The sequence below is a fragment of the Cysteiniphilum sp. genome, from assembly GCF_057495195.1.
Genome location: NZ_JBXTEF010000028.1, coordinates 57672 through 115342, shown reverse-complemented (window position 1 = coordinate 115342; position 57671 = coordinate 57672). Strand labels below are relative to the sequence as shown.

General features: G+C 40.0%; 55 protein-coding genes, 2 tRNA genes and 2 pseudogenes (2 of these 59 cut by a window edge). 17 read left to right on the top strand and 42 right to left on the bottom strand.

Annotated elements, in window-relative coordinates; translation table 11 throughout:
• On the bottom strand, positions 1–234 hold the 5' portion of the coding sequence (locus ACY10D_RS03170; protein WP_486999327.1) for a YggS family pyridoxal phosphate-dependent enzyme. It extends 465 nt beyond the left edge of the window; 234 of the gene's 699 nt are visible here — the first part of the coding sequence; it begins with the start codon at positions 232–234; its stop codon lies off the left edge, out of view.
• A gap of 46 nt (positions 235–280) precedes the next feature.
• Here ACY10D_RS03170 and ACY10D_RS03165 point away from each other — a divergent pair, with 46 nt between their 5' ends.
• Positions 281–1321, top strand: coding sequence for a type IV pilus twitching motility protein PilT (locus tag ACY10D_RS03165; RefSeq protein WP_486999326.1), 1041 nt, complete (start codon positions 281–283; stop codon positions 1319–1321).
• Here ACY10D_RS03165 and ACY10D_RS03160 read toward each other — a convergent pair whose 3' ends face one another.
• The gene (locus ACY10D_RS03160; RefSeq protein ID WP_486999325.1) at positions 1322–2773 is read right to left on the bottom strand and encodes a potassium transporter TrkG; all 1452 of its coding nucleotides are present in this window, start codon (positions 2771–2773) and stop codon (positions 1322–1324) included.
• Positions 2774–2864: 91 nt separating this feature from the next.
• On the opposite strand from ACY10D_RS03160, the gene ACY10D_RS03155 reads away from it, so the two are divergent.
• Entirely contained in the window at positions 2865–3047 is a 183-nt protein-coding gene (locus ACY10D_RS03155; RefSeq protein ID WP_151192829.1) for a CBU_0585 family protein, read from the top strand.
• A gap of 22 nt (positions 3048–3069) precedes the next feature.
• On the top strand, positions 3070–3138 hold the full coding sequence (locus tag ACY10D_RS03150) for a prepilin-type N-terminal cleavage/methylation domain-containing protein (protein WP_486999331.1): 69 nt from the start codon (positions 3070–3072) through the stop codon (positions 3136–3138).
• A 94-nt stretch (positions 3139–3232) separates the two neighbouring features.
• Here ACY10D_RS03150 and ACY10D_RS03145 read toward each other — a convergent pair whose 3' ends face one another.
• Positions 3233–3841: a GspH/FimT family protein gene (locus ACY10D_RS03145; RefSeq protein WP_486999324.1), complete on the bottom strand. Its 609-nt coding sequence runs from the start codon at positions 3839–3841 to the stop codon at positions 3233–3235.
• Positions 3842–3883: 42 nt separating this feature from the next.
• Between ACY10D_RS03145 and ACY10D_RS03140 the strand changes: the two genes are divergently transcribed.
• The 6 genes from ACY10D_RS03140 to ndk all read left to right on the top strand — a co-directional run bounded on the left by ACY10D_RS03140 (position 3884) and on the right by ndk (position 9621).
• Positions 3884–3959: transfer RNA gene (locus tag ACY10D_RS03140), tRNA-Lys, on the top strand.
• A 320-nt stretch (positions 3960–4279) separates the two neighbouring features.
• Positions 4280–5683 (top strand): asparagine--tRNA ligase, encoded by a 1404-nt coding sequence (gene asnS / locus ACY10D_RS03135; RefSeq protein WP_486999323.1) that lies wholly within the window; start codon positions 4280–4282, stop codon positions 5681–5683.
• A 119-nt stretch (positions 5684–5802) separates the two neighbouring features.
• Positions 5803–7347, top strand: a complete 1545-nt coding sequence (gene murJ, locus ACY10D_RS03130) for a murein biosynthesis integral membrane protein MurJ (protein ID WP_486999322.1) — start codon at positions 5803–5805, stop codon at positions 7345–7347.
• 63 nt (positions 7348–7410) lie between these two features.
• Positions 7411–8484 carry a type IV pilus assembly protein FimV gene (locus tag ACY10D_RS03125; RefSeq protein ID WP_486999321.1) on the top strand — a complete coding sequence of 358 codons (1074 nt, stop codon included), beginning with the start codon at positions 7411–7413 and terminating at the stop codon, positions 8482–8484.
• Positions 8485–8633: 149 nt separating this feature from the next.
• On the top strand, positions 8634–9095 hold the full coding sequence (locus ACY10D_RS03120) for a hypothetical protein (RefSeq protein ID WP_486999320.1): 462 nt from the start codon (positions 8634–8636) through the stop codon (positions 9093–9095).
• 100 nt (positions 9096–9195) lie between these two features.
• The gene (gene ndk, locus ACY10D_RS03115; protein WP_486999319.1) at positions 9196–9621 is read left to right on the top strand and encodes a nucleoside-diphosphate kinase; all 426 of its coding nucleotides are present in this window, start codon (positions 9196–9198) and stop codon (positions 9619–9621) included.
• 55 nt (positions 9622–9676) lie between these two features.
• Here the strand turns inward: ndk and ACY10D_RS03110 are convergent, their stop codons facing one another.
• The 25 genes from ACY10D_RS03110 to ACY10D_RS02990 all read right to left on the bottom strand — a co-directional run bounded on the left by ACY10D_RS03110 (position 9677) and on the right by ACY10D_RS02990 (position 38022).
• Positions 9677–11296, bottom strand: a complete 1620-nt coding sequence (locus ACY10D_RS03110) for a type I restriction-modification system subunit M (protein WP_486999318.1) — start codon at positions 11294–11296, stop codon at positions 9677–9679.
• On the bottom strand, positions 11293–12477 hold the full coding sequence (locus tag ACY10D_RS03105; protein WP_486999317.1) for an AAA family ATPase: 1185 nt from the start codon (positions 12475–12477) through the stop codon (positions 11293–11295). The genes ACY10D_RS03110 and ACY10D_RS03105 overlap by 4 nt, the downstream gene beginning before the upstream one ends.
• Before the next feature lie 81 nt (positions 12478–12558).
• Entirely contained in the window at positions 12559–13569 is a 1011-nt protein-coding gene (locus tag ACY10D_RS03100) for a PDDEXK nuclease domain-containing protein (protein WP_486999316.1), read from the bottom strand.
• A 5-nt stretch (positions 13570–13574) separates the two neighbouring features.
• A complete protein-coding gene (locus tag ACY10D_RS03095; RefSeq protein WP_486999315.1) occupies positions 13575–14861 on the bottom strand; it encodes a restriction endonuclease subunit S in 1287 nt (428 codons plus the stop codon).
• A complete protein-coding gene (locus ACY10D_RS03090) occupies positions 14854–17871 on the bottom strand; it encodes a type I restriction endonuclease subunit R (protein ID WP_486999314.1) in 3018 nt (1005 codons plus the stop codon). Before ACY10D_RS03090 ends, ACY10D_RS03095 begins: the two co-directional genes overlap by 8 nt.
• Positions 17872–17998: 127 nt before the next feature.
• A complete protein-coding gene (gene nuoN / locus ACY10D_RS03085) occupies positions 17999–19441 on the bottom strand; it encodes an NADH-quinone oxidoreductase subunit NuoN (protein WP_486999313.1) in 1443 nt (480 codons plus the stop codon).
• A gap of 6 nt (positions 19442–19447) precedes the next feature.
• A complete protein-coding gene (locus ACY10D_RS03080) occupies positions 19448–21061 on the bottom strand; it encodes a complex I subunit 4 family protein (RefSeq protein WP_486999312.1) in 1614 nt (537 codons plus the stop codon).
• Between the two features lie 27 nt (positions 21062–21088).
• On the bottom strand, positions 21089–23098 hold the full coding sequence (gene nuoL, locus ACY10D_RS03075) for an NADH-quinone oxidoreductase subunit L (RefSeq protein WP_486999311.1): 2010 nt from the start codon (positions 23096–23098) through the stop codon (positions 21089–21091).
• A gap of 4 nt (positions 23099–23102) precedes the next feature.
• A complete protein-coding gene (gene nuoK / locus ACY10D_RS03070; protein WP_117002257.1) occupies positions 23103–23420 on the bottom strand; it encodes an NADH-quinone oxidoreductase subunit NuoK in 318 nt (105 codons plus the stop codon).
• The gene (locus ACY10D_RS03065; RefSeq protein ID WP_486999310.1) at positions 23413–24081 is read right to left on the bottom strand and encodes an NADH-quinone oxidoreductase subunit J; all 669 of its coding nucleotides are present in this window, start codon (positions 24079–24081) and stop codon (positions 23413–23415) included. The genes nuoK and ACY10D_RS03065 overlap by 8 nt, the downstream gene beginning before the upstream one ends.
• A 6-nt stretch (positions 24082–24087) precedes the next feature.
• Entirely contained in the window at positions 24088–24579 is a 492-nt protein-coding gene (nuoI, locus tag ACY10D_RS03060) for an NADH-quinone oxidoreductase subunit NuoI (RefSeq protein WP_283156202.1), read from the bottom strand.
• An 11-nt stretch (positions 24580–24590) separates the two neighbouring features.
• Positions 24591–25604: an NADH-quinone oxidoreductase subunit NuoH gene (gene nuoH / locus ACY10D_RS03055; RefSeq protein ID WP_486999309.1), complete on the bottom strand. Its 1014-nt coding sequence runs from the start codon at positions 25602–25604 to the stop codon at positions 24591–24593.
• The gene (nuoG, locus tag ACY10D_RS03050; RefSeq protein ID WP_486999308.1) at positions 25601–28003 is read right to left on the bottom strand and encodes an NADH-quinone oxidoreductase subunit NuoG; all 2403 of its coding nucleotides are present in this window, start codon (positions 28001–28003) and stop codon (positions 25601–25603) included. Before nuoG ends, nuoH begins: the two co-directional genes overlap by 4 nt.
• A 73-nt stretch (positions 28004–28076) precedes the next feature.
• Positions 28077–29348, bottom strand: coding sequence for an NADH-quinone oxidoreductase subunit NuoF (gene nuoF, locus ACY10D_RS03045; protein ID WP_486999307.1), 1272 nt, complete (start codon positions 29346–29348; stop codon positions 28077–28079).
• Positions 29349–29351: 3 nt separating this feature from the next.
• Positions 29352–29855, bottom strand: a complete 504-nt coding sequence (locus ACY10D_RS03040) for an NADH-quinone oxidoreductase subunit NuoE family protein (protein ID WP_486999306.1) — start codon at positions 29853–29855, stop codon at positions 29352–29354.
• Positions 29856–29868: 13 nt separating this feature from the next.
• Positions 29869–31122 carry an NADH-quinone oxidoreductase subunit D gene (locus tag ACY10D_RS03035; RefSeq protein WP_486999305.1) on the bottom strand — a complete coding sequence of 418 codons (1254 nt, stop codon included), beginning with the start codon at positions 31120–31122 and terminating at the stop codon, positions 29869–29871.
• A gap of 11 nt (positions 31123–31133) precedes the next feature.
• Positions 31134–31802, bottom strand: coding sequence for an NADH-quinone oxidoreductase subunit C (locus ACY10D_RS03030; protein WP_486999304.1), 669 nt, complete (start codon positions 31800–31802; stop codon positions 31134–31136).
• A gap of 2 nt (positions 31803–31804) precedes the next feature.
• Positions 31805–32290: a NuoB/complex I 20 kDa subunit family protein gene (locus ACY10D_RS03025; RefSeq protein ID WP_117002266.1), complete on the bottom strand. Its 486-nt coding sequence runs from the start codon at positions 32288–32290 to the stop codon at positions 31805–31807.
• Entirely contained in the window at positions 32281–32676 is a 396-nt protein-coding gene (gene ndhC / locus ACY10D_RS03020; protein WP_203249900.1) for an NADH-quinone oxidoreductase subunit A, read from the bottom strand. The genes ACY10D_RS03025 and ndhC overlap by 10 nt, the downstream gene beginning before the upstream one ends.
• 20 nt (positions 32677–32696) lie before the next feature.
• Positions 32697–32782: transfer RNA gene (locus ACY10D_RS03015), tRNA-Leu, on the bottom strand.
• A gap of 91 nt (positions 32783–32873) precedes the next feature.
• Complete coding sequence (gene secG, locus ACY10D_RS03010; protein WP_486999303.1) at positions 32874–33380, bottom strand: preprotein translocase subunit SecG; 507 nt, start codon at positions 33378–33380, stop codon at positions 32874–32876.
• A gap of 13 nt (positions 33381–33393) precedes the next feature.
• Complete coding sequence (gene tpiA, locus ACY10D_RS03005; RefSeq protein ID WP_486999302.1) at positions 33394–34167, bottom strand: triose-phosphate isomerase; 774 nt, start codon at positions 34165–34167, stop codon at positions 33394–33396.
• A 13-nt stretch (positions 34168–34180) separates the two neighbouring features.
• Entirely contained in the window at positions 34181–35509 is a 1329-nt protein-coding gene (gene glmM / locus ACY10D_RS03000; protein ID WP_486999301.1) for a phosphoglucosamine mutase, read from the bottom strand.
• 282 nt (positions 35510–35791) lie between these two features.
• Positions 35792–36685: a LysR family transcriptional regulator gene (locus ACY10D_RS02995; RefSeq protein ID WP_486999300.1), complete on the bottom strand. Its 894-nt coding sequence runs from the start codon at positions 36683–36685 to the stop codon at positions 35792–35794.
• A gap of 146 nt (positions 36686–36831) precedes the next feature.
• Positions 36832–38022, bottom strand: a complete 1191-nt coding sequence (locus ACY10D_RS02990) for an SDR family oxidoreductase (RefSeq protein ID WP_486999299.1) — start codon at positions 38020–38022, stop codon at positions 36832–36834.
• Positions 38023–38642: 620 nt separating this feature from the next.
• Here ACY10D_RS02990 and ACY10D_RS02985 point away from each other — a divergent pair.
• The 5 genes from ACY10D_RS02985 to ACY10D_RS02965 all read left to right on the top strand — a co-directional run bounded on the left by ACY10D_RS02985 (position 38643) and on the right by ACY10D_RS02965 (position 43604).
• The gene (locus ACY10D_RS02985; RefSeq protein ID WP_486999298.1) at positions 38643–39284 is read left to right on the top strand and encodes an alpha/beta hydrolase; all 642 of its coding nucleotides are present in this window, start codon (positions 38643–38645) and stop codon (positions 39282–39284) included.
• Entirely contained in the window at positions 39278–40198 is a 921-nt protein-coding gene (gene hemF / locus ACY10D_RS02980) for an oxygen-dependent coproporphyrinogen oxidase (protein ID WP_486999297.1), read from the top strand. The genes ACY10D_RS02985 and hemF overlap by 7 nt, the downstream gene beginning before the upstream one ends.
• Positions 40199–40612: 414 nt before the next feature.
• Entirely contained in the window at positions 40613–40936 is a 324-nt protein-coding gene (locus tag ACY10D_RS02975; RefSeq protein ID WP_192483545.1) for an ATP-dependent Clp protease adaptor ClpS, read from the top strand.
• A 125-nt stretch (positions 40937–41061) separates the two neighbouring features.
• A complete protein-coding gene (clpA, locus tag ACY10D_RS02970) occupies positions 41062–43308 on the top strand; it encodes an ATP-dependent Clp protease ATP-binding subunit ClpA (protein ID WP_486999296.1) in 2247 nt (748 codons plus the stop codon).
• A 32-nt stretch (positions 43309–43340) separates the two neighbouring features.
• Positions 43341–43604: a transposase family protein gene (locus ACY10D_RS02965; RefSeq protein WP_486999330.1), complete on the top strand. Its 264-nt coding sequence runs from the start codon at positions 43341–43343 to the stop codon at positions 43602–43604.
• Here ACY10D_RS02965 and dcd read toward each other — a convergent pair.
• The 13 genes and pseudogenes from dcd to cmk all read right to left on the bottom strand — a co-directional run.
• Positions 43544–44110, bottom strand: a complete 567-nt coding sequence (gene dcd / locus ACY10D_RS02960) for a dCTP deaminase (protein ID WP_486999295.1) — start codon at positions 44108–44110, stop codon at positions 43544–43546. The genes ACY10D_RS02965 and dcd overlap by 61 nt on opposite strands.
• 10 nt (positions 44111–44120) lie before the next feature.
• On the bottom strand, positions 44121–45224 hold the full coding sequence (gene apbC, locus ACY10D_RS02955; protein ID WP_486999294.1) for an iron-sulfur cluster carrier protein ApbC: 1104 nt from the start codon (positions 45222–45224) through the stop codon (positions 44121–44123).
• Positions 45225–45282: 58 nt separating this feature from the next.
• On the bottom strand, positions 45283–47055 hold the full coding sequence (argS, locus tag ACY10D_RS02950) for an arginine--tRNA ligase (protein ID WP_486999293.1): 1773 nt from the start codon (positions 47053–47055) through the stop codon (positions 45283–45285).
• A 292-nt stretch (positions 47056–47347) separates the two neighbouring features.
• Positions 47348–47575 carry a hypothetical protein gene (locus tag ACY10D_RS02945; protein WP_486999292.1) on the bottom strand — a complete coding sequence of 76 codons (228 nt, stop codon included), beginning with the start codon at positions 47573–47575 and terminating at the stop codon, positions 47348–47350.
• 13 nt (positions 47576–47588) lie between these two features.
• Positions 47589–48701, bottom strand: coding sequence for a M14 family metallopeptidase (locus ACY10D_RS02940; RefSeq protein ID WP_486999291.1), 1113 nt, complete (start codon positions 48699–48701; stop codon positions 47589–47591).
• A complete protein-coding gene (dapF, locus tag ACY10D_RS02935) occupies positions 48701–49486 on the bottom strand; it encodes a diaminopimelate epimerase (protein WP_486999290.1) in 786 nt (261 codons plus the stop codon). The genes ACY10D_RS02940 and dapF overlap by 1 nt, the downstream gene beginning before the upstream one ends.
• Positions 49479–50717 (bottom strand): beta-ketoacyl-ACP synthase, encoded by a 1239-nt coding sequence (locus ACY10D_RS02930; protein ID WP_486999289.1) that lies wholly within the window; start codon positions 50715–50717, stop codon positions 49479–49481. The genes dapF and ACY10D_RS02930 overlap by 8 nt, the downstream gene beginning before the upstream one ends.
• Positions 50714–51442 (bottom strand): 3-oxoacyl-ACP reductase FabG, encoded by a 729-nt coding sequence (gene fabG / locus ACY10D_RS02925; protein ID WP_486999288.1) that lies wholly within the window; start codon positions 51440–51442, stop codon positions 50714–50716. Before fabG ends, ACY10D_RS02930 begins: the two co-directional genes overlap by 4 nt.
• Positions 51439–51894: a hotdog family protein gene (locus ACY10D_RS02920; protein WP_486999287.1), complete on the bottom strand. Its 456-nt coding sequence runs from the start codon at positions 51892–51894 to the stop codon at positions 51439–51441. Before ACY10D_RS02920 ends, fabG begins: the two co-directional genes overlap by 4 nt.
• 4 nt (positions 51895–51898) lie before the next feature.
• Entirely contained in the window at positions 51899–53092 is a 1194-nt protein-coding gene (locus ACY10D_RS02915; protein WP_486999286.1) for a beta-ketoacyl-[acyl-carrier-protein] synthase family protein, read from the bottom strand.
• A gap of 1 nt (position 53093) precedes the next feature.
• Positions 53094–53666, bottom strand: coding sequence for a YqiA/YcfP family alpha/beta fold hydrolase (locus tag ACY10D_RS02910; protein WP_486999285.1), 573 nt, complete (start codon positions 53664–53666; stop codon positions 53094–53096).
• 15 nt (positions 53667–53681) lie between these two features.
• Positions 53682–54620 (bottom strand): annotated as a pseudogene (locus tag ACY10D_RS02905) (AGE family epimerase/isomerase); the annotation flags it as partial.
• 90 nt (positions 54621–54710) lie between these two features.
• Positions 54711–55379 (bottom strand): annotated as a pseudogene (cmk, locus tag ACY10D_RS02900) ((d)CMP kinase); the annotation flags it as partial.
• A 147-nt stretch (positions 55380–55526) separates the two neighbouring features.
• Between cmk and ACY10D_RS02895 the strand changes: the two are divergent.
• A complete protein-coding gene (locus ACY10D_RS02895; protein ID WP_486999284.1) occupies positions 55527–55943 on the top strand; it encodes a nucleotidyltransferase substrate binding protein in 417 nt (138 codons plus the stop codon).
• Positions 55944–55947: 4 nt separating this feature from the next.
• Entirely contained in the window at positions 55948–56250 is a 303-nt protein-coding gene (locus ACY10D_RS02890; protein ID WP_486999283.1) for a nucleotidyltransferase family protein, read from the top strand.
• On the opposite strand, the gene serC is transcribed toward ACY10D_RS02890, so the two are convergent.
• Positions 56231–57289, bottom strand: a complete 1059-nt coding sequence (gene serC, locus ACY10D_RS02885; protein ID WP_486999282.1) for a 3-phosphoserine/phosphohydroxythreonine transaminase — start codon at positions 57287–57289, stop codon at positions 56231–56233. The genes ACY10D_RS02890 and serC overlap by 20 nt on opposite strands.
• Positions 57290–57436: 147 nt before the next feature.
• Between serC and ACY10D_RS02880 the strand changes: the two genes are divergently transcribed.
• A protein-coding gene (locus ACY10D_RS02880) for an outer membrane beta-barrel protein (protein ID WP_486999281.1) crosses the window boundary here: on the top strand, positions 57437–57671 show its beginning. Its footprint extends 404 nt past the window's final position; the window shows 235 of its 639 coding nt (coding positions 1–235); it begins with the start codon at positions 57437–57439; its stop codon lies beyond the right edge, outside the window.

The window sequence follows — 57671 nt, the reverse complement described above, 5'->3', positions numbered from 1 at the left end:
GTGCCATGTAATATCCTTTGGCAATACGGGGATCTTGTCAATTGCTTCCTGGACAAGGCTCTCAGCAAACGTGCGCATACCCGCATCGTAAATCACACGCATCGCCTCAATAGATTGTTTTTTTGATACGGCTAATAGTTTTGGCTTGATCATACAATCAATAGTTAATAACTCAATCCGTTGTTGCAGCTTTGATAAATTTTGTCGCAATCGCACTTCTTGATCATGATTCATCTGCTATAGTCTTAGAGGGTATAGTTAGTAAGAAGGATATCTTAACATGAACCTCACGGAATTATTATCGCTTTGTATTAGCAAAAAGGCATCGGATTTACATCTCTCAAGTGGTGCTAAACCTAAGCTACGCATTGATGGACATATTGAATCTGTCAGTGATGAGCTATTAATTGAAGAAAACCTTGAGAGCTACTTACATGAAGTCATGAGCCCAGAGCAATATCAACATTTCCAAGGAACATTAGAATATGATTTCTCTGTCCATTTGCCAGAGCTTCACTCACGTTTTAGGGTGAATGCCTTTAAACAAGATCGCGGCAGTGCACTTGTTTTTCGCGTGATTCCGGAGAGTGTTTATACATTGGATGAGCTTGAAGCACCTGAGATCTTCAAAGAAGTGATGCATAAACCACATGGGTTGATTGTCGTTACTGGTCCCACAGGCAGTGGTAAAAGTACGACACTTGCCGCAATGATTGATCATATTAACAAAACTGAAAAAGGACATATTATCTCGATTGAAGATCCGATTGAGTTTACCCATAAATCACAGCAATGCCTCATCAATCAACGTGAGGTTAAACGTGATACCTTAAGCTTTAATGCAGCTCTACGTGCGGCACTACGTGAGGATCCAGATTATATTCTAGTTAGTGAGATGCGTGATGTTGAGACCATTCGTTTGGCTTTAACCGCCGCTGAAACAGGGCATTTAGTATTTGCCACCTTGCATACCTCATCAGCACCTAAAACGATTGATCGGGTTATTAATGTCTTTCCTGGGGATGAGCAGCCAATGATTCGCTCGATGCTCTCAGAGTCTTTGCAAGCTGTTATTGCTCAACGACTTATTCGTAAAAAAGAAGGCGGACGCATCGCAGCACATGAAGTGCTCATTGCTAACACGGCTGTACGCAATCTTATTCGCGAGAATAAAATTCCTCAGCTTTATAATGTGTTGCAAACCAGTCAAAATAAGGGCATGCAAACCTTAGAGCAGGCATTAACCAAACTCTTTAATCACGGGATAATTGATGCTGACGAGCTTAAGAAATACAACACCATACAACAACCAATGTCCTAATTATCGGCGCCAAAAATCCGGTGTAAATAATACTAAAATCGTAAAGACCTCCAAGCGTCCCAAGAGCATTGCAAAGTTCAAGATCCAATGCGCCTCAGTTGGTAAGGTGGCATAATTCACCCCCACTTGCCCAAGACCAGGACCTAAGTTTGAGATACTTGCTGCAACAGCAGAGAATGCCGTCACCGAATCAATGCCGACCCCCATCATACATAACCATAAGATCACGAACAAAATAAAATAAGCCGCAACAAAACCCCAAACACTACTCATGACGGTTTCTGACATGACTTTATTGCCAAATTTCACAGGAAAAACGCCCGCAGGATGCACCAAGCGCCTTGCTTCACGAAAAGCTTGTTTTCTTAAGAGTACCGCGCGCACGATCTTAAGTCCGCCCGAGCTTGAACCCGCACATCCACCAATAAGACCAATAACCATTAATAAGATTGGCAAGAACAATGGCCATAAATGGTAATTTGCATCCGCTGTAAAGCCCGTGTTTGACACAAATGATGCAACTTGAAATAAGCCATCCCAAAACGCGCGATCATTGCTCTTCGTTGCATCTTGTGAGATCAATGTTAATACAACAATCACAATCATCGAAAAAGCAAAAAAGATATAAGCGCGAAACTCAGGATCACGCCAATAGACCTTAAGTGATAAACGCTTAAATGCAGTAAAATGCAGTGCAAAGCTTGTCGCACTAACCATCATATAAAAGATACAGATCGAGTAAATCAACGGCGTTTGACCACTCATAGATGCATCCGTTGGCGCAAAACCACCGGTACCAATCGTTGAATAGGCATAACAGATCGCATTAAACCAATTCATTCCACCGAATTTGTAACTGATAATACACAGCACAACGAGTAACAGATAAATACCCCACAGCACTTTGGCCGTATCAGCGATTCTTGGGGTTAACTTATTCTCTTTCCATGGACCATTGGCTTCAGCGCGATATAGCTGCATACCGCCAACACCAAGCATTGGCAGAATTGCCACCGATAAGATAATAATCCCCATACCACCTAACAGCTGCGTTTGCTGACGATAATATAAGATACTCTTAGGCAATGAATCAAGACCATGGATGACCGTAGCACCCGTCGTCGTAAACCCTGAGATTGATTCAAAAACCGCATCAGAAAAGCTCAAATGCAAACCATTTGACAACATATAAGGAATCGCACCATAAAACCCAAGCACTGACCAAATGGCAATCACGACAATAAATCCATCTTTAACCGTCAACTGCTTTTTTGACTTAGAGCTAAGTGCCCAAAAGACAACCCCTGAGATCAATGTAATTAAGAAGCTCGATAAAAAAGGTTCGCTATTATGTTCATGATAAACCAAGCTGACGATGATCGGTGTTAACATCGTCAAACTAAAGAACATCAGCAACATGCCTAATACTTTAAAAATAGGGCCTGGGCGCATAAATTTGCCTTACGGTTGTACATGGTATAGGTTTTTGTTAGGCATTCTAGTATAATCGCCAACAAAATAGAAACAACAACTTAGATAAGTTATGTCCATTATTCTTAAAATGCTGCACCTTTTTGACAATAAAAAGCAACGTGAATACGTCAGTAATGCCGGAGATTTTCTTGCCAATTACGATCGCGACTTTCCGACACGCTCGCAATCACAAAAAAAAGAAGCACAAAAGCATCGTAATATTTTCAACCGTAAAACAGATGATCTGTTCTAAATCTTAATGACTATTTCAAAAGATATGCCCCTATTACAAGGGCTTTTCAGTTATCGAGCTTATGATCGCTTTGGTGATCGGTGTGATTTGATCTGCCCCGTCAATTTGATATAAAATTTAACCTCTTTAAGACTCTTTGTGTATCTCTAACTATAACCCCAAATATGGGGAATATTATAGTTGCATCAACAATCCTCTGCTGCAGAACCTGTTACTGAAATATTACAAGGTAGTGCTTTCTTGCAAATACCTAAGCGTACACGCCCAATTGTATTAGTTATGACTGATCTATCAAATCTCTGCGCCCCTTGATTGTCAACGGTTGCACAATATCTTAACCCTCCATTAGTTGCTGAAAGACCGCTTGGTCTATATCTACGCATACTAGAACTTGTGCTGTAAATAAAGGCACCTTCACTAGGTGCCTCAATCGTTGTAATAATACGGTCAACATCAGTCGACACTCCATCCGAGCTTGTAAATAAAATCAAGCGATTATTACCCCAGTTACTTGCTGGCACTGCCGCACACGTAGCACCATCCGCGCTTGGACACAGAAAGACGTTGACCGCTTCTGACATTGCAGTGATTCGGCCTAACTCTAAAGCCGCTTTAACTTTATCTAAATAAATTTCTGAATTAGCACGTCCAAAGGTGCCAATCATCATAGGCACAGCAACTGCAATAACAATTGCCATTACAACAATAACAACCATCCCTTCGATCAAGCTAAAGCCTAAGCTTCGAGCATATTTATTATTTTCGCCCTTTTTTCTACTTTTTCTCATGTTCATATTGCAATTGACTCCATATTCCCTATAATGTGCCCTGTCTTAGGGTCGTTAGCTCAGTTGGTAGAGCAGTTGGCTTTTAACCAATTGGTCGCAGGTTCGAATCCTGCACGACCCACCATTTTTACATCATTTTATGATCATCATAATATCTTCACTAATTTTAGTCGACAATGGACAGTGGTACAAAGAGAATATCTACTTTTAGTGGCTTTTAGAAGATGTTATACCGCTTATAAATCATTCAGAGGATTTAAATGCGATTTCCCTGTCAGTCTTCATGCCAATTTGCAATCTGTGCTACCGCTTAAGTTCAAATATCGTTATAATCGCTTGCGAAATTTTAGTTACTGGAGTTACGCATTTTAGTAAAAACTATAATTTTATAAACACCCCGTCATGCTAAAGAAATTAAAAACCATAGTAATAGGTGAAAAAAATATGACACAAACACATACCGCAAAAGCGCTATTTACCACACCAAGTCTTATTGGGCAAAAAGTCACCGTTAAAGGCTGGTTAAGAAGCCGTCGCGACTCAAAAGCTGGGCTTTCTTTTCTAGCTATTCACGATGGCTCATGCTTTGATCCCATTCAGGCAATCGTTGAAAGCACACTTGCTAATTACCAATCAGAGATCTTGAGTCTAACTAAAGACTGCGCGCTTGAAGTGACGGGCACATTGGTTGCATCACAAGGCAAAGGACAAAGTGTTGAAATCCAAGCGGATAAAGTCATTGTTCATGGCTGGATTGATAACCCTGAAACCTATCCGGTATCACCTAAACGCCATACCATGGAACACTTAAGAGAACATGCACATTTACGCGTTCGTACTAACTTGATCGGTGCCGTTTCGCGCATGCGTCATACTTTAGCCAATGCTATTCATAACTTCTTTAATGATGAAGGCTTTTTCTGGGTTAACACACCCATTTTAACTTCAAATGATTGTGAAGGTGCTGGTGAGTTATTTCGTGTTTCAACATTAGATCAGTTGAATTTACCTAAAAACGATCAGGACAAGATTGATTACACTCAAGACTTTTTTGGCCGTGAAACATTTCTAACGGTCTCTGGGCAATTAAATGTTGAAACTTATTGTATGGCGTTATCCAAAGTCTATACCTTTGGCCCAACATTTCGTGCGGAAAACTCAAATACCTCACGCCATTTGGCTGAGTTTTGGATGGTTGAACCTGAGCTTGCTTTTGCTGATCTGAATGATGATGCTGACTTGGCAGAAAATCTCTTAAAATCAGTGATTAAAACCATTATGCATGAGCGCCAAGATGATCTAAAGTTCTTTGATCAGTTTATGGAAAAAGGCCTGATGGATAAATTAAACTCTGTTGTTAACAATGACTTTATTCGCGTTGAATATACAGATGCCATTGAGATCTTAAAAAGCTGTGGCAAGACATTTGACTATCCGGTTGAGTGGGGCTTGGATCTACAATCTGAACATGAGCGTTTTTTGTGTGAAGAGCATTTCAAATCCCCAGTCGTCTTAATGAACTATCCAAAGGATATCAAAGCCTTTTATATGCGTTTGAATGACGATAATAAAACTGTTGCAGCAATGGATGTATTGGTGCCGGGTATTGGTGAGATTATCGGTGGCAGTCAACGTGAAGAACGTCTTGAAGTACTGGATAAGCGCATTGCTGAAACCGGTGTCGATGCTGAAGGCTTATATTGGTATCGTGATTTACGTCGCTATGGCACAGTACCACATTGTGGCTTTGGGCTTGGTTTTGAGCGTCTATTGGGCTATATCACTGGTGTACCGAATATTCGTGATGTGATTCCATTCCCACGCACCCCAGGGAATGCAAAGTTTTAATTCGCTCTAACTTCCCCCTCACCCGCGCAGCTTAAGCTGAATGAGAGATCCCGCAAGGGGCAGGTACTCACCAATATTCATATTCACCTAGTAGTTAAGTGATTAGTAAGGGCATTTATTTGAGAAAGCAAAACACCCCCCTATTTAAATCAACATTTACCCTTAGTTTCATCACACTAATTTCACGTATCTTGGGATTTATTCGCGATATGCTTTTTGCGAAATACTTTGGCGCTACTGCGACAATGGAGGCTTTTTTGGTTGCCTTTCGCGTACCTAATTTTATGCGCCGCTTGTTTGTCGAAGGATCATTAACACAAGTGCTCGTGCCAAGTTTAAGCAAACAATCATCTCATAAACGTTTAAATTATTTATTCTCTACCTTGCTCAACATTATTGCCTTAGCAAGCTTTTTGATCTCATTAACAGGTATTATCTTTGCCAGCATTTGGGTGATGATTTTCGCCCCTGGCTTTTATCATGATCAAACGCAATTTGTTCTTGCCAAAGAATTGCTACAAATCATGTTTCCCTATGTGTTTTTCATTTCCATTTCCGCGCTTTTCTCTGCTCTTTTGAATCGCTATGAGCATTTTAATATTCCGGCACTCATGCCCTGCATACTAAATATCTGCATGATCAGCTTTATCCTAAGTGCTTCGCATTTTAGAGTACCGATTTATGCTGTTGCTTGGAGTGTGTTTATCGCAGGATTCATTCAAAGTATCATTCTATTCATATGTGTAAAACGATTAAGTGTTAAACTCACACTGAGTTTGCGCAAACCCAGTTATCATTTAAAGCGCATATTAAAATCACTATTACCCGGTATTCTTGGTGCTTCAGTCGTGCAAATCAGCTTATTGCTTGATACTGTTTTTGCCTCATTTCTAGCCGTTGGCAGCTTGTCATGGCTATATTATCCTGATCGATTAAATCAGTTTCCTTTAGGGATTTTTGGCATTGCAATTGCCACTACCATCTTGCCGAAATTAAGTAACATTAAAACCTCAGCACATAATTTTAGTCAAATCGTGAGTTGGGGGATAAAACTTAGCCTGATCATCACCATTCCTGCAGCCTTTGCGATGAGCGTACTATCGGCACCGATTCTCATTACGCTATTCCAATATGGTAAATTTAGCGCCTTTGATGTCATTCAATCGCAACGTGCCTTGATCTGTTTTGCTATTGGACTGATTGCCTTTGTGCTTATCAAAGTATTTATCTCAGCACTCTATGCCAAAGGACATACCAAAGCGGCATTAAAGATTGGCGTGATCTGCATTATCTGCAATATTCTAAGTAATATTATATTGATCTTAATCCTTAAAACGCATCATTTAGGTTATCTGGCATTAGCCATCTCAACAACGATTACCGCAGCTATTAACGCATTGTTATTATATCTCACATTAAAACGTATCACCCATGCGCACCTTGATCTTGCGACATTCACGCTTATTGTCAGAGCCATTATCTCAGCAAGCGCTATGCTTATTATTTTATATTATCTTAAACAGGATATAGGTTATTGGTTAGCACTTAGCTTTAAAAGCCGAGTTTTACATTTATCTATGATCATAGGTGTTGGCATCTTTAGTTACTTTGCTTGTTTATTCTTAGTAGGTGTGCGCTTGAAACATATTAAGCTTAGCGTATAGTCATTGCTGCCATTTTCGATTACAATCACGCCTTAGATTAATGACTTATATTAAGGAGAGGCTGTGAAAAAAAGTACCAGACTTTATCTCAAATCACTTATTCTAATGACTGCAGCATTTACGGTGCCGAGCTTTGCGATTACCACCTACACCGTTAAATCCGGTGATTCATTATGGCGCATTGCCAGTAAACACAGTATCTCGGGCATTCCTAACAAAGATATGATTGCTGCAATTAAAGGAATCAATGCCAAAGAAAACCCCTCAATTAATGATAATATTGTTAATATTAATCAGAAGCTTTTAATTCCAAGCACTAAAGCTGAGCTTGAAGATGGTTTAAAACTTTATAACCTAAGGCATACACAATACCTCACCCCTAAAGCGCCTGCACCTGCTCCAGTCAAGACTAAGCCAACGGTTAGAGCGCCAAATACAACTGCAGAACCAGAGCACCCAAACACCAGTGCACCCACGCTTGATAATCAGCAGACTGCAGTAATCTCTAGTAACAACACACCTAGCAGCGCTAATAACTCAATAGATAATACCAACGAAAACACGCAACAAGGTGTCGTTATTCCTATGGCAAATACAGACGATCAATCACAGAATGCCAATGACACACAAACCACCGTCACTACCGAAACAAAAAGTGATGGTAGCAAATGGTATATTATTCTATTAATTATCATTATTGCCCTGTTAATATGGCGTCGCCGCTATAAACGTAAGTCATCAAGGTCAACTGATGATAAACGTCAATTAAAAGAGCAGTTTTATGCCAAACAGCCTGAGGTCAAAATTAATATTGACACACCAGTTAACGCATCAAATGATAAAAAGACCACCAAGAAGAAATCCAAAGATGAACTTGTGAACCTTCTTAAGAAGGCAGATGAATTAATTGAAACGCACGATATAGCTCAGGCTAAAGCACTCTTACAAGAAGCGTTAAATAGCGATGCTAAGAATTTAAATATTCGTCTTAAGATCTTGACAGTCTACGCTGCTGATGGTGATGAGATTTCATTTAATAGTGAGCGCGATTACTTGGCATCTAATCTTTTACCTTATGATGATAAGCGTTGGCAAGAAATCAACGCGCTTTATAATAAATATTTTGGTATTAACTAATTGAAGTTACACACTTTAGAAAAAAGATGATTTTATAAACACCCCGTCAGCCCACGGTTGCCACGCCTCTTTCTAAGAAGGGTGCCAAGTTTGCGAGGCGGGGTGTTGTAATAGAGAAAGTATGTCACTCCAATAACTAAGGATAACTAATGGACGAAAAACTACTACAACCAAGCAAGAAAGCCTCTAGTGGCAAACAAACCGTTGCCATTTTGGTGCTACTGATCCTTGCTGGTGTCTTACTGTATATGGCTTTTATTTTCTTTGCTAAGTTTCAAGCTTATAAGAAAATTTCAGAGAACTTAAAAGTTGAACTACAAAGCAATTACAATCAATATCTAGCACTTAATCACACCACAGTAAACAATGTCATTCATATGCATAACTATAACTATGCACAAACGATCAAAGCACTTGGTGGTGTGTTTGGCAATATTCAGTGCACAACAAAATATAGTTGTGAAATCAACGGTATTCTTTATCAATTTGATGTCAAAAACCAAGGCAATAATACACGTATCTCAGGTTATCATGCTAATTTATCCGATGCGACAGTAAAGGCTGCAGATAATAGTTTTGTTGTGGCGCAAACTTATTCAAAGTATTTTTAAATCCATTTTCATTCTTTGCTGTCAGCTTAATCTTGCATTCCATTCGTTCATTTGTATAATGCCCAAGACTTTTATCAAATAAAAAATAAGGAAAATATAAATGGCTATTGAAAGAACACTTTCGATTATCAAACCTGATGCGGTTGCTAAGAATGTTATTGGTCAAATTTACTCGCGTTTTGAACAAGCAGGTCTTAAAGTGATTGCGGCTAAAATGAAGCAACTATCAGCAGCTGAAGCAGGTGAATTCTACGCTGTGCACAAAGAGCGTCCTTTCTACAATGACCTTGTAAAATTCATGAGCTCAGGTCCTGTGATGATTCAAGTATTAGAAGGTGAAAATGCTATTCTTAAGAATCGTGATTTAATGGGTGCAACAAACCCTAAAGAAGCGGCTGCTGGCACGATTCGTGCTGATTTTGCTGATAGCATTGATGCTAATGCTGTCCATGGTTCAGATGCCGCTGAAACGGCTGCTGTTGAGATCGCTTTCTTCTTCAGTGGTTTAGAAGTTTGCGCACGTTAATTTTTTGATAGATTATTGTTTTTAGTTTGGGTATAAATTACCCTGCATTTTTTTATTAACTTTTTCCTATTGGCAATGCCGGCAAACCCAACTCTTCTAAAAACTTATTGTGCTTAGTCGTTGACGCAATAATATTTTTTTCGATATCGACAAGAGATTTATTAATTGCTTGTAAATCAACTTTCTCCTCAGGCTTGGCAGTGCTCACATATCTTGAGATATTTAAGTTGTAGTCATTCTTTTTGATTTCTTCCATAGAAACGCATCTTGAATAACGCTCTTCTTCTTTACGAAATTGATAAGTTTCAACAATTTTATTTATATGTTCTGGCAATAAACGGTTTTGTCGTTTACCTTTTTCAAAACACTCACTGGCGTTAATGAAAAGAACATCATCAGGCTTTTTGCATTTTTTCAATACAAGGATACAAACAGGGATCCCTGTTGAGAAAAATAGATTGGCAGGTAGACCAATCACAGTATCAATATTATTATCCTTTAAGAGCTTAGTGCGAATATGAGATTCTGCACCTCCACGAAACAGTACACCATGAGGCAAAATAATCGCCATTGTTCCCTCATCACCTAAGAAATGAAAACCATGCAGTAAAAAGGCGAAGTCTGCCGCAGACTTAGGCGCCAGACCATAGCTTTTAAAGCGAAAATCCTCGCCCAAAACTTCAGTAGGCTCCCAACGATAACTAAACGGGGGATTAGCAACAACCGCATCACATTGCAGTTTTTTAGCGGGATTCATTTCATTGAGTATGTCCCAGTCATTAAGCAATGAATCACCATGATGGATGTCAAACTCAGAATATTTCACCCCATGCAACAGCATATTCATCCGAGCAAGGTTGTAAGTAGTAATGTTTTTTTCTTGTCCATAAATTTTACCAATGCCGTGATTTCCCAGTTGATTACGTACATTTAATAACAATGATCCTGAACCACAGGCAAAGTCTAATACCTTATTGAGCTTTTTTTTCTTGCCCGCTGCAGGTTCCTGACTATCCAGTGTGACAATTTCAGATAATATGGTTGAAATTTGCTGTGGCGTATAAAACTCACCTGCCTTTTTACCAGAGCCTGCTGCGAATTGACCAATCAGATATTCATAGGCATCGCCAAGGGTGTCACTATCGGTTGAGAATCCTGAAATTTCTTCTGCAATTTTGCTAATGATCGTGCAAAGTTTGGCATTGCGAAGTTTATAGTCTCTGCCCAGCTTCTCAGAATCCAGATTAACCTCTGAGAACAAGCCCTGAAAGCTATTTTCAAAGGATTTAGTTTCAATGTACTTAAAGCCTTGCTGTAATGTAATTAGCAAATCATTATGCTGCGTTCTAGCAAGCTCAGCGACACTGCCCCATAAATAAGTAGGCTCAATCACATAATGCACTTTACGCCGCATTTGCTTCTCAAATTCAGTAATATCATCTTTGTTTTGTTCATACCATACGCTTAACGGGGTACGATTATCATCTTGCTCTAGCTTCGGATAATCTAAACCTAGCTCTTTTTTCGCCGCCACCTCATAGTTATCTGACAGATAGCGTAAGAACAGGAATGACAGCATATAATCACGAAAATCATCAGCGTTCATTGCACCACGTAAATTATCGGCAATACTCCAAAGGGTTTTCCCCAGATCTTTTAATTGTTGTTCGGTCATAATTTTGCCCTTTTTGTACTTTCACTAAATATTTCTGGTAGCTCAAATTGAAAGCTATCGATGAATTTTTCAAGAATTTTCCGAAATAAGTCTTGATTATCTTCACCCATTGGCGTTGGCTCATGAATAGCATATTTTCCATGACTCAGAAGATTAAGGGCACGGTTAAACAAAGCACTATTCTCATCACTATCGATAGCCTTAAGACAAAAATTAATATCTGAGTGACCAAAGAAAGCTGCAGTTTTCTCCATAATGCTACGCAAGGCGTTGAAATGAAATGTATAAAGCATCCCACTATCGGGCTCTGCTGCTTTTTGTAGCTCCGACAGTGTGGCAACATGGTGAAAATATGGCGTATCTTCAGTAGCGCGAAGCGTATAAAGATTATCACTCTTGGCACGATGGAGAAAATAACGTTTATGCCTTACTTTTGGCTCATTTTCTTTTGTTCTACCAATCTCATTGCACATGACATTAAAGAATAGCGAATGATGTGAAGAAACCACAATTTTCATCGGATTAGAAGCGCCGCCATCATTCATACGATTTGCTGCGCGACGGAGAAGTTTAGCCAAATCACAGGCGACTGAGATTGCATTGTTATCGTCAAGTGACGACACAGGATCATCAATGTAAATATATTTCACCCATTGATAAGATTCCTGACCATCAAGTACACGCTCGCAAATTGCCATAAATATGCACCAAATAAAAATACTTTCTTCACCTCGAGAAATTTTAATATTTTCTTGCCCTTCTTTACTGAATTTTACAAAGTGAGGCTTGGTAAATGATTCGTTTCCTTGCCTAATTTCTTTATATTCAAAATCAAAGCCAAAGTCAGCATAGCGACTAAGATAATCATCAATTGTCGGTTCAAGCCCCAAATTAGTAAATCCATCAAAGAATTTGGAGAATTGATTCACTTTTAGCCCGCGAGCAGCGTCATTTTCCAAATCGTTATCCCACGTAAACAAATCCTCGGTAAAAGCATTAAAATAAAGCGTGTCCGGTTTTCCTGAATTCTTTCTTTTTCCTTGATCTTTGAAATCCATCGACAATCGAGTTTTGCCTGTACGATTATATGCATATAAAAGAACAAGCTCCTTATCATTTAAATCATCGCGCAGGCGAGTGACCAGTTTGCTTAAATTCTGATAGGTTTGCATTTTACTCATACACCCATCCCTCCCGTGCTAGGAAAAATCTGCTGCATTAAACCTTTTTCATCGGATTTTAGGAATTTTATATCGTTCTGTTTATTCATCACGTGTTGACTCTCTTATTAAACGCTTCTCGCGAGCAATTTCAGCAGTTAACTCTTCTTCAGTAGGAAGTATACGCTGATACTTGGAAGCAAAAAGCTGCTGACTTTCCTTGATCACGGAGTATTTAACTATGGTTTCATCTTTACTATCACAAAGAATGATACCAATAGTAGGGTTATCATCTTCACCACGCTTAAGGTCATCAAACATACGAACATACATATCCATCTGCCCTATATCTTGATGAGTTAGCTTGCCTATTTTCAGGTCGACAATAACAAAGCACTTAAGTAGATAATTATAAAATACCAAGTCAATATAAAAGTGGCTGGTCTCGCTACTGATGCGCATTTGCCTTCCTACAAACGAAAATCCCTTGCCCATTTCCAACAGGAATTTTTGTAACTCATCAATAATTGCTTGTTCCAGCTTGCTTTCTTTTAACAACTCACGTTCAGACAATTGTAAGAACTCTAATACATAAGGGTCTTTAATAAAATCAAGCATTTGGAGATTATCTGGCTGCCTTGACTGAACATGGGCAGATTGCGATGATAGCAAACGCTGATAGCTTAGGCTTTTAATATTTCGCTCTAGCTGTCGAACACTCCATTGCTGGCTGATAACTTCTTTTAGGTAATAATTTCGCGCTTCATAGTTATCAACACGCATGATCAAACGATTATGACTCCAACTCAATTTGCTACACAATGTGTAGCAAATCTCTTGATCTGGATAGGTTAAGTAGAATTGTCGAAAATTACGCAGATTGGCATAAGAAAAACCCTTGCCAAATATCGCCGAAAGCTCAACCGAAAGGTTCTCTAATAAACGCTGACCATATTTCGCCTTTACATCTCCTTGTTGCTCTTCCTCAACGATACGCTGACCAATTAACCAATACGCCTCCACCATAGCAGAGTTTATTGCCGAGCGCGTTTTACTACGCGCTCGCTCAAGAATAGACTTAATATCCTGATGGAATACGGTTAATCCCTTCATATACCTTAATCCTCCACTGTTGGAAAAAGTTGCTGCATTAAACCTTTTTTATGTACTTTTAGCGCTTCAATCTTTTGCGCCTGTGCTGTGATCAGGTTATCAATGGAAGACAAACAATCAGCGATTTTTTGTTGCTCTCTAACCTCCGGAAAGTAGACATCTAATTCCTTAAGTTGCTGCGCTGATAAATTGGCCTGTTTTGTTCCACCAGGCAATTTATATAGCTTTTTCAGAAAATTTTCACTCTTTAGTGTCTGTAACAAAAAACCTTTAATACAATCTTTTTTGGGTGATATTTTAACAACCCGTTGATTCAATAATAAATTGGGGCTTTCAGCTGGGACTTGAACCACAAAGCCATAGTCTTCCTTTCCTGCCGTTCCGGTCATTGACATCAAAAGATCGCATGGCTTTATGACAAATCGCGAATACTCTTCTTCATAGTTTGTAGGTAAGAAGACCGGTGAACGATCAAATTTTAATACACCTTGATACAGATTGCCCATTCGAACCAATTGAATTCCTTCATCCATAAAATCAGTACTTTTAAATGCATATCCCATAGTCAATACAGCAAGGTTATCAGTTATCCCTTTACGCCAAGCTTCTGCATTCTCAAACTCAGAAAATCGCAATGTTGGAACAGTTTGACCTTCAGCGGGAAAAAGGTTTTGCATTAAGCCTTTTTTATAGGATTGCAGTGCTTCGTGCTTTTGGATATGCGCGCTAATCAGTTCGTCAAGGGAAGATAGACAATCGGCGATTTTTTGTTGTTCTGGGAATTGGGGAACCCTTACAGTAAAATCACTTAACACCTCTTTTGTAATAGTTTTTATTATCCCACCAGGGGCTCTTTCTTTTTCAAGTTCAAATAAATTCTGAATGATATAGGCAAAAAATAATTTTTCTGTTGGTTTATGGAACTCTTCAAAAATCAATATAGTTCTATCTACATAAGCGTCATATTGAGTAATCGCAACCCTACCAATTGAGCCCTGCAATGTGACAATCAATGTTCCTTTAAGAATAAAAACACTTTGCTCTGCGGCAAGTTTACTAATTCTTCTTTTTGTGGTTGGTTTTAATTGTAAATTGTTGTTGACGTCAAACACCTGAATGAATGGCATTCCATTCTCATCGTTAAACCATTTAGACAATCCATAAGGCTGAGGAAAACTGCCTCGGCGAAATTTTGCCAACTGAATTAGAGAAAGCTTCTCCCAACCACCTATACCTTTAAACTCCGGAAACCGCAACTCAGGCATCAAGCTTTTTTTATCTTGCTTACTCATATGCCGCCAATCCTGAAATCTCTTGTCCTTGGGCAAATTTATTGAGTAATGGCACCAGTTCATCCATCAATGCAAGCTCTGCCTGGGTACGCGCCTTCCATCCTAAATCTAGCGGTTGCAATAAATCGCTAAGCTTTTCACCATCGAATATCATTCGATCTAAAATACTGTCAACAAAAGCCTGTAAAGCCTCTCGTGCAATGCGGTGCTTATCTGCTATTGCGGCGAGTTCCTTGGCGGACTTTTTAGCTTTAAACTGTTGATAGCCTTCACGAATAGCCTTTTCATTCAAACTTTGATTCATAGGTAAGCTGTTGATGTAGTCCACAATATCATCTCGCTCATCCATTAGATTAGCGCTTGAGCTGATTAAGTCGATCAACTGTTGACGACTCATCTTGTGTTTATTCGATTTATTGTTGTCCGTAGATTTGGCGATTAAGTTCATAATATAGTCGTAATCAATCACGCTTGATGCAAACAGCACCAACTCAAATTCTAATTGTTGCAATGGGTCATTTGGATCACCATCACCCTTACCTTGCTGCACTTTCAAGCGCTGTGCTGTTTCTAGATACATGCTTTTAAAGCCACGCAACTGCTCCTCGGGTAATAAAGCATTGACACTTGCTAACTGTGCTTCATTCAGGTCAGTATACTGATCAAGTTGGGTTTTTAAGCGCTGAACTTCTTTGAAACGGTTAATAAATTCGCTTCTAGCAGCATCTCCTTTTAGGTTATTAACGTTTTCAGGGCTACAGGCAAGTCCTTGTGAATCCATGAAGTTCTCTAGATCATTCATTGCACTATCTAACTTCTGAATCACTTCAGGCGCAGGATCAACAAGCCAGATTTCTTTGGCACGACGCTTATCTTGCCCTGAAAAACGGGCAATTGCCGTATTAACAGCATCTTCTTGGTGTCGGAAATCCAAGATATTACCATAGGGTTTTGTGTCATTAAGCACACGATTTGTGCGCGAGAAAGCTTGAATTAAGCCATGATATTTTAGATTCTTATCAACGTATAAGGTATTGAGATATTTCGAATCAAAGCCTGTGAGTAACATATCCACCACAATAATAATATCAATTTTGTTTTTATGCGGGTAATCCCTATTCGTATATTTCTGATCTTTAATGCGTTGCTGCACATCTTGATAATACAGATCGAATTCACTGATCGCGTGATTGGTATTATATTGCGCATTGTAGTCAGCAATGATGGTTTTCAATGCTGCTTTCTTTTCATCAGGCGCTTCTTGGTTATCCTCCTTTTCTTGGGGCAAATCTTCTTGTATTTGCTGAACATCTTTATTGCCTTCAGCGGGGGGTGAGAATACACAGGCGATGTTCAACGGTGTATAACTCTCATCATCAAGTAGTTTTGCAGATTGCGCTTGCTTAAATAACTCATAGTATGTAATAGCATTATTAATAGAAGCCGTTGCTAGTATGGCATTGAAACGACGCTGATTAGTTGCCGCATCATGCTTTTTAAGTATTTCATTAACAACAGATTCTGGTGATGGCAACTTAGGTTTTGACGTTTTCTTTTGATCACTTTTATCATCTTTAAGCTTTTCACCGAAATAATCGATATGAAAACGCAACACATTGCGATCATCAATAGCATTAGTAATAGTATAGGCATGTAGCTGTTTTTCAAAAACATCCTCAGTGGTTTTGTATGAGCCAATGGTCCCATCAATCTTCTTATAGGTCGCATTATCTTCAAAAATAGGTGTGCCCGTGAAACCAAATAATTGTGCTTTAGGAAAAAAAGCTTTAATTGCCTGATGGTTATCACCAAATTGAGAACGATGACACTCATCAAAAATAAAAACGATTCTTTGATCGCGTAGAGGCTCAAGGCGTTCTTTATACGTTTGTTTGCCATTTCTTCTATGCTGCTGATTACGTTTACTGTTCTCATCTAGCGCAAGTCCAAGTTTTTGAATCGTAGTTACAATGACCTTATTAGAATAATCGTCCGATAACATACGTCGAACCAAAGCTTCGGTATTAGTATTTTCCTCAACACAGCCTTCTTGAAACTTATTGAATTCCTCACGAGTTTGGCGGTCAAGGTCTTTACGATCTACAACAAAAAGGCATTTATCAACATCTGGATTGTCTTTTAACAATGTAGAAGCCTTAAATGACGTAAGCGTTTTACCGCTCCCTGTAGTGTGCCAGATATACCCATTGCCACGATTTTGATGAATACAATCGACAATCGCCTTAACTGCATAGATCTGATAAGGACGCATGATCATCAGTTTTTGCTCGCTAGCCACTAACACCATATAACGGCTAATCATTTGACCTAAGGTGCATTTAGCTAAGAAATTATCGGCAAAATCATTAAGATGGCTGATTTTTGTATTGTCTTCTTTGGCAAGCTGATAAATAGGTAAAAAGCGTTCATCCGCATTAAAGCTAAAATGCTGATTGTGATTATTAGCAAAATAGAGCGTATTACTATAATTACTCACAATAAAAAGCTGCATGAAGCACAACAGTGTATTAGAGTACCCATTACCTATATCATTTTTATACTCGACGATTTGCTCCATAGCACGCCGTGGTGAAAGACCAAGTGTTTTCAGCTCAATTTGCACCACAGGAACACCATTGATCAGCAAAATGACATCGTAACGATGATGACTGTTATCGGTATTGATACGCAACTGATTAATAACCTCAAACTCGTTTTTACACCAATCCTTGATATTAACCAAGGTATAGTGCAATGGTGTACCGTCTTCACGCTGAAACGTGTTGCGTTCACGCAACGTTTTAGCGGCAACAAAAACATCTGGATTAACGATCTCATCACGCAGACGGGAAAATTCGGCATCAGTCAATCTAACATAATTGAGCGCTTCAAATTTTTTGCGGAAATTTTGTTCAAGGGTATCTTTATCACATATGTCTTCGCGATAGGTGTATTTAAGATCTTGTAGCTTAGAAATTAAAGCATCTTCGATGTGTTGTTCTTTTGTCATATATCCGCCCCGCATTTACTCGAAAATTAAAATACATTTATCCACAATAAATCTTACGGCGATCAAATATTAACCATCCTTACTAAAATTAATCGCCACGAGTCATTATTCATAATTACAAACCAGTTTAAAACAACCCATAAATCGGTGAAATAAGCGTCACTAACAACGCAGGGAAAATACCAAGTAATAAAATAAGTGCCGCATTGATGCTTAAGCCAAATAAGGTCACTTTATTAGCATACACTGGTGTTTGATTTTTCGGTAAATCAAAGTACATCGACTTGATCACACGTAGATAATAGTAACACGCGATAACTGACATAATTAAGGCATAGATACCTAGTCCTAAGTGTCCTGTATCAATCAAGCCCATAATCACAAATAACTTAGCGGTAAATCCTGATAATGGTGGGATGCCTGCCATTGAGAACATCACGATCAACATAATAAAGGCAATCCATGGATTACGACGATTAAGACCCGCAAAATCTGCCAAGTTCTCAACTTCATTGCCACGAACACTTAATACGATCAACACACCAAAGCCAGCTGCTGACATCAATACATAAATGATGACATAGAAAAGCGCTGTTGATACAGCAAAAGCCGCGGGGTTTAATATCAGTGCTAATAATACAAAACCAATATGTGAGATCGTTGAATAACCGAGCATACGTTTAACATTTTTCTGTGCTAAGGCGAGTAAGTTACCAAAGAAGATAGATAAAACGGCTAGTACAGTCAGCACTTTACTCCATGCAAAAGCTTGCGCTGGCATACCGATCATAAGGATATTAACAAGCATCGCAAAAGCCGCAACCTTGGGCACTGAAGCTAAAAATGCCGTCACTGCATTAGGAGATCCCTCATAAACATCCGGCACCCACATATGAAAAGGTACGGCACCCAACTTAAAAGTTGCTGTTGCAATCATCAACACCATGGCAATTAATACTATTTGTGAATGTGCCATTTCTGGATTGGCGAGATATCTACCGATTTCCGTTAAATCCAAGCTACCGGTAACACCATAGATAAATGACATGCCATATAACAATAAACCTGAAGCAATCGCACCTAATACAAAGTATTTGATCGCTGCTTCTGCTCCTGTGGCAAATCCACGACGAATGGCGAGCAATGCATACAATGGCAAAGATAACAGCTCTAAGCCGATATAAATGGTTAATAAGCTATGTGCTGATGTTAGTACCAGCGCACCTAGAATAGACAATATTGACAAGACATAAAACTCACCCTGTGGCAGCTTTCTATCTTCAATATATTCTTTGCAATAGATAAAAACAAAAAATGCGACAAGTATGATAACTTCTTGCAAGATAAAGGTCAGCTCAGTTGATAAGGTCTGCCCTTCAAAACCAACATGAATATGTGAATTAAGTGATTTTAATAAAATCCACGCCGCAATAATCAAAAAGACTTGTGTCAGAATATAGGCAATATTTTTGACTTTCTTGCCAAAGAATAAATCCGCCAGCATCACAACCAATGCGGCAATGCCTAACGTAATTTCAGGAAGTATGGTGATAATATTTGCTAACATCATTTCTCTTTACCCTATCGTTACCGCATGTGCAGCTTGAATGATATGCGTTGAAGCTGCTGAAGAAAGTTGTAGAATTGGTTCTGGATAAACACCAAACCAGATAGTAGGAATCGCTAATAATACAAAGACAAAGATCTCAAGGCCGCTGATGTCTTTTAAATTAGCCACTTGAGTGGTGATCACTTTACCAAAGAACACGCGTTTGTACATCCACAGTGTATAGGCAGGTGCAATAACAAGCGTTAAGCCGGCAAGTAAAGCCACCCATGGTGAGTATTTAAATACCGCTAGGATAATCAAGAATTCACCGACAAAGCCACTGGTACCAGGCAGTCCAATATTTGCCAAACAAAATAACATAAAGAATGTCGCAAAGATTGGCATTGAACGGGCAACGCCTTGGAAATCAGCAATATTTCGACTTTGCATCCGTAAATATAGATAGCCGCAACCAATAAACATTCCCCCCGATGAGAAGGCATGAGCGATCATTTGAAACACCGCACCTTGAATCGCTAATTGCGCATCTGCCATACCTAATACTTGATCAGGATTGTTCTTCACTAATAAGAAGATTGAGAACATTGCCAACGTCACCAAGCCCATGTGGGAAATCGATGAGTAAGCGATAAGGCGTTTGAAATCAGTTTGCGCAATCGCAACAATCCCAACATAAACAATGGCAATCAGTGAAATACCAATCAAAAGCCAATCAAGGACTGCCGTGATACTCGGGATCAATGGTAAAACAAAACGTAAGAAACCATAAGCACCCAACTTTAACATCAATGCAGCAAGGACAACCGAACCACCAGCTGGTGCTTCAGAATGCGCATCTGGCAACCATGAATGAAATGGCCACATCGGGATCTTAACGGCAAACGCCAAAAAGAATGCACCAAACAATAGCCATTGAGCCGTTAGCGTGATATTGACTAACTGCCCCATATCATTTGCTTGCGTTGCCCAGAAAATAAAGTTTTGAATGGAGAACGTACCACTATCAACTAAGCTTGCACTTGGTAGGCTTGCTACTTGTTGCTGGATATATAAAAACGCAACTAATAAGAAAATAGAACCGGCAAAGGTGTATAAGAAGTATTTAATCGCGGCATAGGCTTTTCTCTTGCCACCCCAAATACCGATACCTAATGTGGTTGGGATTAACAATGCTTCCCAGAACACATAAAACAGCATCGTATCCTGCGCCATAAATACCGCATTGGTTAAGCCGGTAGTGATCAGGAAAATCGCCATATATTGTCTTAAACGCACTTTGATGCTACGCCAAGCAGCAAGCACAATCACCACATTGGTAAAGCTTGTTAAGATAATAAATAGCACGGAGAATCCGTCAACGCCAAGATAATAGTAAACGGCATCATTATTATTGAATAAACTAAACCAACGCACACGCTCAACAAACTGCATGCTAGCACTGGTTGGATCAAACTCAAGGTATAAAGGAACACACAATAAAAGCGTTAATATGGCAACCGCTAGCGCCGTCCAGCGTGCCGCTTCTTTTTTGCCATCTGGCGATTTCGCTGCTAATACAATAAAGCCACCGATAATCGGCACCCAGATTAGCAAGCTTAATAAATAGTGAGTTATAAACATAGTATTAACTTTCCTTTAACCAAAGCCTTAGTTTACCCAAAAAATTAGCCATGCGATCAATGCTAAAACACCAATCAACATCACCAGTGCGTAGTCAAACAAAAACCCACGTTGTACACGCGTCATCTTCTTGCCCGCAAAATAAATTAAATCCGCGCTGCCTTGAACAGCCACCTTATCAATCATAAAGATATCGATGACAACCCATAGCACTTTACTTAACAGCACAACACCTTTAACAAATACAAGATCATACAAACCATCGATAAAGTATTTTTTGACAAGAATATAATGCAAAACACCAAATCCTGAGCGCACATTAGATAAAGCTTTAGGGATGCTTGGTACTAATACATAGAAGATATATGCCAAAACAAGTGCAGAAATTGCCAACCAAAAAGCTGGTGTATGCACAGAATGCATCACGAAATCCCACGGCGTATTAGTTGCTGCTTCTTGCGCTAAAGTTGCGACAACCGTCATATTGCCTAAAGCAGGTTCATAGTATTGCGCAATCGTATTGCCAAAGAAGCCATGTGCATTAGCAAGATTTGGTGTTAACGCTGGTTCAAAGAACAGCATCCCCGCAAATACCGATGGAATCGCTAACAAAATTAACGGTATCAAAATGGTTAATGGTGATTCTTTAACATGCGCCTTAGTATGCGCATCCATTCGTGTTGGACCATGGAATGTCATAAAGATCATTCTAAAGGTGTAGAAAGATGTAACAAACGCACAAGCCAATACTAAATAATAAGCAAACTCGTGCCCTGGCAAAGTTGTGGTTGCTGCCGCGTCAATAATCAAGTCTTTTGAGAAGAAACCAGCAAATGGCGGAATTGCGGCTAATGCCCAACCCCCAATAATCATACAGATATAGGTCACTGGCATGTATTTTCTTAAGCCACCCATCTTGCGCATGTCTTGCTCGTGATGTAACGCGACAATCACTGAACCGGCTGCTAAGAATAGTAATGCTTTAAACATCGCATGCGTCATTAAATGAAACATACCAATGGAGAAACCTGAGGCGCCTTGAGCAACCATCATATAACCCAATTGTGACAGGGTACAGTAAGCGATAACCCGCTTAATATCCATTTGCACAATCGCAATCAATCCCATAAATAAACAGGTAATTGCACCGATAATCATCACAAAGCTTAATGCGGTTGCCGAATGAACAAACATCGGTGATAAGCGCGCAATCATAAAGACACCCGCAGTCACCATCGTTGCCGCGTGGATCAATGCTGAGATCGGTGTTGGGCCCTCCATTGAGCCTTCTAACCAAGTATGTAACGGGAATTGCGCTGATTTACCCATCGCGCCGATAAACAGTAATACACACATCAACGTGATCGGGCTAAATTGCATGCCTAAGAACGAAATCATTTGGTTGTTATCAAGGTTGCTCACGGCAGTGAATACGGTGTTGTAATCGATTGAATTACAATAGTAAATCACTGCAGCAATTCCTAACAAGAACCCTAAGTCACCGACACGGTTAACAATAAAGGCGCGTAAACTTGCTTCATTGGCAGAGTCTTTATCAAAGTAATAACCGATTAAGAGATAGGAGAATAACCCTACCCCTTCCCAACCAAAGAAGAGTATTAAAAAGTTGTTACCCATGACCAAACAAAGCATGGCAAAGGTGAAGCCTGAGATATACGCAAAAAAGCGCGCGTAACCGGCTTCGCCTTTCATATAGCCAATTGAGTAGACATGCACCAAGGTGGATACAAATGTCACAATCAACATCATAAAGACGGATAACTTATCGACAGTGAAGCTAACCTTCATACCTAAAGATGGAAACAATGCCCAGTTAAAGTAGGTTACGGTATAAACGTCATTATGCAAATAAACGCCTAATGCCAGAACAATACTCAAAATAAATGATAAAAGCACCAAGCCAATCGTAATGCAGTTAACACCGGTTAATTGCACCCTTTTTGAAAAAAATCCGGCAACGATTGCACCTAATGCTGGCGCCAAGATAATAATGGCAATAATAAAATCAATTCCCATCGTCTTAGCCCTTTAATGTATTTAATTGACCAACATCGATTGTTTTGCGCGTTCTAAATAACACAACCACAATCGCCAAACCAATTGCTGCTTCAGCCGCGGCAACCGTCAAAATAAAGAAGACAAACACATCACCTGTGTTTTGCTTAAGCATACTTGAGAAAGCAATAAAGTTCGTATTAACTGCTAAGAGCATTAACTCAATTGACATCAATAGAATCAATAGATTGCGACGGTTCATAATAATACCGGCAATGCTTAATGAAAATATAATCGCACTAAAAATCAAATAATGCGTAATGGGTACCGGAATACTAGTCATTCTTAGGTTCTCCCTGATCAGAATCATCTTGTGATTTTTCTTTATTTGCTGCTTTTTCTGTTTTTGCTATTTCAGAAGCGCTTTTTTCTGCTTTCATCTTAACCATTGACAAACGATCTTTCGCTTGTGTTTGAATCTGCAGGCTTGGATTAATCGATTTGTTGCCTGGTTTTTTACCACGGAAAGTCAAGGTAATGGCAGATACCATCGCTGCTAATAAAACCATTCCAGCAAGCTCAAACGCATAGAGATACTTATTAGAGAACATCTCACGCCCTAGATTTTCAACGGTACCTAAACCACCGGTCATTGTTCTATCAGCAAAGGTATGGCTGACTACAATTGAAATAAGCACAGCTAAGCATGCACATAATAAGATTACAATTGGCCAGTAGAATACTAACTTCTTCTGTTTGATGACAATATCGATATCTAGCATCATCACCACAAACAAGAACATCACCAAAACCGCGCCGACATAAACAACGATCAAAAGTAACGCCAGATATTCCTGCTGCATGGTAAGCCAAACACCAGCTGCTGCAAAGAAAGTAAAGACTTTCGCAATAACTGCACGCACTGGGTTTTTTGCACTGATCACCAATAGCGCGCCTATCACCGTTAGTGCGGCAAATACATAAAAGATAATATTTACACTCATCGATCCCTACCTAAATGCTCTGTCTGCTTCACGATCTTTCGCGATTTCATCTTCATACTTATCACCAACCGCCAAAAGCTTTGCTTTGGTCATGATATTTTCACCACGTTTTTCAAAGTGGTATTCAAATACACGTGTTTCAACAATAGAGTCCACGGGACATGACTCTTCACAAAACCCACAAAAGATACATTTGAATAAATCAATTTCATATTTTGTCGTACGTCTTGAACCGTCTTCACGTGGCTCTGCTTCAATGGTAATCGCCAAGGCTGGACAAACGGCTTCACATAATTTACACGCGATACAACGCTCTTCACCATTTTCATAACGACGCAGTGCATGCAGTCCACGAAAACGACCTGATTGCGGCGTTCTTTCATCCGGATATTGCACGGTTACTTTTCGCGTGAAAAAGTGCTTACCCGTAATCTTAAGACCTTTTAACAATTCCCATAGCAAAAAGGTCTGACAATAGCGTTTAATTGCTTTAAACATCAATAAATCTCCTACCACCAAGGACCTAAGCCAAGTTTAACCATAAATGCAACCACAATAACCCATACTAAAGTCACTGGAATAAAAATCTTCCAGCCCAATCGCATTAATTGGTCATAGCGATATCTTGGGAAAGTTGCACGAATCCATAAATACATAAACATGAAAATACCAGTTTTTAAGAATAGCCAGATCATGCCAGGCACAAAGCTAAAGAACTGATCAAGCACAGGGATATTTTCAAATGGCGAAATCCAACCACCTAAAAAGAAAACCGCAGTTAACAAGCTGATCAAAATCATATTAGCATATTCTGCTAAGAAGAATAACGCAAAGCGCGCGCCGGAATACTCAACATGATGTCCAGCAATAATCTCAGATTCACCTTCGATCACATCAAATGGGGCACGTCCCGTCTCAGCAACACCTGAGATAAAGTAAATAACAAACAAAGGAAATAGCGGGATAAAGTACCAGTGCCAAATACCACCTTGTTGTGTTTCGACAATCGTGCTTAGATTAAGTGAACCCGCAGCGATCAACACACCGATGATGGCAAAACCCATTGCTAACTCATAGGATACAACCTGAGCTGCTGCACGCAACGCACCAAACATTGCATATTTCGAGTTAGATGCCCAACCAGCGATAATCACACCATATACTGCAATTGAAGTCATCGCCAGAATATACAACACACCGGCATTGATATCCGCCAACACGATGCCTTGACCAAATGGCACAACTGCCCATGCCGTATAAGCAGGTGCGAAAGCAAGCATCGGTGCGATAAAGAATAAATAGCGGTTTGATTTCGCTGGAATAATGATTTCTTTAAGCAGCAACTTAACCGCATCAACGATGGGTTGTAATAAACCAAAAGAACCCACACGATTTGGACCAATACGATCTTGCATGTAACCAATGACTTTACGCTCTGCATAAGTGTAATAAGCTACAACCAGAATCAAAGGGATAACGATTAATAAGACTTTTAGAACAATCCAGATAATATCTAAAATCATGCGTTTACCACCGTCTGTTTAATTGGCGTGATTGTAACATTGCCCCAAGCTTTGCCACAAGTCGGCATAAGCTGAAACGGCACGATTATCGTGTCTTTGGCTAATGTTCCATCAATGATGAGATCCACTTCGTATGCTTTGCCATCAAGTTTAACAATCACACGACCTGATGTGTTTATCTCATGTGCTACGACATACTTAGCTGATACACGCAAGCTTTGCGCATAATGAGCATCTTTTGTTGCTTGCAATGGTTTAGCACGTCTTAATAATGCATTTGTACTATACATCGATACAGATGGCGTGACATGATAGCCTTCAGTCAGTGCTGTTAAGCCATTCTTAAACAATCCATCAACATCAATTTTTAATTCTGCCTGCTCATGTGTCGCAAACTCCTGATAAACCTCATCAACTGTTTGGTAATCAAAGCCTTCCAAATTTAATAGGTTCGCTAATACACGCAATACTTTCCACAAAGGTTTACTATCTTCATATGGTTGGATGACGGCTTTAAAGTGCTGTGTTTGTCCAGCGATATTTACAAATGAACCATCTTCTTCAAAATGTGTAGTAATCGGCAGTATGATATCCGCATATTTAAACATTTCAGCCGTTGCATAGCTTGTAAATGCTGCCACAATATCAATCTCTTGCAGCTTTTGTAAGGATTCTTGACCTAACACTGAATCAAACTCAGGTTCAACCGCAAAGTTTAATAATAATTTGGTTTTATTACTTAATATCGCTTGTGCGTTCATGCCTTGTTGTAAGTTTTCATTAGCACCTGGCAGATATTCACTTGCTACTCCTGCAAGTAACGCACCTTTGGCATTAGCGCCAAAACTAAGCACACCACCTTTGGCGTTCAATAATGATTTAAGCTCAGTAAACAATGCATAAATTTCAGCAAAATCTTTATTTAAGATGGCATCAAAACCTAAAATCATCACTGGTTTCTCAGCTGCAACAAGCTCCGTTGCCAAACTTTCGATTTCAGGCAAAATCTCTAATGATTCAACAGCCTTTTTAACGACCTCTGTTGCTATTGGTTGCGAGATTTTTTGTGCTACGGCTTTAACTAAATTCGCTAGCGCATAAACCATCTCATTGGCTTCAACTTGTGTCGTCTGAACGGCATAATTGAAGTCATATTCTTGGCTATTGAGTGCCAAAACCTTCGCACCATTTTTCACTGCCTTGTGCACGCGGTGATTAATCAATGGGACTTCTTTTCGTAAATAGCTGCCAACCAGTAATGCAACATCAGCATGTTCAATTTCAGCTAATTCGCAATCAAATCCGACACCTGTGTGCAGTGTTAAGGCATGCACACCTTGCATTAAGCGCGTATCAATATTGTTTGATCCAACTTGACGCATCAGTTTTTGGATAAGGTATAAACTCTCTGTTGTCGCAGAATCTGAAGCAAGACTCGATATCGCATTAACACCGTCTTGCGCCTTGGTTTGCTCGATGGCCACTTTGATAAAATCTAATGCTTCTTCCCACGACACATCAACCCAAGCACCTGCTTTTTTGATCATCGGTTGTGTAACACGATCTTCGGCATAAACACCGGTATAAGCAAAACGATCTTTATCGGCAATCCACGTTTCATTAATACTTTCGTTTTCTTTTGGCACAACACGCATTAGTTGATTGCGACGCGTATGCGCATAGATATTCGCACCAACGCAATCAGCGCCTGAAATCGTTGCATATTGTTGAAGCTCCCAAGCACGCGCATGGAATCTAAATGGTTTAGATGTCAAAGCACCCACTGGGCATAAATCAATAATATTACCTGATAATTCCGAATTGACGGTTTTAGCAACATAAGTACCGATTTGCGTGTGATCTCCTCTGCCCATCGCACCAAGCTCTTTATCACCGCTGATTTCTTCACCAAAACGCACACAACGCGTACATTGAATACAGCGCGTCATATCAGTTGCTACTAATGGCCCTAAGGTTGGGTCATCAAATACGCGCTTAGTTTCATTATATTTAGAAACATCACTGCCATAACCCATCGCGACATCTTGAAGTTCACACTCACCACCTTGGTCACAAATAGGACAATCAAGCGGATGGTTAATAAGTAAAAACTCCATGACCTTCTTTTGATAAGAAAGTGTCGTTGGCGATTTTGTAAAAACTTTCATGCCGTCCATAATCGGTGTCGCGCACGCTGGAGATGGCTTTCTTGCCCCTTCAACTTCGACAAGACACATTCTGCAGTTGGCTGCTATCGAGAGTTTCTTGTGATAACAAAAGCGCGGAATATAAATACCATGCCTATCAGCGATCTGAATAATCATCTCACCAGGCTTCGCCGCATATGGCTGACCATTGATCTCGATATTAAGTTGTTTTGTTGCTTCTTTTTCTGACACGGGAGTCACCCTTCATCAATTACGTTTATTTTTAACCCTACGCTTAAATCAGCAATAGGGTTTCACTATTTTATTAAGCACTGACAATACTGCGCTTATGTTCAATCATATATTCAAATTCATGTCTGAATTTCTTAATATAGCTTTGTACTGGCCACGCCGCAGCATCACCTAAACCACAAATGGTATTGCCTTCAATATTTGAGGCGACACGCGCTAAATTATCAATATCCTCCGGCTTACCTTCACCATGCAAAATACGCTCCAAGGTTCTTGCCAACCAGCCAGTACCTTCGCGACACGGTGTGCACTGCCCACAAGACTCTTCATAATAAAACTCTGCTAAGCGCGCTAGTAACTCGACCATACATGTATCTTCATCAAGCACGACAACAGCACCTGAGCCTAACATTGAACCTGCTTGACCAATGGCTTCATAATCCATGGTTAAAGATAGCATTTCCTCACCAGTTAGGATCTTACATGAACTGCCACCTGGAATCACCGCTTTGATTTTTTTATTATCACGCACGCCGCCTGCCATTGCCAACAGATCTTTAAATGGCGTTCCAAGGCCAATTTCAAAAACACCTGGCATGTTAACATGCCCTGAAACACAGAAGAGCTTAGTACCACCACTTTTCTCTGTACCCATTTTCTGAAACCATTCACCGCCATGCTCTAGTATTGGCGGCACTGAAGCATACGTCTCAGTATTATTAATATTGGTTGGACAACCATATAAGCCTTTATTGGCTGGAAATGGTGGCTTAAATCGTGGCTGACCTTTACGCCCTTCAAGCGAATTTAATAATGCAGTTTCTTCACCACAGATATAGGCACCCGCCCCAATTGAACAATATAAATTAAAATCAACACCTGAACTGCGCAGGTTAAATCCGATCAAACCCATTGCACGCGCCTCATTTAAGGCCGCTTCAAAGCGTGCAATCGGCTCATAAAACTCGCCACGGACATAGTTATAACCTACTGTTGCACCGGTAACATAACCGGCAATTGCCATGCCCTCGATTAATTGATGCGGATTATTACGTAAAATCTCGCGATCTTTGCAAGTCCCTGGTTCACCTTCATCAGAATTGCATACAACATACTTCTGTCCTGGCAAGTTGCGCGGCATAAAGCTCCACTTAAGTCCCGTTGGGAAACCAGCACCACCACGACCACGTAAACCTGACTTTTTAAGCTCCTCAATAATCACTTCAGGTGGAATCTTCTCATCGAGAATTCTTTTCCAATAAGAGTAGCCACCGATTGATTCGTAAGACTTCAATGACCACGGTCGTTCAAGGTGCAGGGTTCTAAAACATACTTCATTCGCCATCTGCTACTCCAAAGAATCAATAATTTGATCGACTTTTGCAGTGGTTAAGTTTTCATAAAAAACCTTATCCACTTCCAACATTGGCGCACCACAGCATGCACCCTGACACTCAACAGACTTCAGCGTAATTCTACCATCCGCTGTTGTTTGCCCTGCTTTAATATCAAGCTTATTTTCAATGTGCGTCATGATTTTCTTGGCACCATTTAACATACATGAAAGATTAGTACATACATTTAGCTTATGTCTGCCTACTTTTTTAAGATCATACATGCTATAGAAAGTCGCCACTTCATAAACTGAAGCTGCCGGCACATCCAAATAAAGTGCTAGTTTATCCATTAATTCTTCGGTTAAATAGCCGTTGTTATAGTCTTGCAAAACATGCAAGCCAGGGATGATGACAGAGCGCTTTTGATTAGTGGGATAACGCTTTTCCCAGTTCTCTAGCAACTCAGTGACTTGAGGTGAAAATATTTCTTTTTTATCTAACTTATTCTCTAACATAGACAAACCTTACCTATCTATCTACATCGCCAAACACAATATCTTGTGTCGCAATAATTGCCGGAGCATCGGATAACATATGCCCGCTTAACATTTCATTCATCGCACTTAAATGGGTAAAGCCTGGCGCTCTAATCTTTAGACGATACGGTTTATTGGCACCATCTGATACCAAGTAAATTCCAAATTCACCTTTTGGATGCTCTGTTCCCACATACACTTCACCTTCAGGCACACAATAGCCCTCAGAGAATAATTTAAAATGGTGAATCAAGGCTTCCATACTGTTTTTCATCTCATCGCGCTTAGGCGGAGTCACTTTGTGATTTGGTGCCATAATAGGACCTTCGTTGTCACGCAACCATTCTACACATTGGCGGATGATTTTATTGGATTCACGCATTTCTGCCATACGTACCAAATAGCGATCATAACAATCACCATGACTACCAACAGGAATATCAAACTCAAGTTCGCTATAGACATCGTATGGTTGTTTTTTGCGAAGATCCCACGCCACACCTGAGCCTCTTAACATTGGACCACCAAAGCCTAATGCCTTAGCACGCTCAGCCGTTACCACACCAATACCTACCGTACGCTGCTTCCAGATACGGTTATTGGTTAATAGGTTTTCATATTCATCAACACACTTTGGAAAACGCTCAGTAAAATCCCAAATAAAATCAAGCAATGAGCCTTGGCGATTTTTATTAATTGCTTTTAATTTACGCTTTGACGTAAAACGAGATTTTTCATATTTTGGCATTGTCAATGGTAGATCACGCGCAACACCTCCTGGTCGGAAGTAAGTTGCATGCATTCTTGCCCCTGAAACCGCTTCATAGCAGTCAAACAGATCTTCACGCTCACGAAATGCATAAAGAAACATCGTCATCGCACCTAAATCCAAACTATTCGCCGCCGTCCACAATAAGTGATTCAAAATACGCGTAATTTCAGCAAACATCACACGGATGTATTGCGCACGTTTTGGCACTTCGATCTCAAGCAGTTTTTCAATCGCCAACACATAAGCATGCTCATTACACATCATTGATACATAATCTAAGCGATCCATATAACCAATGCTTTGATTAAATGGTTTTGACTCAGCCAATTTCTCGGTACCGCGATGCAAAAGCCCAACATGCGGATCAGCACGAACAACGACCTCACCATCAAGCTCTAACACCAAGCGCAATACGCCATGAGCCGCCGGATGCACCGGACCAAAGTTCATTGTATAGTTTTTAAATTCTGCCATAGCATTCTCAATTACTGTTCATCTAAGTAACGGTTATCTTGACGAATAACCTTAGGCGCATTAACACGCGGATCAATTTCTACTGGTTCGTAAACCACACGTTTTTGCGTTTCATCGTAACGCATCTCAACATAACCACTTTGTGGGAAATCTTTTCTAAATGGATGCCCTACAAAGCCGTAGTCTGTCAGTATTCGACGCAAATCAGGATGCCCTGTAAAAACAAAGCCAAACATGTCAAAAGCTTCACGCTCACTCCAGTTTGCCGCAGGCCAAATATCGACAACACTTGGTAACATTAGATCAAATTCATCTAAGTAAACCTTAACACGCAAACGAATATTAAGCGCCAAGCTCATTAAGTGATAAACCACTGCAAAGCGCTTCTTGCCTTTATTAGGCTCTTTATGTAACAACTCGCCTTTGACTACACCGCGCGAGAAACCACTACTCGTGGCACTTTGCGTTTTCCATTCATCTTCACCAAAGCTTAAGTAATCAACGCCCATCACATCAATAAGTTGCTCAAATTTAAATACTTTTTTTAAGCGTGTCATCACTTTGATGAGATTGCCTTTGGCAATTTCAACGGTAAGTTCATCGTGTTGAAAAGTTGTTGAGATAAATTGACTGTCAAAGTCATTTTTTAAATCATCGATAAATTCTTGCGTTAACGACATCGTCATTTCCTCGCAATTGTATTAGTACGTTTGATTTTATTTTGCAGCTGAATAATGCCATAGATAAGCGCTTCAGCCGTTGGTGGGCAACCCGGCACATAAATGTCCACGGGCATAATGCGATCGCAGCCTCTAACCACCGAGTAGGAATAATGATAATAACCGCCGCCATTGGCACATGACCCCATGGAAATGACCCATTTTGGATCAGGCATCTGATCATAGACTTTACGCAAAGCTGGCGCCATCTTATTACACAAAGTACCGGCAACAATCAATACATCTGATTGACGTGGACTTGGACGAAATACAATACCAAAACGATCAAGGTCATAGCGCGCAGCACCTGCATGCATCATTTCAACCGCACAACAGGCAAGGCCAAAGGTTACAGGCCATAAAGACCCTGTACGCACCCAATTTACTAAAGAATCAGCGCTGGCAGTGATAAAGCCTTTATTATTGTTAATGCCTTCTTCTACTCCCATTCTAGCGCTCCTTTCTTCCACTCATAGATAAATCCAATTAGTAAGATGAACAAGAATATCATCATCGCAATGAAAGCTGCCCACGAAATACCACCAGCACCGCTATCACGCACCAGCACACCCCAAGGAATCATAAAAGCGACTTCAAGATCAAAAACCAAAAATAGAATAGCAACCAAATAAAAACGCACATCGAACTTGATGCGCGCATCTTCAAATTCAGCAAATCCGCACTCAAATGGTGCGTTTTTTTCAGGGTTAGGATTATTCACCCCAACAATAATTGATAGCATTTTGCCGCCAATTGCCATTGCTGATGCGATAGCAATCGCCACAATGAGAAAAATCAAAATCGGCAAAAACTCATGATATACACTATACTGCAACATGCCTATATCCTCGTTTTTGGTGCCAAAGGCGGGACTCGAACCCGCACGAGCTGCGCTCACCACCCCCTCAAGATGGCGTGTCTACCAATTCCACCACTTTGGCAAAATAAACTTTACTTTACTAAAACAGCTTTTGACAAATCGCTACGGGCTCACAAGCACCATTGCTTTACCAATCAAAAACTCTACTCTAGCTATTTAGTTGATGCGGGTACCGCTTCTTTTTCTTTAGTTGTTGCATTCTTCACATCAACTGCCTGCTTTGACTTGTCATCAGCCTTTTCAGCATTTGATGTTGCCGCTGTCGGTGTTTTTAGAAGATTGCTTACTGGAAGTGTTGCTGTACCTTTGTTTTCTTTTGCATCAGTTGCTTTAGCCTGATCAATCAAAGCCTGCTGAGCTGCTTGCTGCTTTTGGTAATCAGCTTGCGACACACCGTTTGATGCTTGAGCTTCAGCACCCCTGTTTGCATTTTGCTTGCCAATATAGCTTAAACTCACGCTTGTGACAAAAAAAACAGCGACTAAAAAAGCTGTGAACTTAAACATAAATGGCGCCGCTCCTCGACTGCCAAATACGGTTTGTGATGCGCCTGACCCAAATGAGGCACCCATGCTTGCTCCTTTGCCCTGTTGCAACAATATCAATCCAACAATCAATATCGCAACAATAATATGTACAGTGATAACTAACGCTAACATTTATTCGCTTTGCCTATTTTACATGCTTGGCATTTTTAAACGCTTTTGCATGTTTAACAATTTCACCAAAGTCCTTCCCACAAAGAGAAGCACCCCCTATCAAACCACCATCGACATCTGCCAACTTCAATATCTCATCAGCATTCGACGGTTTAAGGCTGCCACCATATATAATTTTGATATTTTTAGCAAGCTCAACATGGAAGTTTGTGACGATCGAACGCAAGTAGGCATGGACTTCTTGAACTTGTGATGCCGTTGCTGCAAGCCCTGTGCCAATCGCCCATACCGGCTCATAAGCAATGATAACATTTCTCAATTGATTTAGAGTCAGCTCATTTAATACCTCACTCAACTGAGCCTTTAACACTTCCTCAAGCTGACCTGTGGTTCTTTCTTCTAATGTCTCACCAACGCAAACAATCGCACAAAGCCCTGCTTCAGTTGCTTTTTTAGCCTTCAATGCAACATCGATATTACTTTCGCCAAATAGCGCACGACGCTCAGAATGCCCAACAATAGCGTATTGACAGTTAAAATCCTTAAGCATATTGACACTAATCTCGCCCGTGTAAGCACCGTTGTCATATTGGCTAACATTTTGCACACCAAGAGCGATTCCTTTGATATTGTCGCTAACATACGACAAATAAACACTAGGCACACACACCGCCATATCAGCAGATAGCGATTCTGTTGATAATTTATTTAGCGACTCACACAAACTCTTAATCGATAATAGCGAGCCATTCATCTTCCAGTTGCCAATAATAATTTGTTTTCTCATTGTTACTCCATTATTAAGCATTTAACTTTTCTTTAACCTTTTCAACCAGATAATCCACCCACTTCTTAGTAAGATCAACTGTTTTTGCCTCAACCATTACACGCAATACTGGCTCAGTACCCGAAGGGCGCAAGACCACACGACCATCGCTTCCTAAGGTTTTCTCAACAAAGCTGACATCTTCGATCAATAGACTCATATCATTCGCATCAAGCTTCTTGGTTAACGGCACATTGACCATCAACTGCGGCATTTTTTGACTACTAATTAGTGTTGACAAAGGCTTGTTGACTTTTGTTAATAATGCCAAAATTTGCAATGCCGCTGTCAATCCATCACCGGTTGAGTTATAACGAAGATCAATAATGTGCCCCGAAGACTCACCACCAAGCGTCCAATTATTTTCAAGCAACAACTCCATCACATAGCGATCACCAACTTTAGCACGCTTAAATGGCAAATGAAGCTTTAAAAATTCCTGCTCAATGGCAAGATTAGTCATCACCGTGCCAACCACACCGGGGATGTTTTCATTGTATTTTGCTAAAGCCAATAAAATATCATCGCCATCAACCACGCATCCTGTTTCATCAACAAGCATAATCCGATCACCATCACCATCAAAGGCAATACCTAAATCAGCGTTTTGATTGATAACAGCAGTTTTTAATGCATCAAGATGTACCGCACCACAATTTTCATTAATATTTAAACCATCCGGACTTGATGCAATGTTAACAGTGTTCAAATTCAAGCGCGAAAAAACTTCTTTGGCAACACGAAACAGCGCGCCATTAGCACAATCAACAATGATTTTTTTGTCACTCAAATCAATCTGATCTGCAAATGATGCCAAACAATGCTTAATATAAGGCTCAACTTCATTGATCTGGCTATAGATCTCACCAAACTCACCTTCTGGTTGATAGTAAAATTCTTCATCAATATAGCGCTCAATCTGATATTCAACATCATCCGGAAGCTTATGTCCTTCAGGCGAAAACAATTTAATTCCATTATCATAAAACGGGTTGTGTGACGCACTTAAAACCACTCCAGCTCCAGCTTTAAAAATTGGCACCATAAAGGCGACAACGGGTGTCGGCACCATGCCTAAATTAATCACATTGACACCAACCGCAGTAATGCCTGCAATAAATCCTGCCTTTAACATATCTGAGGAGCGTCTAGTGTCCTGACCAATCACGACAACAAGGGGCAAACCTTTTTCACGAAGTGCCTGCCCTACCGCGTTACCCATCTTCATTGCAAACTCAGGTGTGATCGGATTAACACCTACTTTCCCGCGCACACCATCGGTGCCAAAATATTTCCTTGCCATATATTTAGTGCTTTTTGCTTTTTCGATTAAAAACGCTCTACATTATGCGCTACTTAAAACAAATCGTTAAGTGATTTTCTTGGCGAAAGTCGTATTTTCGCTGTGATAGTACTTTTAAAAACAGAATCTGTTAAAAGTCTTAAAGCAAAAAAGCCTGAACACAAAAGGAAAAGCCTTAAAGTAATGAGAAAAATGGCAGGTTGGAACCCCGTGTTTCTAGACGAAATTTTAAGGGATAAATTTTAATGAGGTGACCCTGGGGGTATTATAGTGACCGGTATATCACTTAATTTTAACTAAAATCATTTCTTTAACCAGTTCAACAAAGGTTTTAATCTTTGGCTGAACATACTGCTGCTTTTGATAGTACATATTGATATTGACCTGAGGTGACGTAAAATCTGGCATTTTGATCTCAACTAAAGCACCACTTTTTAGCTCATCGGCGAGCATATAACGATGCGCTTGGATAATACCTAACCCATCTATGGCAAAGCGTTTCATACAACTAATGCTATTAACACTTAAGCGCGACTGGCACTGTGCGTTTAATTGTGGATCACCCAATATGATCGCATCACGCCCACTGTGCGCTATAACATCATGTGCTCCCAATTGCGTGATGTTTTTTGGTACTCTCTTATGCTGTAAGTACTCAGGTGAAGCGCACAAAACATAATCAGTACTACTTAAGCGATAAGCAACCACATCATCCGGTGGCGTCCAGTTAACCCCAAATACAATATCGATGTTTTCCTGATATAACTCAGGCATACGCTCCTCAACAGTCAGTTTAACTTCCATACTTGGATATAACTGTAAATAACGTTTAATAATGGGAGCCAAACTTTCCTCAACGAAATAGTAATTACTACTAATGCACAGCACGCCTTCTGGGTGCTCATCAAAGCTATTAATCAACTGCCCAATGCCAAACCATTCACTTTCTAAGCGCTGACATTGCATCAATAGCTTATGACCTTCTCGTGTGAGCTCAACCTTGCGTGTTGTGCGTATCAGCAAATCGGCCTTTGCTAATGACTCTAATTGTTTAATATTCTGGCTAATTGCAGATTTCGTAATCCCCAAAGCATCAGCCGCCTTAGTAAAACTCATATGCTTAGCAACTGCCAAAAATGACGCTAATTGTACTAATGAAAAATCGCCTTGAAACATATCATTACCTGTAGTTCATTTATTTATCTAACTAAGTCTATATAATTTTTTATTCAACACTCCGCCTCGCAAGCTTGAGCACCCCTTCAACCGTCTAGCGGATGCAACTTATGCTTGATTCATCACATAGCTACTTAAAATAGATATTAACGTCTTAAACTCGAGAACTCTAATGAATGCCAATAATCTAAATACCTTGCAAACAACGCATGATAATCCTCGGCAATATTAACACCCAAGCGCTTTAAAGCACTCATCGTTTTGCTATTTTCTGTGGTAATAAAAGGGATTGTTTCCTCATTATCATAGTAATCGATCAATGGAAAAAGTGGGTTACTTTCAGCAATTTCTCTTAACTTACTGCGCCATTGATCTGAAGCAATAATCTCAACTGGATGACCTAAATTATTGATAATGCCAAAGATATCCGCATGGGTTATTTGTACGTTATTAACAATATTCCAACCATTAGCTTGTGTATACGGCAATTGTGATAAAGCGATAACACTTTGTGCAACTTGATCCACCGGAATCATCTCATGTTGCGAGTGTAGATCAGGTGCGATCCCCATCTCAATACAGCCTAGAATAAAGCGCGTTAAATTATTTTTTTCATAATTGCTTTTTGCGGTAGTTGATTGCCCTGTAATTTGCCCTAAGCGATAAATATCAACTGCAACACCATGTTCTTGCGCCTTCCACAGCAACCATTCCGCTGCCCATTTAGTGACGGTATAGCCAAAGCTAATATCAGGGTGAATGGGTGCGACTGGTGGCATGCCTTCACGCGCAATGGTTGAGACACAATTAACCGCTGCGTATTTTGTTGAGATAAAATGAATACGCTTTGGCTTAATATGACAAGCTAACTTAACAATTTCAGCCGTGCTGCCAACATTGGTTGGCGCCATACGTTCATAGCTTTGTAAATGGTGAACATACGCACCATTGTGATAAATCGCATCAAGCTGTTCACTCAATGATTTCCAACCTTGATCACTTAAGCCAAGCTTGGTTTCAGTCAGATTAACGATAACAATCTTAAGCCGTGGATGATCGATATGTGCATCAAATCCATAACGCTTAAGATTAGCATCAAGCTTTGCTTTCGCATCTAAGTATGAATCACCACGAATCGCACAATGCATCACTGCCTTGGTATGTCTCATCAGCTCATCAATCAAATGCACACCAAGGTAACCATTTGCGCCAGTAACAAGGACTTGAGCATATTCTTTTGGCAACATTTGTGTATTTATATTCATAGGAGGAATATAGCGCTCGATATCACTTAATGCCATTAACAGATTACTGTTTAGTCTTATTTCAGCGGACATTGAAACTCCATGTCAATCAGATATAAACCACATTGTAGAGTTAAACACACACTGTTGCCAGTGGTGCATGCTTTATCACAACAAAAGAGATCAAAATCGGCTAAGACTAAATATTTACCCACAAGTGCTCACCGCACCCTGAGCCTAAGTCGAAGCGGTGCACTGAGCATTAGTCGAAGCGGAGCACTGAGCATTAGTCGAAGTGTGGTAAGCTTGGGAAAATCACATTGCATAGAGGCTTCGACTTACGCTCAGCCAACGCTTACAAAGTCAAAGTGAGCAAGAACATGGTCATAGCCTAAAAACCTTTGCTAATAGCCTTAGCACTTTGATATACCCATCGTAAATCATTTTGCGGTGTTTAATTGCAAGGCAATTCGTGGAGGTTTTGACAAGTTGGATTGCAGGTAATAGCTGCTCTTAACGGAGTCTTTGGGCGCTCATTTGCTAAAACAATGAAACTTTTCATTGTTTCTTAACGCATTCGCTATCGCCAAAATTCAACTTGGTACAAGCACGGGAAGTGCAAAGCAAGAAATTTTGTAAAATGGTTTGTGATGGGTATACATGCTTTGTTAAAATCAAGCGTAATATAATCATTTTTAAACACCATACCCAGTATGCAACAATTCTTTATTCAAGGTGAGTCCGGTGTTATTGAAACAGTCGTTGACACACCTAAAGAGAACTTACATCCCACAGTAACTGCAGTTATTTGCCACCCACACCCTTTATTTCAAGGCACCATGAATAATAAAGTCATCACCACTATTGCCAAAGCATTTAACAACCTTGGCATTGAGGCTGTACGTTTTAACTACCGTGGTATTGGACAAAGTCAAGGTGAGTATGCTGATGGTATCGGTGAGCTTAAAGACACATTATCTGTGATTAATAATGTCCTTGAAAGAAAACCCAATCAGCAAATCATCCTTGCTGGCTTTTCTTTTGGCGGATCTGTTGCTTATAAGGCAGCAGCACATTATGAGAATAGCATTAACTCTTTATTAACCATTGCACCTGCGATTGTTAACTTCCCACTAGAGGAGCAGCCTGAGCTTAAAATGCCGTGGTGCCTTATCCAAGGTATTGATGATGAAGTGGTAAGTTACACGGCAGTCAGTGAATTTTTCATCCAAAAAACCACAGTGGATGCGACATTTATTCGATTAAATCACGTTGGACATTTCTTTCATGGACAACTGGTTAAATTGAGAAAATATATTGAACAACAATATCAAAGTGAGATCAAATCATGGTAACAACAGACGACATTACACGCGTAAAAAACTATCTATTGGCATTACAAGATGATATTTGTGCCAAACTAGAAAAAATTGATGGTAAGCGTTTTCAGGAAGATAATTGGCAATATCAAAATGGTCAAGGTGGCGGGCGCACCCGCGTATTAGAAAATGGCAATGTCATTGAAAAAGGTGGGGTAAACTTCTCACATATTGAAGGTAGTGAACTACCTAAAGCTATTTTAGCAATGAAGCCTAAGTTGACAGGATTTTCATTTCAAGCAATGGGGGTATCATTAGTTATCCACCCACAAAATCCTTACGCACCAACCTCACACATGAATGTACGTTTTTTTATTGCTGAGAAAGAAGGTCAAACACCTTTTTGGTGGTTTGGTGGCGGTTTTGACTTAACTCCTTTTTACGGATTTGAAGAAGACTGTATCCACTGGCATACCATGGCATATAAGTCTTGTAAAGATTTTGGTGATGACACCTATGCCAAATACAAAAAACAATGTGATGAGTACTTTTATTTACCACATAGACAGGAATGCCGTGGCATTGGTGGGCTATTCTTTGATTATTTAAATGATTGGGATTTTGAAAAATGCTTCTTATTTACCCAATCGGTGGGAAACCATTATATCAAAGCCTATGCACCGATTTTGGATAAGCGCAAAGATACTGTCTATGGTGAACGTGAACGAGAATTTCAGCTTTATCGTCGTGGACGCTATGCTGAATTTAATCTTGTGATTGATCGCGGCACTCATTTTGGTTTGCAATCTTCAGGACGCACTGAATCTATTTTGATGTCGTTACCTCCTTTAGTGAAGTGGGTTTATAACTATCACCCACAAGCAGATTCCAAAGAGGAGAAACTCTATACCGATTTCCTACCGGTTCGTGATTGGTTAGCCAGTAAGTAATGCATCAAGAATAAGTTGCGTTTTACCCCTCACCCGTGCAGCTTAAGCTGCACGACCTCTCCCCTTGTGGGAGAGGTGCTAGCTGATGCAACTTATTTTGGTGAATTCTCTAAATGACACAATGCAACATCTTTGAATATTTATAATTAGATATCAAAACCACCTAAAGATAAGTCTTTACACATCACCATGAAAATTGGTTGCACATTAACCAGAGATTCACTTGCATTTTCAAAAACTTTTTGCTGTAATACTGCCAGCGGTTAAAACGCGATCAGCTCTTTTTGCGTTTTGATCCGAGAGCCCACTTGATTGCATAGCAAACAAATTATAAGAAACAATTGAGTAAAGATAAATTTAACCCATCCATCAACATGCAAATCAGGTGATTTTGTTGAACATAAGGAGTTAACCATGTTAGATCTTGATATTGAACTAACTCAACATACAAAAACCGCCTTTCAACAGCCAATGACTGAGCAAAGTGATGCGCTGATGCGCAACGTCTATGTTCTCAATGATGATTTTACACCCATGGAATTTGTTCTTGAACTAATGCAAAGCATTTTTAAACTCCATGCTCAAAAGGCTGAGAAGGTCACAATGGAAGCCCACTACAAAGGCCGAGCACTTTGTGGCAGATACGCTAAGGACTTAGCTGAAACAATGGCTTGCAAAGCAATGGAAATTGCACAAAAAGCTGGACATCCACTGATGCTTATCACGAGTAAGGCATAACGCATTTATTCGTCCTGATTAATTTTTTTCTTAAAAACAACTCGATTTAGTAGTTTCGAGTTTTTTTGTGCCTGCAATTCGTCTATTATAAAACGTAAGGATTACAAAACTATCGCAGGTGTCGTATGCTAAGTAAGGAACTAGAACAAACATTAAATCAAGCATTTCAGCATGCAAGAGACCTAAAACATGAATATTTAACTGTTGAGCACTTGTTAAGTGCGTTGGTCGATAATGCTGATGCCAAGAAAGTATTAAAAGCGTGTGGAGCGAACCTTCCTGAGCTTAAAAATGTTTTAAACACATTTATCGATCAGTCTACACCAAAGATCACAGAAGACGGCAAAGACACTCAGCCAACACTTGGCTTTCAGCGTGTTTTGCAACGTGCCGTTTTTCATGTGCAATCTTCAGGACGTGGTGAAGTGCAAGGGTCCAATGTATTGGTTGCCATTTTCAGTGAACAAGATAGTCAAGCAGTAAGCTTTCTTAAGCAACAAAATGTTACACGCTTAGATGTGGTTAATTATCTTTCACATGGTGTTTCAAACAATAACAATACCAGTCAAAGCACTCAGCAAACTATTTCCAATGCCCCAACTGAGGAGCAAAAAGAGAAAACACCACTTGAGCTATACGCAGTTAATCTTAACCAACGCGCCAAAGATGGTAAAATTGACCGCTTAATTGGTCGTGATTATGAAGTTGAACGTGTCACTCAAGTGTTATGTCGCCGTCGTAAAAACAATCCCCTACTTGTTGGTGAGGCTGGTGTTGGTAAGACGGCTATTGCTGAAGGCTTAGCTAAAAAAATTGTTGATAAGCAAGTGCCTGATGTTTTAGCTAATGGCGTTATCTACTCCCTAGATATGGGCACATTACTTGCTGGCACTAAATATCGTGGTGATTTTGAGAAACGCTTTAAAGAAGTGTTAAAGCAACTTCAAGAAGAAGAAGGTGCGATTTTATTTATTGATGAAATACATACTATCGTGGGTGCCGGAGCCGCATCAGGAGGTGTCATGGATGCATCAAACTTAATTAAACCCGCCCTTGCTTCAGGTGATTTGAAATGTGTGGGTTCAACGACTTATCAAGAATATCGTACAATTTTTGAAAAAGATCATGCACTTGCCAGACGTTTCCAAAAAGTCGATGTCGAAGAGCCAACAATTGAACAAACATTTGAGATATTAAAGGGACTAAAACCTTACTTTGAAGATCATCATAATATCAAATATACATTACCTGCATTACAAGCTGCCGCTGAGCTATCAGCTAAGTATATTACTGAGCGCTTTTTACCTGATAAAGCCATTGATGTTATTGATGAGCTGGGCGCTTATCAACGCACAAGTGTTAATGCTAAGAAAAAGAAACTCATCAATGTTACTGATGTTGAAAACATGATTGCACGCCTGGCGCGAATCCCTGCTAAAACGGTTTCAGCTTCGGATAAAAGCTCGATGGCAAATCTTGGCAAAGATCTTAAGATGCTTGTTTATGGACAAGATAAAGCCATTGAAGCGATGGTTGATACAATCAAACTAGCCCGAGCTGGTTTAAGAGACCCCAATAAGCCTTGGGGGTCATTCTTGTTTGCAGGCCCCACTGGTGTTGGTAAAACAGAAGTAACACAACAACTTGCTAACTTACTCGGCGTTGAACTTTTACGCTTTGATATGTCTGAATATATGGAAAGACACACTGTATCGCGTCTGATTGGTTCTCCTCCTGGTTATGTTGGTTATGAAGAAGGCGGACTGTTAACCGAAGCCGTAACTAAACATCCTTATGCCGTTGTACTCTTAGATGAGATTGAAAAAGCACATCCTGATGTTTATAACTTGTTACTACAGGTTATGGATCACGGGACATTAACGGATAACAATGGGCGCAAGGCTGACTTTAGAAATATCATTTTGATTATGACAACAAATGCTGGTGCTTTTGAGTCACAGAAAAATTCAATTGGCTTTGCCAAACAAGATAGCGCACCTGATAGTATGGATGCGCTTAAGCGTGTCTTCACACCTGAGTTTAGAAATCGCTTGGATGCTGTGATTCAATTTGCTCGACTTTCTAAAGAGGATGTTACTTCTGTGGTTGATAAATTCTTGGCTCAACTTCAAGGACAACTTGATCAACGTGGTGTCTCACTTGAGGTTGATGATAAAGCTAAAGATTGGTTAGCAGAGCATGGTTACGATGAGAAGATGGGCGCCAGACCAATGGCGCGCTTAATCCAAGAATCCATTAAAAAACCATTAGCTGAAGAAATTCTCTTTGGCAAGCTTGCTAATGGCGGTCGCGCTGAATTGACAATCAAAAACAATAAATTGGTGTTTAAATACCAGGGCAATCGCATTTAAAAGTTATTGATTTTTGGTGAATTTTGTGAAAGATTCTGAAAATAAAGTTCGACAATGACAGAAAAACAGCAACTTCATCAATTTTCACACACTTTAAGTCTGTAAAAGATCCGAGAGTTACTAGATGCAAGAAACATAAGCTGGCAGACATTTTATTTATGACTTTAAGTGCAGTTATTTGCAGCGCGGATAATTGGATAGCCATAGATGTAATGCGACTGCCCTGTTTGGTTGTTTATGTGCGCGGTAGCGTCACACCTCTCTGCCCTTGGTATTTACCACCACGATCTTTATAAGATGTCTCACATACTTCATCAGATTGATAAAATAGCATTTGCGCAACCCCTTCATTAGCATAAATCTTAGCAGGCAATGGTGTTGTGTTTGAAAACTCAAGTGTGACATGCCCTTCCCATTCTGGTTCTAAAGGGGTGACGTTGACAATAATGCCGCAACGCGCGTAAGTCGATTTACCTAAACACACAACCAATGTGTCACGCGGAATTTTAAAGTACTCAACCGTACGTGCTAAAGCAAAGGAATTCGGTGGAATAATACAAACATCACCGACAAAATCGATAAAGTTGTTATGATCAAAGTCTTTAGGATCAACAATCGTTGAATTGATATTGGTAAAGATCTTAAATTCATTCGCGCATCTGACATCATAACCATAGCTTGATGTACCAAATGATACGATCTTGCCTTCTTCATTATGACGTACTTGTCCGGCTTCAAATGGGGCAATCATCTCCTGCTCCATCGCCATTTTTTTAATCCACTTGTCTGATTTGATGGACATTTTTTACTCCTTACTTATTTTCATTATTTTCATTATTTTTACTCTTATCACTAAACTCAACTTTGACACTCGGCATATTGATCATCATCGCTTTTGGCAATGTTGCAAGATTAGCCGCAATTTTCAACGCAATTCGCTCATACACTCCAGCAATTTTATTATCTTTATTTGCTGTTGGCTGCCCCTTATCGGCATCTTCTCGAATAGATATATCCAATGGCAAAGCACCTAAAAATGGCAAATCGAACTGTGACGCTAATGACTCAGCGCCATGCGCGCCAAAAATTGCTGACTCGGTACCGCAATTTTGACAAATATGCACACTCATATTCTCAACAATACCGGCGACATGAATATCAAGCTTATTAAACATCGCAATGGCGCGTTTGGCGTCAATTAAAGATAAATCTTGCGGTGTTGTTACTGTGACTGCCGCTGTTAATGGAATCTTCTTTGTCATCGTTAACTGAATATCGCCTGTTCCAGGTGGCAAATCAATCAACAAATAATCAAGCTCACCCCAGTTAGTATCATTTAACAACTGCATTAAAGCGCCTGACACCATCGGACCTCGCCAAATAATTGCTGAATTCTGATCGATTAAATTGCCCACTGAGATCATCTTAATACCATGGCGCAATAGTGGCTCAATTTTCTTTTTATCATTGGTCTTGGGATTATCATAGCTACCCATAATGAGCGGTTGACTTGGTCCATAAATATCCGCATCTAAAATACCAACCTTGGCACCCATTTTCTGCAATGAGATTGCAAGGTTTGCCGTTGTTGTCGATTTGCCCACGCCACCTTTGCCTGACGCAATCGCAATAATATTTTTGATACCTTTAATCGGCTTTAAACCAGGCTGTACTTTATGCGTAGTCACATTACATAACACACTAAATTCAAAAGCTTGTGTAATATTCTGGGCATATAAATAATCACTTAACTGCGCAATGACACGATCTATTTGACTAGCATTGAGAAAAAACCCCAGACGCAGCGAAATAGTAGCCACGCCATCTTGCTCAATAATTTGCAGGTTGCGTAAAAAATTCTCAGCGGGCAGGTCTAAAATGGTTTGACGATAAGCTTGTAGGCTTTGTTTTAACATAAAAAGTAATTGATGATTTCAAAGATCTAAACAGTCTAACGTTAAGACGATTTATAGTCTACATTCTTTCAGGCACTTCTATCCCAAGTAGTCCTAGAACAAAAATTATTTGCTTCAAAGTTAACTGACATAAAGCGATTCTTGCCTCTTTCAATGCATGATTTTGTTCATTAGCGATCGGTGATTCAGCATAGAATTTATTAAACTGCACAGCAACTTGATAAGCATATTCACATAAATGATGCGGCTCACATTTATCATACGTTTTTTGTAACACTTGCGGTAATTCAGTTAATTTCAATTGTAAATTACGCTCAGCATCATTACTTGCCTTAGCAATATCAGTACTTACATTTTCCAAATTGCGACCAAGCTTGCGCAAAATCGATTTAATACGTACCGCCGAATACAGCAAGTAAGGGCCTGTTTTACCCTCATATTGCGAGAATTTGTCTAGATCAAAAACATAGTCTGACGTATAAATATTCGCCAAATCAGCAAACTTAACCGTAGCCAATGCCACTTTCTCAATGATATCTGCCTTTTCAGCTTCAGTTAAACCTTCTTGCTCACGCAAACTGGCACGTGATTTCGCTTCATCAATTAAAGTACTTAAACGCATCACACCACCTGAGCGTGTTTTAAATGGCTTGCCATCTTTGCCATTTAGCGTACCAAAACCAATATGCACAAGCTCAGTCTCTGGTGCAATGCTTGACTTTTTAGCTGCTGCGAATACTTGTTTAAAGTGTAGACTCTGACGTTTATCAACCACATAAATAATTTTTTGCGCCTGATAGTCCTGGACTCGCTCTAAAATCGTTGCCAAATCGGTTGTGCCATACATTACCGCACCATCAGACTTCACCAAAATCAATGGTGGCGTTTTGTCATCTTCATTTTCAGCCACAGGAATAATAATTGCACCTTGACTATTTTCAGCAACTTTTTGCTTTAAACAATCCGCAACCATTTGATCAATGATTGGTTGAACATCACTCTCACCTTTCCATAGATCAAAATAGATTCCAAGATCGCCATAATCTTTTTTAAGCTCAGCAATCGATACATCAACGAAGTGTTGCCACAGCGCGCGATAGCCGCGACGCCCTTTTTGCAGTTCAGCCGTTGCTATACGTGCTTTTTCCATCTCATTAGCATCTTCTTTGCAACGTCCTGAAGCCCGTGGATAAATCTCAGATAACTCATCCACTGTCACAGGTGATTCCTTAGGGTATTCTCCAGTGTAATGCTCATTAAAATACGGCAAATCAGGATACATTTTGCGAATTTCTTCAATCAACATCCCCATCTGTGTGCCCCAATCCCCTAAATGCACATCACTTAACACCTCATCACCATAAAAGCGGTAAACGCGCTGTAAACAGTCTCCAATTAACGGTGAACGAATATGTCCAACATGCAATGGCTTAGCGACGTTAGGACCGCCAAAGTCCATCATCACTTTTAATGGATTAGTGGTTTTAGGGCAACCTAGACGTGCATCCCTAAGCATACTGTTTGACCAGCTTGCCAAGAAATCATCACTTAAGGTGATATTGATAAATCCTGGCATCACTGCATTCACATCACTAAACACCTTATCACTGTGAACTTGTGTTACAATATCATTAGCAATTTGAATCGGTGCTTTCTTAAGAATTTTAGCCAAAGGCATCGCACCATTACATTGAAACTGCCCAAGCTCGGGGCGTGCTGATAATTGAACTTTGGCAAAACGACTATCAAAACCTAAAACATCAAAGGCTTGTACAAATAAATCGGTTAAGTAATTCTCTAAAATAGCAGTGTGGTTCGCCGTAGCTGTCATTATCTAAAACTCATTATGATAATTTTGAAAGCTCGATTATATACCCAGCACAAACCATTTTACAGTATTTTTGCCATTGAATTTATCGCGCTTTTGAGCAGTTGAATTTTGCTAATAGCCCTCACTATTACCTACAGTTCAACTGCCCAAACACATCAAAAACTTCCTCGACACTGAACACCCTAAAATGATTTACGATGGGTATATACCCACAGGCAGTTATTTTACAGATTTTCTTGTACTGCTTTTTCAATTGTTGCCACAGGCAATATCAACTGCAACAACTGTCCTGTCAATTCAATAAAGCCATAATTTTTATAAAACGCTTTTCCTCGTCACTCTTGGCGTCGACAATAACAGCAAATACGCCCATAATTTGCGCTGCTGCCACAATTTTAAGCAAAGCATCTTTTAGCAAATAAGCACCAATACCTGTTCCCTTATACTGATTATTCACCGCTAAGCGGCATATTCTTGCAGCACTAACAGGATATCTTGGGTGGTTGATATGCTCAGGCATAAGTTTCAAACACTTAAATATTAAAACAATTCGCCATCACTTTTAATACCTCATCGCCTTCATGCACCGTTGCCGACGAAGTGCGCGTTAGTAATAAAGCCTCATGCGGCACACTTAAAGCCTGTGACTTACTAATACCTAGAATACTATTTTTATCATAAATCGTTGCCAATGGTATATTCGGGTTTTGTAGTGTACCTAATAAATTATCCTGATAATCAACCATGCCACCAATAGGGGCTCTAACACGTGAGAAATCCTGCTCATAACAAGCATATTTTTTATCGGTATTTTTTACATTGACTGGATTATTAATATACTCAACAATACCTTCCAATAAGTGCTTAGCATTCTTTAGATCAAAACTTTCCTTACTGCCCATCTCATAGGTAAATGCATGTTTTGGTGGTGTTTTATTATCTCCTGTAATGCGATTCCAACACTCAGTTAATTGCCACCACGGGTAAAAAATAGCTTGATTAAAACAACCACTAGGCTCATTTGGCGTCAAAATAAACGCATTACTATTAAAGTGTTTTAAACGCGCTGAATGCAAATAACTTGGCGCATAAATATAAGGTGTTGAGATTGAATCACAATGTAAATCAAAACTAAAATCAGCAGCTAATGCCAAATCATGCAGAATGTTAGCAAGCTTCTCATGAGGTGCTATGTCATTTTGCAGACTCACAGCCAAGCGCGCTCTAAGAAGCTCTGAAAACCGCTGACATAGTGTATCAAAGCCTTGATTTTGATACTTTTCAACAAACGCATCAAGATCAATCTTTTCTAAACCAGCATGTGCCGTAAGCAAGTTTTTAAATCCACGATTCCAGTTTTCACCAGTTTTAGCATCAAAACGTCCATAGGTATACTCACCGACTTTAACATCCATGGCAAACGGATTGGCAAACGGCACCAATGTGACATTGTATGGAAAATCATGCGTTTCTAGATACTTACGCAATAGATAAATCAATGCAATACCATTGCTCTCAGCCGCATGTAGTGCTGCTTGCATATAGATATTCGCTTTGGCTTTTGGATGTTTATATTCAATCACACTCATGCTATGCGTTAAGCCTGAGATCGTTGTTCTAAAAGGGATTTCTCTTATATTTATCATTATGCTACTTCTATTTGACCATTAAAAATCAATCTAACCACACCACTTAGTCGTACCTCTTCCGGCGTGCATTCAACGGTTAAGTTACTGATGGCATTTTCCACTACGACTTTAGGCTTCAAAAGCCCCAGTGAGACACCAGCATACACACTGGCAATACTGCCACTACCACAAGAGGGTGTTATTCCCGTGCCGCGCTCCCAATGATCTAAGTAAATACGATCTTTGGATAACTGGTTTAATGCATGTACATTAATACCGCCAGCGTATTGTGTTTGCAACACTCTACCAAGGTCATCAAAATCTATTAACTCAGTATGCTGCGAGCGAAACAATACCAAGTGTGGATTACCCACATCAACCTCTAGTGCGTGATCAAAGCCCGAATCACCCATCAGTTTTTTTTGGCTCTCATTAACTACAGGTAAAGGAAAAGCCACCTCAATCCAATCATGCGCGACCAGGCAACAACGATGAACATAACCTCCGACCTCAATATTTACTTCTTCGCTTGCTTTTTCCGCAAGCAGTAAACTTGCCACTGCACGCAAGCCATTACCACATTGCTTAGCTTTAGAGCCATCTTGGTTATAAATATGCATACTGGCATCGGCTTTGCCAGATTTTCTAATCAACAATAGCTGATCGGCACCGACGCCAAAACGTCGATGACAGATTTGCTGCACTTGACGCGCTTGCCAGTTACGTGGTTTTTTGCGCTCATCAATAACAACAAAGTCATTGCCTAACGCACACATTTTGTTAAAAAGCAATGGTTTACTCACTGTGATAATCCTTAAAAATCAACGAGGTATTAATACCACCAAAAGCAAAATTATTACTCATAACGATGTTTGTTTTAAGCTTTTTGGGATTCTCAATAATGTAGTTAAGATCGGCGCAAGACGCATCTACCCTTTGCAAATTTGCTGTTGGCATAAATTCGCCCTCTTTCATCATCATAATCGACAACCATGACTCAAGTGCGCCACAAGCACCTAATGTATGACCAAAATTACCCTTTAATGAACTGACAGGCGTTTTATCACCAAACAAGGTAAAAGTCGCCTCACTTTCAGCAATATCACCGCGATCAGTTGCCGTACCATGCGCGCAAATATAACCGATATCATCGGCATTAACCTTGGCATCTGTTATCGCAAGCTTCAAGGCTTCAACCATTTTTTGTGCCGTAGGTTGAGTGATATGTCTTGCGTCACAGTTTGTGCCAAAGCCAATGACCTCGGCATAAATCTTAGCATCTCGTGCTTTAGCGTGCTCATACTCCTCTAAGATTAACGTACATGCGCCTTCACCAATCACTAAGCCATCACGTGCTTGATCGAAAGGTCTGGGTGTCATATGCGGTTTATCATTTTGCTGACTTGTGGCAAACAAAGTATCAAAAATCGTCACTTGACTTGGGCATAACTCCTCGGCACCCCCTGCTAACATGACTTTTTGATAACCATGCTTAATGGCCTCATAGGCATAGCCTATTGCTTGTGAGCTTGAGGTGCATGCACTTGATGTCGGGATCACACGCCCCGTTAAACCAAAAATAAGCGCAATATTAACCGCACAAGTATGGCTCATTGACTTCACATAAGTCGTCGCACTGACATTTTGCACGGTTTTTTCAGTCTCAATTTTAATCAGATCACACAAAGCTTGTGTACTACCCGAGCATGAGCCAAAAGCAACACCAACATCGCCACTTTCAAGTAATGCTTTATGATCAAAAATTGCCGCATCTTTTAAGGCATTCTCACTGGCAACAGTTGCTAGCTGAGCAACACGCCCCATTGAGCGAGTTTGCTTACGGGTGTAGTGTACTGGCATGTTAAAATCTGTAATCGGTGCGCCCAAATTGGTATGTAAGCCTTTGATTTCTTGCCACGCGTTAATTCTCTTTGTAGCTGTTTTGCCTTGAAGCAGTGCCAGTTTGATCGTATGCCAATCATTGCCTAATGCAGTAATACCAGCCATTCCAGTAATAACAACACGCTTATTCATATCAAGCCACCATTAACTGATATGACTTGACGTGTGATGTAACTTGCTGAATCAGAGCATAAGAAATTAATCACTGAGGCAACTTCTTCAATCTTACCTGCCCGACGCATCGGAATATGCTTTTCGATCTCGTCTTTATACTCTAAATCTTTAATCATATCTGTTTCAATTAAGCCAGGCGCTACGCAATTAACGGTAATTTTACGTTTGGCAAGCTCCAGTGCCAAGGCTTTTGTCGCGCCAATAATACCTGATTTTGCCGCACTGTAATTGACCTGACCTTTATTGCCTGCAACTCCTGAAACAGAGGCTAATGTGACAATTCGCCCACCTTTTCTTAGCTGAATCATCGGCATCACACAAGGCTTAAGCACATTATAAAAGCCATCTAAATTGGTTTGGATCACGCGATCCCACATTTCATCTTCCATTGCTGGAAACGGCGCATCCTGACAAACTCCTGCATTATTCACAACTGCATAAAATGCACCATTTTGCGCAATTTCAGTGTTTAACTTTTCATGACACGCCGCTCTATCTTGTAGGTCAAATTGAACCAGTGATGCCTTACCACCATTTTCTTCAATAACATGCTTTGTTTGATTAGCTCCTTCAACATCGCTGTGATAATGCACCACCACCTCAAAGCCAGATTGCGCCAACATGATTGCAGCCCCTTGCCCAATACCTTTGCTTGCTCCTGTCACTAATGCTCTTTTACTCAAAATACTTTCCCCTGAATAATTTCTGTGAACGCTTCATCACTTGGCTGATAGGCGCTAAATTTTGCTTGTACAACACATTGATCATGATGATGAATTTCACACATAAACACCCCCAATGGATCACTTATAAGCTCTTTATGCGCCACAATCGTTAATACATCGCCTTTATCAAAGCTTGTACGTGTCGTTTTGAAATTACGCACACTGATCATAAACCCACGCCTTGGTGCGTGATCACTTTCATCCCCTTGGAAATAAGCCAATACAGCCGAGGCTTGCGCCATCATCTCAATACCCACCCAAGCATATACACCACTAATCTCAGCATCATAAAAAATATGCTCGGGCGTAATTCTGGCAAGACAAACCGCCTTTTCTTGATTAACCTCTTGCAATGAATCAATCAACTGCATCGGTGGTGATTGTGGAATAATTTCATTTAAATCATGCATAAACCTAGCTTCCTTTGTTAGCTCTAGCGATAATCAAGCTGACATTATTACCACCAAATGCAAATGAGTTACTTAACAAACAAGGTTTCTCCCAAACACTCTCTTCATTGGTTAATTGAATTTCTGGTAACTCACGATCCAACTCAGCCGTGCTGATTTGCGCAGGCAATCTATGGTCTGGGTTGTGCTCTTCGGATAACAATAGCGCACAAAGTGCTAATTCCGTGGCACTTGCCGCACCTAATGTATGCCCAGTTAGCGGTTTTGTCGAACTACATAATACTCTTTCACCAAATACTTCAAAAATAGCTTTACTCTCCATCTGATCATTTTTTGGCGTTGCCGTACCATGCGCATTGACATAGGCAATATCATCTGGGTTAAGATTGGCATCTTTTAGTGCATTTAACATTGCCTGTTTTGCGCCTTCCCCTTCAGGGTCTGGCGAGGTAATATGGTAAGCATCTGAGGTTTCTCCACCGCCTAAAAGTGCCAAATCTGCTGGGGTTTTACTTAACACAAATAACGTGGCACCCTCACCAATATTAATGCCATCACGATCTTGCCCAAAGGGCTGGCAAATGCTTTTCGTCACTGAGTCTAACGCATCAAAACCATTAAGCGGCAATTCAGATAAGCTATCCGCCCCGCCAACAATACAGATATCACAAATGCCTGAATTGATTAAACGCTTTGCCGAGAGAAATGCTTTACCACTTGAAGAGCATGCTGTTGATATCACATAACAAGGGCCTTTAGCCTCAGCAAGCTCAGCAATAAACTCTGCCATTGTGCTAAATTCTTGCTGGTGATAATGAAAATTGGCAAGCATTTCTCCTGTTTGCATATAATGCGTAAATGACTTCTCACCCTCTAAAATGCCCGAAGTACTTGTGCCCAAAATAACGCCTATTCTATGTCGATCCGTTTTCTTTGCTAACGCATCATACACAGGCTTAATTTCTTGAAATGCCTTAAACAACATCCGATTATTATGGCAATCAATTGCCTCATACTGACTAGGCAATGCATCTAATTGACAGTCCACCTTGCCAACATAGGTTTGCCGCCCACTAAAAAGCTTATCATATAGCATTAATGGTGAAACATTCGCCAACAGTGCTTTAGCAACTTCTTGCTTGTTATTGCCTAGCACATTTAACACCGCAAAATCGTTAATATATATAGGCTCTGACATTTTATTCATGACACATTGTTGAATGGATCGTAAGAAACTTCCTGATTGCATTAAAGCTTACCTCTATATCACTATAGGCATGCCCTTGACCAGATTTGATATCGATCTGTGCACCGTTAAAGACTTCTAGCGCCAAATCTATCGGTGTCGTTTGGTCATCTTCTTGTAGCAACAGTAGGTAATCTGATAATGAGGATAATTGCTTTGGCATTGCATTGAATAATGCCATCGCTTCATCGTGCACATGGTTATACGCAGGCATTTGTGCGATTAAATCTAAGCGTGCTGCTGGATTAATCAAAATCACCTTAGTAACATCATCACGCGTTTGCTTCAATAAGTGCGCCATATACCCACCCAATGAACTACCAATAATCACTTTATTATCCGCCTTTGCGTTATCTAGCAGCTTATGAGTGAGATCAAGTGCAGCTTTTGTTTGCATCTGTAACTCAGGTGCATCAATCGATGCTTCTGGAAATTGATCATTTAGCCATGTTTTAAGCTTTTGTGCTTTGGGCGAATTAGGTGAGCCTTGAAAGCCATGTAAGTAAAGAAAATAATTATTTGTCATACATCCACCCTCTTTTTATCGCAACATATACTGCCAACAGTTCATCAAATGATAGCCTGTTGTTGATTTAACATCATCAAAGCCTACAGCACCTTCACTATCAACATATTCAATCGGTAAATCATGCTTAAGAAATATCGTTGAAAAAATATTCAAGGCATTGTCTAAGTGCTCATAGTTTGCCGTCATTGCCAAATAACGCACATACTCCAACATTGGCCAAATGCGATATTGTGTATCTTTAGACGTATCATTTAGATTGGGCTTAATAAACCCACGATCATTTATACCAGCTTTAGCCGCCGCTTGATACAAGCGAACATGATCACTCATTGCATCAATATCAACGCCCAACGCTTGCGCCTCAACAATCAAACTGCTCCACTCAAAACTATGTCCTGGCTCAAATAGTGCACTTTTATCTTCTTTAGAGTATTCGCGCATGAGATTTCTTTCATCATCAAAAAACAGTCTAATAATCTCACGATATAACGCCTCAGCTTGCGTTTTAAAACTCGGTGCTTCGGTGTATCGATAGGCACTTAAATACGCTTCAAAGAGATGCATTAATGCATTTTGTCCAATGATACCGCTTTGATCTTTGAGTGCTTTAAAATCATCTGCAATAAACTTTTGCGTGATCAGCTTATTGACATATTCAATATCCTCTTTAATCACTTGCTCTTTAAACGTACCATACAGCACTGACAAGGAAAACAAGACAAAAGCATACTCATACAGATCATTATCATCTTTTGAGTTTTGCGTTTTAATCCAAGCTTTGCTGCGCTCATCGAAATATTGCGATTTCATCACTTGATATATTTTATAGGCATATGCATTAGCAGCTTGTGTATTTGTTAATTTGCCATATATTAATAGGAAGAACAAACTACGCGTTTGACACAATAGGCGTGTATTGGCTTGATCTATCTTTTGTGGTGCATTTAAAAACTCAGGCGCATAGCCCAACTGTTCAATGGCTTTTATCAACAACTGATGATAGGCATCAATAGCAGCTGCCATCTGTTTATTATTATTTTTAACCTTAACTGCCGCATAAACCTTAGCAAAGACCTCATCAACATCCAATAAGCCTGTATCAATAATCAATGCATCTTCAGCAGGTCTCAATGGCGCCACTTCACGATTGCGATCCTGATGATCACGAGCTTCAAGTTGCGTTAATATCTCTGTGAAGTCGGCTTTTTGACCTTTAGTGATAAGCTCATCATAACGCCTTTGCGCACGTATTTTACTATCCGCTTCTAAGAAGAATTTGTGTCTTGCGTTGGGAAAAACCACCGTCCCCATATCGCGTCCATCGGCAACCAAGCCTGTAACACCTTGAGCAAAAGACTGCTGGCAAGCTAATAATGCATCGCGCACTATTGAGATCTTGGCAATTTTAGACGCCATCATCCCTGTTTGCTCTTGACGAATGCGCGCGGTGACATCCACACCATCTAAAAAAGCTTTTGTTTGATTACCCTCAACGGTAAAGTGAATATTCAATTGGCTCAGTTCATCATACAGCAACTGCTCATGATTTATATCAATCCCATGATCAAGCACATGAAGTGCTGCCAAGCGGTAAATCGCCCCACTATCCAACAGTGCATAATCAAGTTTCTGCGCTAATAGGCGTGATAAGGTTCCTTTGCCGACGCCACTTGGGCCATCAATGGTAATAATTTCAACTTTATTTGACATCTAAAATAAATCCTAAACACTATATACCGCAAAATGATTTACGAACGGTATACACACAAGTCTTTGCCCAATTCTACTATCTATTGTTTCAGAAACCAATCTATAATACCCCTTATGCGCACTTTCAACTTAACGAGGAATATAATAATGACAGATATTCGCTGGCTGCAACGCTTTGACAACTATCAAAAAGCACTCTCGCAATTACAAAGTGCCGTCACGCTAGCACATCAAAGACCTTTGTCATTACTTGAAAAACAAGGACTTATTCAAGCCTTTGAATACACTCATGAACTTGCTTGGAAAACATTAAAGGACTTTCTTAAACATCGCGGCAGTACCGAGGATATTTTCGGATCAAAAGATGCAACAAGGCAAGCGTTTGCCAATGGCTTAATTGACAATGGTGATATTTGGATGCAAATGATTAAAAGTCGCAATTTAACCTCTCACACTTATGATGAAAGCACGGTCGAAGAAATTGCTACATTGACCCTAAATGAATATATCAGCTGCTTCACTGAGCTTGCTGAAACATTAAAAAACTTGGCAGCAAAAGAGTAGCAACATGCCCTACGGATTAACGGATAAAGCGCTTGCTGCGATTACCCACGCGATAAGTCAGCAGCCAAAGATTACAAAAGCTATTTTGTATGGTTCACGCGCCAAGGGAAACTATCACACTGGCTCTGATATTGATCTAACACTTATCGGCGATGATCTAACAGTGAAGGATTTGTTCCAACTTGAAGAAGCTATTGATGCACTTTTCCTGCCTTATTTGTTTGATATATCAATTTACACACAATTAACCAACCCTGAGCTTAAGTCACATATTGATCGCCATGGTATTACCTTATTTGCTCGTTAAGCGTTTCAAACTTACGCATTACTGAAACAAGCTGCTCTACAGCCTTAAGCTCAATTGCATTATATAAACTGACACGTATACCACCGATACTGCGATGCCCTGCAATACCATAGACACCTTGGCTATCTGCGAAATTCAGAAATTTAGCGGTTAATTCATCGCTTGGTAGTTGAAATACAATATTCATCGGTGAGCGATTATGCAGCGGCACCTTGTTGCTATAGAGCTTTGATTGATCAATTGCTTCATAGAGTAGCGCAGCTTTATAAGCATTCTTCTCAGCAACAACATCTAATCCGCCTTGTTTGATCAAATCAGCAAGTACCAACTCCATTGCTGCCCAAGCAAACATATCCGGCGTATTATACAAAGAATCTGCTTGCTGCATTGTCTGATAGCTTAACACAGCCGGAATCGCCTTTTGCTTGATATTTTCAATCAATGCTTTTTTAATCAAAACAACCGTCACCCCTGGCAAGCCAATGTTTTTCTGCGCTCCTGCGTAAATCAAATCAAACTTAGTCACATCGAGTGGTTTTGATAAAAAACTTGAAGACATATCACAAACCAACGGCAGATTAGTTTCAGGTATCTTTTGCCATATCACGCCATCAATCGTTTCATTTTCTGTGTAATGAATATAATCATAGACATCCACAATATGATCAATCGCATTATCCACACCTTCAATCGTATCGACTTCAATAAACTTTTTTGCCTCTTTAATCGCTGCCTTTGCCCAGTAACCACTATTAATATATAGCGCCCTGCCATTCTGCTTAAGGTTCATTGGAACAGCGGCAAACTGCGCACTGGCACCTGCGGGCATCAATAATATTTCATAACTTTCAGGCAACGCCAAAAGAGTACGCAAATGCTGCTTAATCTTATTGTTGATCTCAGCAAATAATTGATCACGATGTGACAAGGACAACAGCGACAAACCGGTATTTTGGTAATTTAAAACCATTTGGCTCAACGTTTGATAAATAGACTCGGGTAAACTTGCAGGCCCTGCGCAAAAATTAAGTTGATACATTTTATGTGACTTGGTGCATTAAAATTGTTGAAAATTATATACTAGCAACACCCCATATTGCAGTGTTTATTGTAGCATCTTTTTATTCCATTTATCATTTATTAAAGGTTATACTCATCCTTAGTAATTCACCACAGGAGAGTATCTATGAAAAAAATATTAAGCGTTACAGCATTATGCCTATTATCGACATCTGTTTTTGCCCAAAGCGCCCAAACAGGACTTGTAATTGGTGCCGCAGCCGGTGCTGCATCCGCTGCAAGCTATGATTCAAGTGGCATTACTAGCAATACCACCAAAACAGAAGGCGGACCGATCAGCAGTGTTATGATCGGTTATGATCTTGCTTTAAATCAACACATTAGCTTAGGCTTGGAGTCTG

What these genes read in the sequence shown, in the direction of transcription:
- ACY10D_RS03165 (WP_486999326.1), top strand. Translation starts at nt 281, where the DNA reads ATGAACCTCACGGAATTATTATCGCTTTGTATTAGCAAAAAGGCATCG.
- ACY10D_RS03160 (WP_486999325.1), bottom strand. Translation starts at nt 2,773, where the DNA reads ATGCGCCCAGGCCCTATTTTTAAAGTATTAGGCATGTTGCTGATGTTC.
- ACY10D_RS03155 (WP_151192829.1), top strand. Translation starts at nt 2,865, where the DNA reads ATGTCCATTATTCTTAAAATGCTGCACCTTTTTGACAATAAAAAGCAA.
- ACY10D_RS03145 (WP_486999324.1), bottom strand. Translation starts at nt 3,841, where the DNA reads ATGAACATGAGAAAAAGTAGAAAAAAGGGCGAAAATAATAAATATGCT.
- asnS (WP_486999323.1), top strand. Translation starts at nt 4,280, where the DNA reads ATGACACAAACACATACCGCAAAAGCGCTATTTACCACACCAAGTCTT.
- ACY10D_RS03120 (WP_486999320.1), top strand. Translation starts at nt 8,634, where the DNA reads ATGGACGAAAAACTACTACAACCAAGCAAGAAAGCCTCTAGTGGCAAA.
- ndk (WP_486999319.1), top strand. Translation starts at nt 9,196, where the DNA reads ATGGCTATTGAAAGAACACTTTCGATTATCAAACCTGATGCGGTTGCT.
- ACY10D_RS03110 (WP_486999318.1), bottom strand. Translation starts at nt 11,296, where the DNA reads ATGACCGAACAACAATTAAAAGATCTGGGGAAAACCCTTTGGAGTATT.
- ACY10D_RS03105 (WP_486999317.1), bottom strand. Translation starts at nt 12,477, where the DNA reads ATGAGTAAAATGCAAACCTATCAGAATTTAAGCAAACTGGTCACTCGC.
- ACY10D_RS03100 (WP_486999316.1), bottom strand. Translation starts at nt 13,569, where the DNA reads ATGAAGGGATTAACCGTATTCCATCAGGATATTAAGTCTATTCTTGAG.
- ACY10D_RS03095 (WP_486999315.1), bottom strand. Translation starts at nt 14,861, where the DNA reads ATGAGTAAGCAAGATAAAAAAAGCTTGATGCCTGAGTTGCGGTTTCCG.
- ACY10D_RS03090 (WP_486999314.1), bottom strand. Translation starts at nt 17,871, where the DNA reads ATGACAAAAGAACAACACATCGAAGATGCTTTAATTTCTAAGCTACAA.
- nuoN (WP_486999313.1), bottom strand. Translation starts at nt 19,441, where the DNA reads ATGATGTTAGCAAATATTATCACCATACTTCCTGAAATTACGTTAGGC.
- ACY10D_RS03080 (WP_486999312.1), bottom strand. Translation starts at nt 21,061, where the DNA reads ATGTTTATAACTCACTATTTATTAAGCTTGCTAATCTGGGTGCCGATT.
- nuoL (WP_486999311.1), bottom strand. Translation starts at nt 23,098, where the DNA reads ATGGGAATTGATTTTATTATTGCCATTATTATCTTGGCGCCAGCATTA.
- nuoK (WP_117002257.1), bottom strand. Translation starts at nt 23,420, where the DNA reads ATGACTAGTATTCCGGTACCCATTACGCATTATTTGATTTTTAGTGCG.
- ACY10D_RS03065 (WP_486999310.1), bottom strand. Translation starts at nt 24,081, where the DNA reads ATGAGTGTAAATATTATCTTTTATGTATTTGCCGCACTAACGGTGATA.
- nuoI (WP_283156202.1), bottom strand. Translation starts at nt 24,579, where the DNA reads ATGTTTAAAGCAATTAAACGCTATTGTCAGACCTTTTTGCTATGGGAA.
- nuoH (WP_486999309.1), bottom strand. Translation starts at nt 25,604, where the DNA reads ATGATTTTAGATATTATCTGGATTGTTCTAAAAGTCTTATTAATCGTT.
- nuoF (WP_486999307.1), bottom strand. Translation starts at nt 29,348, where the DNA reads ATGGCGAATGAAGTATGTTTTAGAACCCTGCACCTTGAACGACCGTGG.
- ACY10D_RS03040 (WP_486999306.1), bottom strand. Translation starts at nt 29,855, where the DNA reads ATGTTAGAGAATAAGTTAGATAAAAAAGAAATATTTTCACCTCAAGTC.
- ACY10D_RS03035 (WP_486999305.1), bottom strand. Translation starts at nt 31,122, where the DNA reads ATGGCAGAATTTAAAAACTATACAATGAACTTTGGTCCGGTGCATCCG.
- ACY10D_RS03030 (WP_486999304.1), bottom strand. Translation starts at nt 31,802, where the DNA reads ATGTCGTTAACGCAAGAATTTATCGATGATTTAAAAAATGACTTTGAC.
- ACY10D_RS03025 (WP_117002266.1), bottom strand. Translation starts at nt 32,290, where the DNA reads ATGGGAGTAGAAGAAGGCATTAACAATAATAAAGGCTTTATCACTGCC.
- secG (WP_486999303.1), bottom strand. Translation starts at nt 33,380, where the DNA reads ATGTTAGCGTTAGTTATCACTGTACATATTATTGTTGCGATATTGATT.
- tpiA (WP_486999302.1), bottom strand. Translation starts at nt 34,167, where the DNA reads ATGAGAAAACAAATTATTATTGGCAACTGGAAGATGAATGGCTCGCTA.
- glmM (WP_486999301.1), bottom strand. Translation starts at nt 35,509, where the DNA reads ATGGCAAGGAAATATTTTGGCACCGATGGTGTGCGCGGGAAAGTAGGT.
- ACY10D_RS02995 (WP_486999300.1), bottom strand. Translation starts at nt 36,685, where the DNA reads ATGTTTCAAGGCGATTTTTCATTAGTACAATTAGCGTCATTTTTGGCA.
- ACY10D_RS02990 (WP_486999299.1), bottom strand. Translation starts at nt 38,022, where the DNA reads ATGTCCGCTGAAATAAGACTAAACAGTAATCTGTTAATGGCATTAAGT.
- ACY10D_RS02985 (WP_486999298.1), top strand. Translation starts at nt 38,643, where the DNA reads ATGCAACAATTCTTTATTCAAGGTGAGTCCGGTGTTATTGAAACAGTC.
- hemF (WP_486999297.1), top strand. Translation starts at nt 39,278, where the DNA reads ATGGTAACAACAGACGACATTACACGCGTAAAAAACTATCTATTGGCA.
- ACY10D_RS02975 (WP_192483545.1), top strand. Translation starts at nt 40,613, where the DNA reads ATGTTAGATCTTGATATTGAACTAACTCAACATACAAAAACCGCCTTT.
- clpA (WP_486999296.1), top strand. Translation starts at nt 41,062, where the DNA reads ATGCTAAGTAAGGAACTAGAACAAACATTAAATCAAGCATTTCAGCAT.
- dcd (WP_486999295.1), bottom strand. Translation starts at nt 44,110, where the DNA reads ATGTCCATCAAATCAGACAAGTGGATTAAAAAAATGGCGATGGAGCAG.
- apbC (WP_486999294.1), bottom strand. Translation starts at nt 45,224, where the DNA reads ATGTTAAAACAAAGCCTACAAGCTTATCGTCAAACCATTTTAGACCTG.
- argS (WP_486999293.1), bottom strand. Translation starts at nt 47,055, where the DNA reads ATGACAGCTACGGCGAACCACACTGCTATTTTAGAGAATTACTTAACC.
- ACY10D_RS02945 (WP_486999292.1), bottom strand. Translation starts at nt 47,575, where the DNA reads ATGCCTGAGCATATCAACCACCCAAGATATCCTGTTAGTGCTGCAAGA.
- ACY10D_RS02940 (WP_486999291.1), bottom strand. Translation starts at nt 48,701, where the DNA reads ATGATAAATATAAGAGAAATCCCTTTTAGAACAACGATCTCAGGCTTA.
- ACY10D_RS02930 (WP_486999289.1), bottom strand. Translation starts at nt 50,717, where the DNA reads ATGAATAAGCGTGTTGTTATTACTGGAATGGCTGGTATTACTGCATTA.
- ACY10D_RS02920 (WP_486999287.1), bottom strand. Translation starts at nt 51,894, where the DNA reads ATGCATGATTTAAATGAAATTATTCCACAATCACCACCGATGCAGTTG.
- ACY10D_RS02915 (WP_486999286.1), bottom strand. Translation starts at nt 53,092, where the DNA reads ATGTCAGAGCCTATATATATTAACGATTTTGCGGTGTTAAATGTGCTA.
- ACY10D_RS02910 (WP_486999285.1), bottom strand. Translation starts at nt 53,666, where the DNA reads ATGACAAATAATTATTTTCTTTACTTACATGGCTTTCAAGGCTCACCT.
- ACY10D_RS02895 (WP_486999284.1), top strand. Translation starts at nt 55,527, where the DNA reads ATGACAGATATTCGCTGGCTGCAACGCTTTGACAACTATCAAAAAGCA.
- ACY10D_RS02890 (WP_486999283.1), top strand. Translation starts at nt 55,948, where the DNA reads ATGCCCTACGGATTAACGGATAAAGCGCTTGCTGCGATTACCCACGCG.
- serC (WP_486999282.1), bottom strand. Translation starts at nt 57,289, where the DNA reads ATGTATCAACTTAATTTTTGCGCAGGGCCTGCAAGTTTACCCGAGTCT.